This is a genomic window from Parasphingorhabdus sp., assembly GCF_048269865.1.
Lineage (GTDB): Bacteria > Pseudomonadota > Alphaproteobacteria > Sphingomonadales > Sphingomonadaceae > Parasphingorhabdus.
The window spans coordinates 115,344-170,823 of sequence record NZ_JBLWUA010000010.1; the positions used below are offsets into that span (position 1 = coordinate 115,344).

Annotated in this window: 60 protein-coding genes and 1 tRNA gene (2 of these 61 only partly in view); 23 read left to right on the forward strand and 38 right to left on the reverse strand. The window is 55.4% G+C overall.

Annotated features, from left to right (window positions below):
* Both ACN0WW_RS14110 and ACN0WW_RS14115 read right to left on the reverse strand, forming a co-directional pair.
* Positions 1 to 276, reverse strand: the 5' end (the start) of a protein-coding gene (locus tag ACN0WW_RS14110; protein WP_417613505.1) for a hypothetical protein. The gene continues 351 nt to the left of window position 1, outside the view; only the first 276 of its 627 coding nucleotides appear in the window; the start codon lies at positions 274 to 276; its stop codon lies beyond the left edge, outside the window.
* 28 nt (positions 277 to 304) lie between these two features.
* A complete protein-coding gene (locus ACN0WW_RS14115; protein WP_417613506.1) occupies positions 305 to 664 on the reverse strand; it encodes a hypothetical protein in 360 nt (119 codons plus the stop codon).
* A 174-nt stretch (positions 665 to 838) separates the two neighbouring features.
* On the opposite strand from ACN0WW_RS14115, the gene ACN0WW_RS14120 reads away from it, so the two are divergent.
* The 4 genes from ACN0WW_RS14120 (at position 839) to ACN0WW_RS14135 (ending at position 2,925) form a co-directional block, all read left to right on the forward strand.
* Positions 839 to 1,390 carry a glycoside hydrolase family 108 protein gene (locus ACN0WW_RS14120; protein WP_417613507.1) on the forward strand — a complete coding sequence of 184 codons (552 nt, stop codon included), beginning with the start codon at positions 839 to 841 and terminating at the stop codon, positions 1,388 to 1,390.
* Positions 1,391 to 1,430: 40 nt separating this feature from the next.
* The gene (locus ACN0WW_RS14125) at positions 1,431 to 1,844 is read left to right on the forward strand and encodes a holin family protein (RefSeq protein WP_417613508.1); all 414 of its coding nucleotides are present in this window, start codon (positions 1,431 to 1,433) and stop codon (positions 1,842 to 1,844) included.
* A gap of 228 nt (positions 1,845 to 2,072) precedes the next feature.
* Positions 2,073 to 2,273 carry a hypothetical protein gene (locus tag ACN0WW_RS14130; protein ID WP_417613509.1) on the forward strand — a complete coding sequence of 67 codons (201 nt, stop codon included), beginning with the start codon at positions 2,073 to 2,075 and terminating at the stop codon, positions 2,271 to 2,273.
* Positions 2,274 to 2,298: 25 nt separating this feature from the next.
* A complete protein-coding gene (locus tag ACN0WW_RS14135; RefSeq protein ID WP_417613510.1) occupies positions 2,299 to 2,925 on the forward strand; it encodes a DUF6969 family protein in 627 nt (208 codons plus the stop codon).
* On the opposite strand, the gene ACN0WW_RS14140 is transcribed toward ACN0WW_RS14135, so the two are convergent.
* From ACN0WW_RS14140 to ACN0WW_RS14155, 4 genes are all read right to left on the reverse strand, one after another.
* Positions 2,922 to 3,764: a class II aldolase/adducin family protein gene (locus tag ACN0WW_RS14140; RefSeq protein ID WP_417613511.1), complete on the reverse strand. Its 843-nt coding sequence runs from the start codon at positions 3,762 to 3,764 to the stop codon at positions 2,922 to 2,924. The genes ACN0WW_RS14135 and ACN0WW_RS14140 overlap by 4 nt on opposite strands.
* A 232-nt stretch (positions 3,765 to 3,996) precedes the next feature.
* Positions 3,997 to 4,512 carry a LuxR C-terminal-related transcriptional regulator gene (locus ACN0WW_RS14145; protein WP_417613512.1) on the reverse strand — a complete coding sequence of 172 codons (516 nt, stop codon included), beginning with the start codon at positions 4,510 to 4,512 and terminating at the stop codon, positions 3,997 to 3,999.
* 59 nt (positions 4,513 to 4,571) lie between these two features.
* On the reverse strand, positions 4,572 to 6,461 hold the full coding sequence (locus ACN0WW_RS14150; protein WP_417613513.1) for a CHASE domain-containing protein: 1,890 nt from the start codon (positions 6,459 to 6,461) through the stop codon (positions 4,572 to 4,574).
* Positions 6,458 to 6,856 carry a response regulator gene (locus ACN0WW_RS14155; protein WP_417613514.1) on the reverse strand — a complete coding sequence of 133 codons (399 nt, stop codon included), beginning with the start codon at positions 6,854 to 6,856 and terminating at the stop codon, positions 6,458 to 6,460. The genes ACN0WW_RS14150 and ACN0WW_RS14155 overlap by 4 nt, the downstream gene beginning before the upstream one ends.
* Before the next feature lie 423 nt (positions 6,857 to 7,279).
* Here ACN0WW_RS14155 and ACN0WW_RS14160 point away from each other — a divergent pair, with 423 nt between their 5' ends.
* Positions 7,280 to 8,080, forward strand: a complete 801-nt coding sequence (locus ACN0WW_RS14160) for a response regulator (protein WP_417613515.1) — start codon at positions 7,280 to 7,282, stop codon at positions 8,078 to 8,080.
* Between the two features lie 49 nt (positions 8,081 to 8,129).
* On the opposite strand, the gene ACN0WW_RS14165 is transcribed toward ACN0WW_RS14160, so the two are convergent.
* Genes ACN0WW_RS14165 through cysD form a run of 3 tightly spaced genes read right to left on the reverse strand, consistent with a single transcriptional unit; the run spans position 8,130 to position 11,721 of the window.
* Positions 8,130 to 8,861 carry a 3'(2'),5'-bisphosphate nucleotidase CysQ gene (locus tag ACN0WW_RS14165; RefSeq protein WP_417613516.1) on the reverse strand — a complete coding sequence of 244 codons (732 nt, stop codon included), beginning with the start codon at positions 8,859 to 8,861 and terminating at the stop codon, positions 8,130 to 8,132.
* Positions 8,862 to 8,869: 8 nt separating this feature from the next.
* The gene (cysN, locus tag ACN0WW_RS14170; RefSeq protein WP_417613517.1) at positions 8,870 to 10,795 is read right to left on the reverse strand and encodes a sulfate adenylyltransferase subunit CysN; all 1,926 of its coding nucleotides are present in this window, start codon (positions 10,793 to 10,795) and stop codon (positions 8,870 to 8,872) included.
* Positions 10,795 to 11,721: a sulfate adenylyltransferase subunit CysD gene (gene cysD / locus ACN0WW_RS14175; protein ID WP_417613580.1), complete on the reverse strand. Its 927-nt coding sequence runs from the start codon at positions 11,719 to 11,721 to the stop codon at positions 10,795 to 10,797. The genes cysN and cysD overlap by 1 nt, the downstream gene beginning before the upstream one ends.
* A gap of 52 nt (positions 11,722 to 11,773) precedes the next feature.
* On the opposite strand from cysD, the gene ACN0WW_RS14180 reads away from it, so the two are divergent.
* A complete protein-coding gene (locus ACN0WW_RS14180; protein ID WP_417613585.1) occupies positions 11,774 to 12,892 on the forward strand; it encodes a helix-turn-helix transcriptional regulator in 1,119 nt (372 codons plus the stop codon).
* Positions 12,893 to 12,974: 82 nt separating this feature from the next.
* Here the strand turns inward: ACN0WW_RS14180 and ACN0WW_RS14185 are convergent.
* The 5 genes from ACN0WW_RS14185 to ACN0WW_RS14205 form a co-directional block, all read right to left on the reverse strand.
* Positions 12,975 to 13,051, reverse strand: a tRNA-Arg gene (locus tag ACN0WW_RS14185).
* A 44-nt stretch (positions 13,052 to 13,095) separates the two neighbouring features.
* Complete coding sequence (locus ACN0WW_RS14190) at positions 13,096 to 13,590, reverse strand: DUF1178 family protein (RefSeq protein WP_417613518.1); 495 nt, start codon at positions 13,588 to 13,590, stop codon at positions 13,096 to 13,098.
* Entirely contained in the window at positions 13,587 to 14,420 is an 834-nt protein-coding gene (locus ACN0WW_RS14195) for a carbon-nitrogen hydrolase family protein (RefSeq protein WP_417613519.1), read from the reverse strand. The genes ACN0WW_RS14190 and ACN0WW_RS14195 overlap by 4 nt, the downstream gene beginning before the upstream one ends.
* A gap of 6 nt (positions 14,421 to 14,426) precedes the next feature.
* Positions 14,427 to 14,684, reverse strand: a complete 258-nt coding sequence (gene grxC, locus ACN0WW_RS14200; protein ID WP_417613520.1) for a glutaredoxin 3 — start codon at positions 14,682 to 14,684, stop codon at positions 14,427 to 14,429.
* 78 nt (positions 14,685 to 14,762) lie between these two features.
* Complete coding sequence (locus ACN0WW_RS14205) at positions 14,763 to 15,500, reverse strand: ComF family protein (protein ID WP_417613521.1); 738 nt, start codon at positions 15,498 to 15,500, stop codon at positions 14,763 to 14,765.
* Positions 15,501 to 15,540: 40 nt separating this feature from the next.
* Here ACN0WW_RS14205 and ACN0WW_RS14210 point away from each other — a divergent pair, with 40 nt between their 5' ends.
* Positions 15,541 to 16,419, forward strand: a complete 879-nt coding sequence (locus ACN0WW_RS14210) for a methyltransferase domain-containing protein (RefSeq protein WP_417613522.1) — start codon at positions 15,541 to 15,543, stop codon at positions 16,417 to 16,419.
* Here ACN0WW_RS14210 and ACN0WW_RS14215 read toward each other — a convergent pair.
* The gene (locus ACN0WW_RS14215; RefSeq protein ID WP_417613523.1) at positions 16,416 to 16,838 is read right to left on the reverse strand and encodes a (deoxy)nucleoside triphosphate pyrophosphohydrolase; all 423 of its coding nucleotides are present in this window, start codon (positions 16,836 to 16,838) and stop codon (positions 16,416 to 16,418) included. The genes ACN0WW_RS14210 and ACN0WW_RS14215 overlap by 4 nt on opposite strands.
* Positions 16,839 to 16,930: 92 nt before the next feature.
* Between ACN0WW_RS14215 and ACN0WW_RS14220 the strand changes: the two genes are divergently transcribed.
* Entirely contained in the window at positions 16,931 to 17,104 is a 174-nt protein-coding gene (locus ACN0WW_RS14220; protein ID WP_417613524.1) for a Flp family type IVb pilin, read from the forward strand.
* 115 nt (positions 17,105 to 17,219) lie between these two features.
* On the forward strand, positions 17,220 to 17,384 hold the full coding sequence (locus ACN0WW_RS14225; protein ID WP_089131894.1) for a Flp family type IVb pilin: 165 nt from the start codon (positions 17,220 to 17,222) through the stop codon (positions 17,382 to 17,384).
* Between the two features lie 61 nt (positions 17,385 to 17,445).
* Here ACN0WW_RS14225 and ACN0WW_RS14230 read toward each other — a convergent pair whose 3' ends face one another.
* The 5 genes from ACN0WW_RS14230 to ACN0WW_RS14250 all read right to left on the reverse strand — a co-directional run bounded on the left by ACN0WW_RS14230 (position 17,446) and on the right by ACN0WW_RS14250 (position 22,968).
* A complete protein-coding gene (locus ACN0WW_RS14230; protein ID WP_417613581.1) occupies positions 17,446 to 18,924 on the reverse strand; it encodes a M48 family metalloprotease in 1,479 nt (492 codons plus the stop codon).
* A 133-nt stretch (positions 18,925 to 19,057) separates the two neighbouring features.
* Positions 19,058 to 20,005 carry an acetyl-CoA carboxylase carboxyltransferase subunit alpha gene (locus ACN0WW_RS14235; RefSeq protein ID WP_417613525.1) on the reverse strand — a complete coding sequence of 316 codons (948 nt, stop codon included), beginning with the start codon at positions 20,003 to 20,005 and terminating at the stop codon, positions 19,058 to 19,060.
* A gap of 31 nt (positions 20,006 to 20,036) precedes the next feature.
* Positions 20,037 to 20,933 (reverse strand): tyrosine recombinase, encoded by an 897-nt coding sequence (locus ACN0WW_RS14240; protein WP_417613526.1) that lies wholly within the window; start codon positions 20,931 to 20,933, stop codon positions 20,037 to 20,039.
* A gap of 39 nt (positions 20,934 to 20,972) precedes the next feature.
* Positions 20,973 to 22,277 (reverse strand): hypothetical protein, encoded by a 1,305-nt coding sequence (locus tag ACN0WW_RS14245; RefSeq protein WP_417613527.1) that lies wholly within the window; start codon positions 22,275 to 22,277, stop codon positions 20,973 to 20,975.
* A 556-nt stretch (positions 22,278 to 22,833) separates the two neighbouring features.
* Entirely contained in the window at positions 22,834 to 22,968 is a 135-nt protein-coding gene (locus tag ACN0WW_RS14250; protein ID WP_417613528.1) for a hypothetical protein, read from the reverse strand.
* A gap of 92 nt (positions 22,969 to 23,060) precedes the next feature.
* Between ACN0WW_RS14250 and ACN0WW_RS14255 the strand changes: the two genes are divergently transcribed.
* Both ACN0WW_RS14255 and aroB read left to right on the forward strand, forming a co-directional pair.
* Positions 23,061 to 23,636: a shikimate kinase gene (locus tag ACN0WW_RS14255; RefSeq protein WP_417613529.1), complete on the forward strand. Its 576-nt coding sequence runs from the start codon at positions 23,061 to 23,063 to the stop codon at positions 23,634 to 23,636.
* Positions 23,633 to 24,733 (forward strand): 3-dehydroquinate synthase, encoded by a 1,101-nt coding sequence (gene aroB / locus ACN0WW_RS14260; protein WP_417613530.1) that lies wholly within the window; start codon positions 23,633 to 23,635, stop codon positions 24,731 to 24,733. Before ACN0WW_RS14255 ends, aroB begins: the two co-directional genes overlap by 4 nt.
* Positions 24,734 to 24,760: 27 nt before the next feature.
* Here aroB and ACN0WW_RS14265 read toward each other — a convergent pair whose 3' ends face one another.
* The 5 genes from ACN0WW_RS14265 to ACN0WW_RS14285 form a co-directional block, all read right to left on the reverse strand.
* Positions 24,761 to 26,521, reverse strand: coding sequence for a monovalent cation:proton antiporter-2 (CPA2) family protein (locus ACN0WW_RS14265; RefSeq protein ID WP_417613531.1), 1,761 nt, complete (start codon positions 26,519 to 26,521; stop codon positions 24,761 to 24,763).
* Positions 26,522 to 26,524: 3 nt separating this feature from the next.
* Complete coding sequence (locus ACN0WW_RS14270; protein WP_417613532.1) at positions 26,525 to 26,965, reverse strand: iron-sulfur cluster assembly scaffold protein; 441 nt, start codon at positions 26,963 to 26,965, stop codon at positions 26,525 to 26,527.
* The gene (locus ACN0WW_RS14275) at positions 26,962 to 27,483 is read right to left on the reverse strand and encodes a CvpA family protein (RefSeq protein WP_417613533.1); all 522 of its coding nucleotides are present in this window, start codon (positions 27,481 to 27,483) and stop codon (positions 26,962 to 26,964) included. The genes ACN0WW_RS14270 and ACN0WW_RS14275 overlap by 4 nt, the downstream gene beginning before the upstream one ends.
* A gap of 9 nt (positions 27,484 to 27,492) precedes the next feature.
* Positions 27,493 to 28,857, reverse strand: coding sequence for a DNA repair protein RadA (gene radA, locus ACN0WW_RS14280; protein WP_417613534.1), 1,365 nt, complete (start codon positions 28,855 to 28,857; stop codon positions 27,493 to 27,495).
* A gap of 145 nt (positions 28,858 to 29,002) precedes the next feature.
* Positions 29,003 to 29,764, reverse strand: a complete 762-nt coding sequence (locus tag ACN0WW_RS14285; RefSeq protein WP_417613535.1) for a hypothetical protein — start codon at positions 29,762 to 29,764, stop codon at positions 29,003 to 29,005.
* A gap of 129 nt (positions 29,765 to 29,893) precedes the next feature.
* Here ACN0WW_RS14285 and ACN0WW_RS14290 point away from each other — a divergent pair, with 129 nt between their 5' ends.
* Together ACN0WW_RS14290 and ACN0WW_RS14295 are read left to right on the forward strand one after the other, a co-directional pair.
* A complete protein-coding gene (locus tag ACN0WW_RS14290; protein ID WP_417613536.1) occupies positions 29,894 to 30,391 on the forward strand; it encodes a helix-turn-helix transcriptional regulator in 498 nt (165 codons plus the stop codon).
* Positions 30,392 to 30,460: 69 nt separating this feature from the next.
* Complete coding sequence (locus ACN0WW_RS14295) at positions 30,461 to 32,812, forward strand: patatin-like protein (protein WP_417613537.1); 2,352 nt, start codon at positions 30,461 to 30,463, stop codon at positions 32,810 to 32,812.
* On the opposite strand, the gene ACN0WW_RS14300 is transcribed toward ACN0WW_RS14295, so the two are convergent.
* From ACN0WW_RS14300 to ACN0WW_RS14310, 3 genes are all read right to left on the reverse strand, one after another.
* The gene (locus ACN0WW_RS14300; RefSeq protein WP_417613538.1) at positions 32,813 to 33,778 is read right to left on the reverse strand and encodes an MBL fold metallo-hydrolase; all 966 of its coding nucleotides are present in this window, start codon (positions 33,776 to 33,778) and stop codon (positions 32,813 to 32,815) included.
* 95 nt (positions 33,779 to 33,873) lie between these two features.
* Entirely contained in the window at positions 33,874 to 34,479 is a 606-nt protein-coding gene (locus ACN0WW_RS14305; RefSeq protein ID WP_417613539.1) for a DUF6445 family protein, read from the reverse strand.
* 278 nt (positions 34,480 to 34,757) lie between these two features.
* Entirely contained in the window at positions 34,758 to 35,276 is a 519-nt protein-coding gene (locus ACN0WW_RS14310) for a MarR family winged helix-turn-helix transcriptional regulator (protein ID WP_417613540.1), read from the reverse strand.
* A gap of 316 nt (positions 35,277 to 35,592) precedes the next feature.
* Here ACN0WW_RS14310 and ACN0WW_RS14315 point away from each other — a divergent pair, with 316 nt between their 5' ends.
* Genes ACN0WW_RS14315 through ACN0WW_RS14325 form a run of 3 tightly spaced genes read left to right on the forward strand, consistent with a single transcriptional unit; the run spans position 35,593 to position 39,724 of the window.
* Entirely contained in the window at positions 35,593 to 36,822 is a 1,230-nt protein-coding gene (locus tag ACN0WW_RS14315; RefSeq protein ID WP_417613541.1) for a cytochrome P450, read from the forward strand.
* A 54-nt stretch (positions 36,823 to 36,876) separates the two neighbouring features.
* Positions 36,877 to 39,288, forward strand: coding sequence for a TonB-dependent receptor (locus ACN0WW_RS14320; RefSeq protein WP_417613542.1), 2,412 nt, complete (start codon positions 36,877 to 36,879; stop codon positions 39,286 to 39,288).
* Positions 39,289 to 39,328: 40 nt separating this feature from the next.
* The gene (locus ACN0WW_RS14325; RefSeq protein ID WP_417613543.1) at positions 39,329 to 39,724 is read left to right on the forward strand and encodes a nuclear transport factor 2 family protein; all 396 of its coding nucleotides are present in this window, start codon (positions 39,329 to 39,331) and stop codon (positions 39,722 to 39,724) included.
* 15 nt (positions 39,725 to 39,739) lie between these two features.
* On the opposite strand, the gene dnaJ is transcribed toward ACN0WW_RS14325, so the two are convergent.
* Complete coding sequence (dnaJ, locus tag ACN0WW_RS14330) at positions 39,740 to 40,891, reverse strand: molecular chaperone DnaJ (protein WP_417613582.1); 1,152 nt, start codon at positions 40,889 to 40,891, stop codon at positions 39,740 to 39,742.
* A gap of 105 nt (positions 40,892 to 40,996) precedes the next feature.
* Positions 40,997 to 42,943, reverse strand: a complete 1,947-nt coding sequence (dnaK, locus tag ACN0WW_RS14335) for a molecular chaperone DnaK (protein WP_417613544.1) — start codon at positions 42,941 to 42,943, stop codon at positions 40,997 to 40,999.
* Positions 42,944 to 43,134: 191 nt separating this feature from the next.
* On the opposite strand from dnaK, the gene ACN0WW_RS14340 reads away from it, so the two are divergent.
* Both ACN0WW_RS14340 and ACN0WW_RS14345 read left to right on the forward strand, forming a co-directional pair.
* Positions 43,135 to 43,584 (forward strand): copper chaperone PCu(A)C, encoded by a 450-nt coding sequence (locus ACN0WW_RS14340; RefSeq protein ID WP_417613545.1) that lies wholly within the window; start codon positions 43,135 to 43,137, stop codon positions 43,582 to 43,584.
* Positions 43,585 to 43,596: 12 nt separating this feature from the next.
* Positions 43,597 to 44,046 carry a vgr related protein gene (locus tag ACN0WW_RS14345; protein ID WP_417613546.1) on the forward strand — a complete coding sequence of 150 codons (450 nt, stop codon included), beginning with the start codon at positions 43,597 to 43,599 and terminating at the stop codon, positions 44,044 to 44,046.
* A gap of 75 nt (positions 44,047 to 44,121) precedes the next feature.
* Here ACN0WW_RS14345 and ACN0WW_RS14350 read toward each other — a convergent pair whose 3' ends face one another.
* The 4 genes from ACN0WW_RS14350 to ACN0WW_RS14365 all read right to left on the reverse strand — a co-directional run bounded on the left by ACN0WW_RS14350 (position 44,122) and on the right by ACN0WW_RS14365 (position 47,015).
* Positions 44,122 to 44,796 carry an OmpW/AlkL family protein gene (locus ACN0WW_RS14350; RefSeq protein WP_417613547.1) on the reverse strand — a complete coding sequence of 225 codons (675 nt, stop codon included), beginning with the start codon at positions 44,794 to 44,796 and terminating at the stop codon, positions 44,122 to 44,124.
* A 132-nt stretch (positions 44,797 to 44,928) separates the two neighbouring features.
* Positions 44,929 to 45,102 (reverse strand): YdcH family protein, encoded by a 174-nt coding sequence (locus tag ACN0WW_RS14355; protein ID WP_417613548.1) that lies wholly within the window; start codon positions 45,100 to 45,102, stop codon positions 44,929 to 44,931.
* 153 nt (positions 45,103 to 45,255) lie between these two features.
* Positions 45,256 to 46,644 carry an MATE family efflux transporter gene (locus ACN0WW_RS14360; protein ID WP_417613549.1) on the reverse strand — a complete coding sequence of 463 codons (1,389 nt, stop codon included), beginning with the start codon at positions 46,642 to 46,644 and terminating at the stop codon, positions 45,256 to 45,258.
* Positions 46,645 to 46,724: 80 nt separating this feature from the next.
* Positions 46,725 to 47,015, reverse strand: a complete 291-nt coding sequence (locus tag ACN0WW_RS14365) for a YMGG-like glycine zipper-containing protein (RefSeq protein WP_417613550.1) — start codon at positions 47,013 to 47,015, stop codon at positions 46,725 to 46,727.
* A gap of 259 nt (positions 47,016 to 47,274) precedes the next feature.
* Here ACN0WW_RS14365 and ACN0WW_RS14370 point away from each other — a divergent pair, with 259 nt between their 5' ends.
* Both ACN0WW_RS14370 and ACN0WW_RS14375 read left to right on the forward strand, forming a co-directional pair.
* Positions 47,275 to 48,633, forward strand: coding sequence for a GntP family permease (locus tag ACN0WW_RS14370; RefSeq protein ID WP_417613551.1), 1,359 nt, complete (start codon positions 47,275 to 47,277; stop codon positions 48,631 to 48,633).
* A gap of 65 nt (positions 48,634 to 48,698) precedes the next feature.
* On the forward strand, positions 48,699 to 49,124 hold the full coding sequence (locus ACN0WW_RS14375) for a GNAT family N-acetyltransferase (protein WP_417613583.1): 426 nt from the start codon (positions 48,699 to 48,701) through the stop codon (positions 49,122 to 49,124).
* 172 nt (positions 49,125 to 49,296) lie between these two features.
* On the opposite strand, the gene ACN0WW_RS14380 is transcribed toward ACN0WW_RS14375, so the two are convergent.
* A complete protein-coding gene (locus tag ACN0WW_RS14380; protein ID WP_417613552.1) occupies positions 49,297 to 49,893 on the reverse strand; it encodes a PadR family transcriptional regulator in 597 nt (198 codons plus the stop codon).
* Between the two features lie 215 nt (positions 49,894 to 50,108).
* On the opposite strand from ACN0WW_RS14380, the gene ACN0WW_RS14385 reads away from it, so the two are divergent.
* Positions 50,109 to 51,236: a serine hydrolase domain-containing protein gene (locus tag ACN0WW_RS14385; RefSeq protein WP_417613553.1), complete on the forward strand. Its 1,128-nt coding sequence runs from the start codon at positions 50,109 to 50,111 to the stop codon at positions 51,234 to 51,236.
* A gap of 91 nt (positions 51,237 to 51,327) precedes the next feature.
* Complete coding sequence (locus ACN0WW_RS14390) at positions 51,328 to 52,116, forward strand: SDR family oxidoreductase (RefSeq protein WP_417613554.1); 789 nt, start codon at positions 51,328 to 51,330, stop codon at positions 52,114 to 52,116.
* A gap of 116 nt (positions 52,117 to 52,232) precedes the next feature.
* Here ACN0WW_RS14390 and ACN0WW_RS14395 read toward each other — a convergent pair whose 3' ends face one another.
* The 3 genes from ACN0WW_RS14395 to hrcA form a co-directional block, all read right to left on the reverse strand.
* Positions 52,233 to 53,153 (reverse strand): cobaltochelatase CobT-related protein, encoded by a 921-nt coding sequence (locus ACN0WW_RS14395; protein WP_417613555.1) that lies wholly within the window; start codon positions 53,151 to 53,153, stop codon positions 52,233 to 52,235.
* 72 nt (positions 53,154 to 53,225) lie between these two features.
* A complete protein-coding gene (grpE, locus tag ACN0WW_RS14400) occupies positions 53,226 to 53,837 on the reverse strand; it encodes a nucleotide exchange factor GrpE (protein WP_417613556.1) in 612 nt (203 codons plus the stop codon).
* Positions 53,838 to 53,859: 22 nt separating this feature from the next.
* Entirely contained in the window at positions 53,860 to 54,909 is a 1,050-nt protein-coding gene (gene hrcA, locus ACN0WW_RS14405) for a heat-inducible transcriptional repressor HrcA (RefSeq protein ID WP_417613584.1), read from the reverse strand.
* Between the two features lie 259 nt (positions 54,910 to 55,168).
* Between hrcA and rph the strand changes: the two genes are divergently transcribed.
* Positions 55,169 to 55,480, forward strand: the 5' portion of a protein-coding gene (gene rph, locus ACN0WW_RS14410; protein ID WP_417613557.1) for a ribonuclease PH. 402 nt of this gene lie beyond the right edge of the window; only the first 312 of its 714 coding nucleotides appear in the window; the start codon lies at positions 55,169 to 55,171; its stop codon lies off the right edge, out of view.

Genomic DNA, 55,480 nt, shown 5'->3' on the forward strand with positions numbered 1-55,480 from the left:
TTCATGATCCTGATAGTCGCGCAGATAGCCAATCTCGAAATTGTTGCCGGAAAAATCGGTCGTCATTTCACATTCGCGCCGGAACCCGGCAATGGTTGCCGGAAACACGAAACCGCTATCCTTGTGGATGATCGATCCTGCTTCCTTGTAAGGTGTAAAAGGATCATAAAGCTGCGCTGAATTTAGCACGCATTCTGCCCGCGCCGGACCGCTGGCCAGACTGAGGGTCAGCCCTGCAATTGTTGCATATCCGGCGAGTTTCAGTGACTTCAGCATAGTTTTAGCCTTGCGGTCGGACTTTCCTCTATTCATGGCAACTGATGACGCGAAACGGCAACTCGCTGCCATCGGTTTCGGTGATTGTCAGATATTCGCCGACGTTCAAAGGATGGTCTTTCATCCGAAAAATGGCTTCATCGTCATCTTCACCGATTTTGTAGGAAAAAACCCATCCCTTGGGCGAAGCGATCACAACACCGCTCTGGTCCGCCTGCCCTGGCCAGAACCGCCGGACGACCGGCCGCTTCTCAGCCTGTTTCAACACTTCCGGTTCGATAAAGCCGTCTTCATCCAGGGGAACACGAAAGACATAGGCATGGGCGGAAGATCCGTTCGGATAGTCGGGGGTTCGGGCCAATTCAAGACGGATGGTTTTCCAAGTCATGGGCCATATCTGGACCACTGAAAAGGCCGGCGCGATACGCAATATCCCGTAGGCCCCGGCTACAGCATGAGCAGTCAGCCGGTGCGGCGATCCCATATAAAATTGTTCAGCCCTTTCCTACAGATAACCAAATAGGTTATATCTTGCCATTGCTAACTGGAAAGGCGATTTCGCATGTTCAAACCTCCTGATATCGACACTCTCATCGACCAGGTCATCGCGCTCGAGGGAGATTTCTCCAATCATCCCGCCGATCGGGGTGGCCCCACCCGTTGGGGCATCACCGAGGCTGTAGCCCGCTTGCATGGCTATGCCGATGACATGAAGCATTTCCCGCGCGAGCAAGCCGCAGCCATTTACAAGCGCCAATACTGGCTCCGCCCCGGCTTTGACCGGGTGGCTCTGCTTGCACCAGATATAGCAACGGAGCTGTTTGATACCGGGATAAACATGGGAACGGGCACGGCCACGGCTTTCCTCCAGCGCGCCCTCAACGCGCTCAATCGCAACGCACGCGACTATCGCGAAATATCGGTCGATGGCAAAATCGGGAATAACACACTCAATGCGCTTCGCGCCTTCCTGAGCAAGCGTGTTGGCAAGGGCCAGCAGGTCCTGCTGAAGGCGATCGAGTCCCTGCAAGGTGCGCGCTATATCGAAATTGCGGAAAAACGGCCGGCCAATGAGGCCTTTCTATACGGCTGGCTCGCCAATCGGATCGGCTGACCACTCCCCCATAAGATTATATCGAAAGGAAACCTCAAATATGTCCATTCTCTCCACTCTGGTTGGCCCAGTTTCCAACATCATTGATAAAATCATTCCGGACCGCGAAGCGCGCGATCGCGCAAAACTGGAGCTCCTCAAACTTGAAGGCAGTCAGGAACTGGAAGAGGTTCGTCTCCAGCTGTCTGCCATGCTTGCGGAAGCGCAATCGACAGATCCCTGGACCAGCCGCGCACGCCCCAGCTTTCTTTACGTCATGTACATGCTCCTGCTCTGGTCGATTCCGATGGGCCTTATCGCTGCGGTCCGTCCGGAAGCCGCTCGCGACATCGCCGCCGGCATGAACGCATATCTCTCCGGCATACCGGAACCGCTCTATGCGCTCTTCGGCACGGGCTATCTGGGTTATACGGTCGCCAGGCAATGGGGAAAGATTCGCGGGGTCGAGCGATAACTACTGGCGGCATCTGGCAAACCCCAAAAAAATCGCCTTATTGAAGTTGACGACGACCGACAATTCCCCCGATAAACCGCCAGATTAATGCAATATTTACGAAATAGACTTGCCATGCCCGTATCTTTCCAGATAAAGGTGGAAGTCTAGTTCATCCAAAGGGGATAATTTAAATGACTACCGAAACCAACTTCCGCAAAATGCTCGCTGTAGCTGGCGGCCTTGCTCTTGCTGTTCCTGCTCTTTCTGCATGCGCAGAACAGGCTGACGATGCCGCAGTTGTTGCTGATGACACAGCTGAAGAAGCGTCGGATGCTGCTGAATGCGCTGCATGTGCTGCTGACACCGCCGCTTGTGCCGCTGAATGCGCTGCTGAAGAAGCAACCTGCGCAGCTGAAGATGCAACCTGCGCGGCTGCTGAAGAAGTAACCGAGTAAGCCTAGCTTATTTAGCATTGAAAAATGCACTAGAAAGGCTGTTTGAGCTTACAAGCCAGATAGCTAGAGAGGGCGTCTCGCTAGTACCCAGAGTGGTGCCGGCAGACGCCCCTTTCGTTCAATATCAGCATTACCCCAAAGGGGATTGCATCGCGCCGGGCAACAAGTCGCGCTGGTTTTATCATGCGCACAAGCCCGAGGAGCGTGATGAAGGCGAACATGGCCATTTCCACATGTTTCTGCCGCTCGCCATGTTCGATGGTGTGGAGCCTTATTACCAGCCTCCTGCAAAATTACCCAATGGCAAAAAGACCCAGGGAGTCGTCCATTTCGGCGCGCTCAGCTTCGGCCTCGATGGCATGCCGATCGGCTGGTTCACGACCAATTATTGGGTCACCTACGAATATATGATGCCGGCCGAGGCGATCGCTTCGCAATTGCGCCATTTTGACATGTCCGGTGCTCCCGGCGACCCGCTGGTCAATGATTGGTTGACCGCCGCCGTCCAGCATTTCCATGATCCGATTATCGAAATGGTACGGCAGCGCGACCAGTTGCTGATGGAAAAGAAACAGGAACTGGGATCAGCGGTCTTTGAGAACAAGAAAGTAGAGCTCCTCTCGCGACAACCGTTTGATCTTTAATGATCAAATCCCGGGTTGGTGCGCTGTAACTTCCGCATCAGTCCAGGCCAGATCAGATTATCCCCCAGCCCTTTCTGAAACGCGGCAGAAGATTGCTGGTGCACCCGATGCCCCATGTCTGCGTTTTCTTCATGAAGATGCTCTTCGCTTCCGACCGACTGCGCCAGAATCTGGGTCTTGCAGGCATTTTCGAGAATATACATCCGCAGAAACGCGATCGCGCAATTTTGCCCGAGGGTTAGCGTCCCATGATTGCGCAGGATCAGCAGGCTCTTCTCGCCGAGGTCGTTGATCAAACGATTGCGTTCATCCAGGTCAAGCGCGATGCCTTCATAATCATGATAGGCGAGATCATCATGGATCTGCATCGCAAATTGCGTGTAACGCCGCAATCCGGCCTTCTGCACAGAAACAGCAATGCCATAAGGTGTGTGAACGTGGATTACACAACCCGCATCCTCACGAGCGCTGTGCACGGCACTGTGAATGGTGAATCCTGCAGGATTGATGAAATAGGCTGTGTCCTGCTTGATATTGCCATCAAGATCGATCTTGACCAACGCGGATGCTGTCATTTCATCGAACAACACCCCATAAGGATTAATCAGAAACCGCTCCTCGCCGTCTTCGTCGGGCAGCCGCGCGGAAATATGGGTGAACACCAAATCGGTCCATGCGTGCATGGCGCAAAGGCGGTAGGTAGCAGCAAGATCACAGCGTATTTGCCACTCCGCATCCGATACCTTGTTTTGCAAACTTTCGATATCATGCGGATCAGGTATCGAAAAACCTGGTCCAACGCCCATTGCGGCGTCGTCAGTTTGAAGCGCTGTCGCCATGATTATATCCTCTGCCTAGTTTTTATCTTTGAAGTAATTTGCCATGACTGGCCGCCGTGCGCAACCAATCTATAGTGACCTCAAATAGCGTTCTGGCCTGGTGCCCTGGCCCGGCGATGGAATGATGCAACCGGCTCTTTCCGCGATGATTCCGGCAACTAAAATTGCAAGCAATAGCGCTAAGACCAATGAAATGGGGAGTTCCGCTCAAATCATGAGACGGCGCTTCTGGTCAACCGGTCAACAACCCGGAAACAGACTGTGATACTGACAATCCGATCAAAGCAATAGCCAATGTCCCGATCGTCAAAACGACAATGATCGCGATTTTCTTGGCAGTGCTCCAGCGCCCTTCGGCATCCACCACGGACATTGGCGGCCCGGCCAAATCATGCTCGACATCAAAATCATAAGCGATCGAAAGCTCATCGAGCATGGAACCAGGTGATCGATAATCCTGAGGCCCTCCCGAAGCCAACGTGCCATTGAGAGGAGGAGCCGCCGCGTCACATGGGAGCCGGTGATCGGCGACGGGCGCGCGGCGGGCAACGGCCACGCACTGCACGACCGCAGCCTTGGAAATATTGAGAATCTCCGCGATCTCGTCTGAAGATTTCCCTATTTCCACAAGACGCAAACATTCTCGTTGTGTTGCCGATAAATGCGCCGCGCGCGGTGGCTTTGAATGGTCCAAGGTTTCGTCCTGTTTATCAAGCTCGTCTCTATCGTCCCAAATTGCGGAAAGCAATCAAGCCAGGGGCTGGGAACTGGCCTTCAGTCCGGATTTCCAGGCCATATAGGCGCAATTTATGCGGACAATGTGGCCGAATTCTTGGAAGCGTCCTGTGTCAGGGTTCCCACCGGGACTTCCAACGTGAATTTTGCCCCTTGACCGAGTTCGCTATCCAATCGGATCGACCCACCCATCAACTCGATCAGCTGTTTGCATATCGTCAGGCCCAATCCGCTGCCCCCATGCTTTCTTGCCGTCGAGCCATCCTCCTGAACAAAGGGTTCAAAAATGGCCGCCTGTCGGTCGGGAGCAACTCCGACACCAGTATCTTCTATGGTGATGCTCAAGATGGATTGATGCCGGCCCACTTGATCGGTCTGGGCCGCGGCATTGAATTTTGCAGCTATCGCGATATGCCCGGCGTCGGTAAATTTTATAGCATTCGCCAGGAGGTTCATTATTATCTGACGCAGCCGGAATCCGTCCACTTTCAGCCATTGTGGCAGACGGTCATCAACTTCGACCAGAATCTTAAGGTTTTTTTCCTCAGCATTGGGCGAAAACATCTTTACGCAGTTTTTTAGCAACTGGCGTACATCGAACGGCTCGGGCGTGATGGTCATTGAGCCTGAGTCTACCTTGGAAATATCCAAAATATCGTTGAGCAGTTTCATCATCGCTGAACCGGATTCGGATATCAGCCGGATATATTTCTGTTGGGTTTGGTTCAGCGTCCCATCATCCAGCAACTGGGTAAAACCGATAACCCCGTTCATCGGTGTCCGAATTTCGTGACTCATATTGGCGAGGAATTTGGACTTTGCCCCGGTCGCGGCTTCAGCAACCTCCAGTGCACTGACAATTTCCTTTTCCTTGTCGACGAGTATCTTCGTCTTGTTCTCGACCTCTTGTTTGACATAGGCCTCGCGGCGGGCATGAAACATCACGAGAGTGGCGAAAGCCAAGATTAGAACAAAGCCGCCAATCAAAATGAACTTGGACTCGCTTGTCTGAACACTGTTCTCAAATTCAGGTGTGCTATGCCACGACACAGTCCATTCTTGGCCCATGATCGGCAACACCTTCGTCACCGAAAAAAGGGCGGTTCGAGCATATCCCTTTTTTGCTTCATGTTCGAAAATGAGATTGGAGGCACTTGGTGTATCTCCGTCATAGACTGTGATACCGAAATTTCGGTCCTGGCTCGCTGTAAGGCCCTGCATAAAACGAGGCGCAATGAATGGCGCGTAGATCCAACCCTGGAAAGCGGCGCGGCGATCGGCCACAGAATGCAATGGCTGCCCAAGCTTATAAATGGGCCGAAGCAGAAGAAACCCAGCGCTTTTTTTGTGATCCTGCACAAGAAATATCCGTTTCGTTATCGTCGCTTCGCCGGTATCGCGCGCCGTCTCGGCAGCCGCGCGACGGTTTGCTTCAAATCCGATATCGAGTCCTACTGCCTCGCGATTTTCGGCAATCGGTTCGATGTATAAAATCGGAAGAATTTCGCGCCGCTGGGTTTTCGGGTGCACAACAAAATCGCTAACGCCGCGAGAACCCACATTTTTCAGATATTGGGCCTCTTCTGAACGCAAAACCCGCTCGATATAGCCAATGCCGTTGATGCCGGGCAGCGTTTCATCGATATTCAGAATATCAACAAATGTTCTCCAATCGTCTTTCGTTACTTGATCGGATGACGCAAACAACCCTGCCCCGCTGTCCAACGATTGGCGGTAAGATTCTATCCTGTAATTGAGCGCTTGTTCGTTGTCCTTTGCAAGGGTTTCAAACGCCGCAAGATTGCGCTCGTACGTCTGTGTTTGCGTCACTTTCCAGAAAAAGATTGTAACCCCGAGCAGGATGATAGTGCCCAAGAGCAAAGTGAGTCCGGCGGTAATATCCAGCGGAAAGAGCTGATTATTCTGAAGAGCTCGCCCGGCGCGTTTCAAAACAGATTTCATCGGCGCGCATCAACTTTTTCCACGGCCTCACGCGAATCCAACAATGATACTATCCGATCGACCAGGTCTTGCGGTAAAAATGGCTTTGTCATGTAGTCAGACGCTCCACCCCGAAAAGCTTCCGACATGGCCTTTTGCCCGGTTATGCTCGTTAGGATCAGGACCGGAATATTTGCAGTTCTCTCCTCCCGCTTAAGCACTGGAAGGACCTCCGGACCCCGCAATCCAGGCATACGGTTGTCCAGAATAATCAGATCCGGCCGAACGCGAAGGGCAGCGGACAAAACGCTATATCCATTGTCAACGACAGTAACATCGTGACCACATGACTTGAGCTTGTGATAAACTAGATCACCCAACAGCGCGTCATCATCTGCAAACAGAATAGTGGCCAATTTCAGTTCCTTTACAACCAGGTTTCAGGCCGAACTCAGCCCGAAATAATCAGACACAAGGATGGTTGCTCAGCAGATCCTCACCATGTCCAAAAACATCTTTTGACCTACCACAAAGAAATTAATCAATATTTTCACATCTGAAATATAAATAGCTCTCCTCTTCGGGAGATCGGTATGGACTCATGAAAGTGGCATTTCACAGTTTTTGATTGAAGCGGAGCAGCAACATGTTCTCCGTATCGACAAGAACCATGAAAGAGAGGCTTTTGAATTGCTGACAAGGATGCGGAAGGGGTTCAAACCTACGAATTGTGGATGGTTTATTGAAGTCCGCGATCACCATCTGTTATTCTCGGCAAAAGTGGCGTTACGGTTTACAAGAATATTCAGTTGGATAGAGCCAACACGAAAGGCAAGAGCATGGAAAAAAATCAGGACATCAACGGCGCGACCGAAAAAGGCCGCCCCAAAACCGATTTAGATGCTTCCAATTCTTCCACTGCCAAAGCCCGTCTATTATTAGTCGAAGATCACGATGTGAATCAAATTTTGATCCAGGCTATGACAAAGAGACTGGGATATGAAACCGAGCTGGCTGAGGACGGCACCGAAGCTGTCGCCAAAGTCACCCAGTCAATATCCGACAACAATCCGTTTGATCTCGTACTTATGGACATCCAGATGCCTTTGATGGACGGATACGAAGCCACTAGGGTCATTCGGGCCAATGGCGTATCAGCTGACACTCTGCCAATAATTGCAATAACAGCCAATGCATTCGCTGATGATATTCGCAATTGTCTGGAAGCTGGGATGCAGGCTCACATATCCAAGCCGGTTGATATCTCGAACCTCGAAGCTGCTTTGCAGGAATGGCTTCCGCCAAAGAAAACAGATAGCGCCAGCCCCGCTACGAAAGCAGCGCAGGATGATCTTTCCGAAGATTTGGTCACACGCTATGCCCAGCGAAAAGAAGAGACTGTCCGCAGTTTTGAGGCTTTTGTAAATAGAGGCACTTTCTCCGATCGCGAAATCATCGAAATTCGAGAGGAACTGCATAAGCTGGCGGGAACTGCCGCGATGTTTGGTGACCCGGCACTGGGCGATCAAGCCAGGTTGATCGAGGACGGATTGAAACTTTGGGCCATAGCCGAGCGACCTCAAAAATTGGCAACTGCACTGACCAATCTTATTGAAGCAGCGAACATTAACGAGCACTAATCAGCGACAAGGGGCGCCGCTTTATTGCGGTTCCGGCCGTTATTTGGATCTAATTGTCCAACGCTCTAAACACAGCTTCGGCCCATTCTTTCCTGCATATGAGCAGATCGGGCACATAAGTTTCTTGCTGATTATAGACCAGTGGCGATCCGTCGATCCGCGAACAGTGCAAGCCATAAGCGGATGCAACCGCTACGGGCGCGCAGCTATCCCATTCATACTGGCCACCGGAATGGAGATATATTTCTGCGTCCCCCTGCACCACAGCCATCGCCTTGGCCCCTGCGGAACCCATTGGTAACAAATCGCCCCCCAGTCGCTCTGCAACCGACAATGCTTCGGATGCCGGGCGGGTACGACTCACAACCAGGCGTGGTCGACCTTCATGGGTAGGAAAAGACTGAATTTCATCACTCCGCAGTACAACGCCGCCATCAAGGCCGGGCAATGCAACTGCTCCAACAGACGCAATGCCATCAACCGCCAGGGCAACATGCACCGCCCAATCCGATCGCATTTCACCAAATTCACGCGTGCCATCGACCGGATCAATGATCCAGACACGCGATTTATCCAGCCTGTCTTCCGTATCTTTGCTCTCTTCAGACAGAAGTCCGTCGTCCGGTCGCTGATGGCGAAGTGCGTGGATCAGAAATTCGTTGGCGGTTTGATCCCCTACCTTGCCCAGTGATTTGCCATCAAAGAGTTCAATATCCCGCACCGTAACCAATATCCGGCCGGCTATTTCAGCAAGATGAGCGGCAAGTTCTGCGTCTGTCATAGCTTTACTCATTTCAGTGGCATGATTTGGCGGACGATATATTCGGCGGCTTCAGCGGGCGTCATCTCCACCGTATTGACCCGAATTTCGGGACTCTCTGGTGACTCATAGGGACTGTCGATACCAGTGAAGTTCTTCAGCTTTCCACTCCGCGCTTTCTTGTAAAGCCCTTTCACGTCCCTCTCTTCTGCCACCTCCAGCGGCGTATCGACAAAAATCTCGATAAACTCTCCGTCAGGCAGCATCTCGCGAACCATTTTGCGTTCGGCGCGGAACGGGCTGATGAAAGCCGTCAGGACGATCAGCCCCGCGTCGGTCATCAATTTGGCGACTTCACCAACCCGGCGAATATTCTCGATACGGTCTGCCTCGGTGAAGCCAAGATCTTTATTGAGTCCATGTCGCACGTTGTCACCATCCAGCAGGAAGGTATGACGATTCATCAGATTCAAGCTTTTCTCAACCTCATTGGCGATGGTCGACTTTCCGGAACCCGAAAGCCCCGTAAACCACAGGACGCGCGGTGTCTGGTTCTTGAGCAAAGCATGCTCTTCCCGCGTTATTGTCGTTGGCTGCCAATGAACATTGTCGGCCCGGCGCAGGCTGAAATGCAGCATGCCGGCAGCGACCGTCGCATTGGTGATCTTGTCGATGAGGATGAAACCACCAAGTTCAGCGCTCTTTGTATAGGGTTCGAACACTATTGGCTTGTCGGTATGAACCTCGGCAACACCGATCGCGTTCAGTTCCAATGTCTTGGCAGCGAGATGCTCCATCGTATTCACATTGATCTCATATTTCGGCTCTTGCACCGAAGCACTGACGGTCTGCGTAGCCAGTTTAAGCCAATAGCCGCGGCCCGGCTTCAGGGCTTCCTCACTCATCCAGACGATGGTGGCTTCAAATTGGTCTGACACTTCAGGCGGATCGTCTGCGGCTGCAATGACATCGCCCCGGGAACAATCGATCTCATCATCGAGCGTGAGCGTTACGGACTGCCCAGCGACAGCTTCGTCCTGATCACCATCCATCGTGACGATAGTTTTGACGATACTGGTTTTACCGGAGGGAACGACCCGCACCGGATCCCCGGCTTTGATGGACCCGCTAGAAACCAGCCCGGAAAAACCTCGAAAATCGAGATTGGGTCGATTGACCCATTGCACTGGCATGCGGAACGCATTTTCCTGCGCCGCCGTAGCGGCGATCTCGATATTTTCCAGATGATGGACCAGCGAGGGCCCTTTGTACCACGGCGTATGTATGGAAGGTGCGGCCGTGATATTGTCGCCCTTGAAACCGGAAATCGGAATCGCCGTAAAAGTCTCGATGCCAATTTCTTCGGCAAACTCAGCATATTCTTTGACAATTGCATCAAAGCTTTGCTGGTTGAAATCAATCAAATCCATCTTGTTCACAGCCAGAATCAGATGTTTGATCCCGAGTAGATGAGCCAGATAGGAATGGCGCCTCGTCTGCACCAAAATACCCTTGCGAGCGTCGACCAGAATGACGGCCGCATCGGCAGTCGAAGCGCCGGTGACCATATTGCGCGTATATTGTTCGTGGCCCGGCGTATCGGCGACGATGAACTTGCGTTTTTCGGTCGCGAAGAAACGATAAGCAACATCAATTGTAATGCCCTGCTCACGCTCCGCGGCGAGACCATCCACCAACAGCGCAAAATCAATTTCCTGCCCTTGCGTGCCCGACTTCTTGCTGTCGGCTTCCAGAGCCGCCAGCTGGTCTTCAAAAATCATCTTGCTGTCGTAAAGCAAACGACCAATCAATGTGCTTTTGCCGTCATCAACGCTGCCACATGTAATGAAGCGGAGCAGCTCCTTGTTCTGATGCTGAGCGAGATACTCTTCAATATCCTCGGCAATCAGCGCTTCGGTCTGATAAATTGGTTCTTCACCGGCATGCTCGCGCATCAGAAATATCCTTCCTGCTTCTTTTTTTCCATGCCCGCACCGCCTTCATCCTTGTCGATAATGCGCCCCTGCCGTTCACTGGTGGTGGTTAGGAGCATTTCCTGCACAACTTCCGGCAGAGTCGACGCGGCGCTCTCCACTGCCCCTGTCAGAGGAAAACAGCCCAATGTCCGAAAACGCACCGAGCGTGTCACTATTTCCGGCTTATAACCCATCACCTGTTCGAGCCGCTCCATATCATCGGCCATGAATAGGCCCCCTTCGTAAATGTACGTCGGACGCGGCGCAGCAAAGTAGAGGGGCACGATCTCGATGTTTTCGGCCATAATATATTGCCAGATATCAAGCTCGGTCCAGTTGCTGATCGGGAACACCCGAATGCTTTCGCCCTTGGCCTTCTTGGCATTATAGAGATTCCACAATTCGGGTCGCTGCTTCTTCGGATCCCATCCATGGCTGGCGGTACGGAAAGAAAAAATCCGTTCTTTCGCCCGACTTTTTTCTTCGTCGCGCCTTGCGCCACCGAACGCTACGTCAAAACCATACAGATCAAGTGCCTGTTTCAGCCCCTCGGTCTTCCACATATCTGTATGCAGCGAACCGTGGTCGAAAGGATTGATCCCACGCTCCTTTGCTTCTGCATTCTGATGCACAATCAGCTCCATTCCCGCATCTTGCGCAGCCTTTTCCCGCAAGTCGTACATGTCCTTGAATTTCCAGGTCGTATCGACATGCAGCAGCGGGAATGGCGGGGAAGCGGGGTAAAAAGCCTTTTTGGCGAGATGGAGTAACACGGCGCTATCTTTGCCAACGCTGTACATCATGACCGGCTTTCGCGCATCGGCCATGACTTCACGCATGATATGGATTGCTTCGGCTTCAAGCCGCTCTAAATGCGTCAACACACGGGTCATTGCTGTTCCAATCTTGCTCTTTCTGTCGGCTAATAACCGATTCCCACTCGTATGTAGTTCCCAAATGGGATATGAATTTGCAATGTCGGTTATTTTGAGTGAAGAGCATGATCTGATCGCGGCATTGCACCGCGGCACACTCGGCGCGCCGCCGTGGCAAGACTTTCTGGAGCAGTTGCGGCGCAGAACGGCTGCGGATTGTGCTGGCCTCTTTTTCCAGGGCGAGCATGACTGGCTACAATCGATCCGGATTCCGGCGAGCGTCGATGGCTCCGATGAGGGTAATGACCTATATCGGCGGAATTATGAAAGCGCATCACAGCTGCCCCATATGGCGATGCGTCTGAACCGGGTCTATTCTCTGGACGAACTTGCCGATGCCAAAGATCCCGGCCAAAACCGCTTCAAAGCTCTATTCATGCAAGATGCTGACATCCGCTTTGCACGGAATATGAGAGTTGCCGAGCCAAATGGAGGGCAAATCTGGATTTCTCTCGGGCGCAAGGCCAGCGATTTTTCCGCGAGCGATGGAGCCTTGCTCGGCGCGTTGGCGAATCATCTGTCGATTGCGGCGGGAACCCATGCTGAGCTCGAAAGGCAGCGTCTGAAAGCCGGCATTTCAGCGGATGCGATCATGCGCCTCAATTTCGGCTGGTTCATGCTCGATGCCGGTGGGCGGATCATCGACATGAGCGAGCAAGCCGAAGCTATTGTCCTCGAGGGACAAACCCTGCGCAAATCACCGGATGGGAGGCTGATCGCCGAAAATACCGATGCACAAGCTGTCATGCGCAAATTTCTGCAGCGTAGACAGGCCGGCGAAAGCTTGGCGCGGACCATCCACCTATCCGATGAGCCTTGGCTGGATATGCTACTCACCAATCCACCGACAGATTTGCCAGGCACCCTCAAGCCGCTAGGGGTCGCTTTTATACACGGTGAACGGTCCAATAGCATCGAACGCAGCCAGCATGTGGCCAATCTGTTTGGACTTACGTTGCAGGAAGCGCGCCTTGCCCTGCATATCAGCCGAGGGGTAACAATCAAGGAAGCTGCCAGCCTGCTCGGCCTGACCTACGAGACCGCCCGACTTTACTCAAAACGAATTTACACCAAGACCGGAACCAAAGGGCAAGCAGACCTGGTTCGGCTGATCTTGGCCAGTATCGTGGCATTGACGTAAACGCCGACTGGCAATCGAAAGCCCCCGATCAATGGCCAGCAGATTTGAACGAAATAACGCGTTTCGGACATCGCAGGGATTTTGGTGCGCCCGACAGGATTCGAACCTGTGGCCCCCAGATTAGGAATCTGATGCTCTATCCGACTGAGCTACGGGCGCGATATGGTCGTGGGTTTAGCCGGATCAGCAAGCCCATGCCACAATCAATTTTTGGATTTCGGCGGCAGAACCGGAATCGGTAGGGGAAGCGCTGAGATTCCCTCTTCTGCCAGGTCTGCAACTTCGTCCTTTGACGCCGTTCCGTGAATAGGTTTTTCGTCAGCATCACCATAGTGCATGTCTCTTGCCCGCTTGGCAAATTTATCGCCCACCCATTCTGAATCGGCGAGGAATTGCTCTTGCATCTTTGCCAATTTCCCGATCATTTCCTGATAATGGGCGGGAACTGCTGTCTTGCTACTGATAGACTGTGCGGCTTTGGCATCCGGCTGGCTGACATCTTGATCGACCGCGACAGGTTCCTGATTTCCCTTACGACCCAAATTTGGCGCCATGGCCGCTTTGGCGATATTTTTGCTGCCGCAAACCGGACATTGTACCAAACCATCCGCTTTTTGTTCTGCATAGTCTGCCGAGGATCCGAACCAGCCTTCAAAGGCATGATGCTGATCCTCACATATCAAGTCGAAAACGATCATGATCTACTCTCTGGCTCTCGGAAGTTTTTTCTATTGGCGACTGCTGGAACCCGCGAACGCACTTCCTCCACTTTTGTCAAATCCAGATCGCAGAGACCAAGCCCGGTACCATCACCCATGTCGAGCAAAATTTGCCCCCAGGGATCAGCCACCATGGAGTGGCCATAGGTGGAACGACCGTCCTCATGCTCCCCACATTGCGCTGCTGCGACGACATATGCGCCAGCCTCAATCGCCCGCGCGCGTAATAATATTTCCCAGTGAGCTTTGCCCGTCGGAACGGTAAATGCTGCCGGAACGGACAAAATATTGGCACCCGCATTGGTCAGAGCTTCATAAAGCCTTGAAAAGCGCAGATCATAGCAAATCGACAAACCGAGGGTTGCCGCCGAAACCGGCGCGATAACAGCCTGATCCCCACCAGCATATGCAGCGGATTCCCTTGTCGTTTCATTCGCGCTCAGATTAACGTCGAACAGGTGAATTTTGTCATAGCGAGCGACAATCTCGCCACCGGGGTTGATCAAATAGGAACGGTTCAGCCATTTCTGATCCGGGCGCTGTGATATTCTGATCGCGAGGGACCCAAGCTGCACCCAAATTCCGTGCTTTCGCGCTTCTGTTCGGGCTGCTGACAGGACGATATCATCCGATTCACCGCGGATTGCGTGCGCCGCGCGAGAACGGTCACGATCCAGCAATCCAGTCATCTCCGGCGTAAAGATGATCTCGGCGCCGCCAGCCGCCGCGTCGGCGATCAGCGACCGAAGTTGCACGGCATTCTCCTCAGGGGCAATACCACTGCACATCTGGGCAAGCGCGATTTTCAAACCAGATCAGCCCGCGAGAAGTTGGTCGAGCTCACCGGACTGTTCGAGAGCCGCAAGATCATCCGATCCACCAACATGGCGGTCATCGATAAATATTTGCGGCACGGTGGTGCGACCACCAGACCGCTGGATCATTTCTTCGCGCTTGCTGCCTCCCATCGAGATATCTGTCTCTTCAAAATCGACGTTTTTGCTTTCGAGCAAGGCTTTGGCGCGGAAGCAGAAGCCGCAGGTAAACTTTGTATATATTTCAACTTTGGGCATAATTGGCTCTTTCTACCATCCTATTACAAATGGACTGCCAGCATAAGAAATTCAAGCCATCGCTGGCCGGACAGCAAATTAGCTTGCCTCAAGGTCTTTGATGACCCTAGCCCAACAGAATACGAATATATTCAGGGCCCCCGCTTTCTTCAGCAGCCGCGCGCAAGCATTACTGGTTGAACCGCTCGTATAGACATCGTCCACGAGCAAAACAGACTTTCCTGCCAGTTGTTTGTCGGCTTCGGTGCTGAGCTTAAATGCAGACGCTACAATTTTTGTACGCTGTGCGCTGTTCATACCTCTCAGTGGCGGCGTAATTTTGCAGCGGGAGATCAGGTTGTAATTCATTTCGATACCGGTCCCCCTCGCCAGTTCTCTGCCGATCAGTACCGACTGATTGAATCCGCGAGTCCAAAGACGCGATCTGTGTAACGGCACCGGTATAATGATTGCATTGTCGGGAAAGTCACATGCGAATTTTTGTAAATGCTTCGCAATCAGCTTTGCCAGGCCCAAGCGCGTGCCATATTTCAATCTCATCGCAATAAGAGAACTGGAATCATCGTAACGCACCACGGCCCGGACCCCATCGTGAATTGGTCGATCGACCAGACATTTGCCACACAGACTGTCATCTGCGCGTTCGAACGAGAACGGCAGTCCGCAAGCCGCGCACCATGGCCGCGCCAGGAAATCCAGTTTTTGCCAACAAGCCAGACAGAAACGGTTGTCGGTCTCAACCGACGCACCGCATATGGCGCATCTGGAGGGCAGAGCGTAGTCTACTATCGATTGCATCACCGTGGCCAACGACATTTGATCTTTTCTTCCAGCCGCTCTAAAGGCGCAAGACCCTATGACCGATACAGTCAATGTTCCTGAAGTTTTTAGCCGCCGGCGAAGACGCATTGTCCGGGACAGGGCTTATGCGCGTACAGCAGGCAACGATTTTTTCTCGCAGATCATGGCGGAAGAAATTTTAGACCGGCTCGATGACGTCAAGCGCACCTTTCAGCGAGCGCTCATTATCGGATTGCCCGCAAATAGGCTCAGAACAGAGCTCGAAGCACGCGGAATGACCGTTATTTTAGCAGATTCTAGCTTGCGGTTGATCGATGCACTGGGAGGCGTCGTCTGCGATGATGACCGCTTGCCGTTCGCTGATCACAGCTTTGATCTGATCATCAACATTGGATCACTGGATACAATCAATGACCTACCAGGGGCACTGGTATTGATCCGCAGAATATTGGTTCCGGACGGACTAATGCTGGCCGGCTTGATAAGCGCTGATAGCTTTCCATCGCTGAAATCGATGATTATGAAGGCCGAGGAAGACCTTGTTTCTGCGCATATTCATCCGAATATCGACGTCCGGACAGCGGGCGACCTGGTGGCTCGCGCGGGACTGAGGCTGCCAGTCGCCGATAGCGACCATTTGAGCCTTTCCTATTCAGAACTGGAGCGATTGATCGCCGACATAAGAGATATGGGAGGAAGCAATATCCTGGCCAGCGGCCAAAAATCGCTTCGCCGGACGGTCTATCGCAACATGCAGTCTTTATTCCACGCTGCAGCAGGCACCGACGGCAGATTCCGAGAAAGCGTCAATATATTGTATCTTTGCGCCTGGGCTCCTCATCCAGATCAACCGAAACCAGCGCGCCGCGGAAGCGGGAACGTGTCTCTTTCTAAAGCGCTTGCAGGCTCAGATAAGACAGACCCAAAAAGTTAGCCGCGACTGCCGATAAAATTCGACAGCTTATCAACCAATGGACCATCGGCGGGAGGCATTGGCAGGCTCCGGATTGCCTCGATCGGCAACCATTGCAGATCCAGAGAGTCCGCACTCTGAACTTGTCCTGCCCATTGTCGGCACAAATATAGAAGAAGAACCAAATGGCGGTCCTCCAACGCCTCGCTGGCAAATGCAACGGCCTCAATGTCTCGTTGGTCCACTTCAATAGCCAACTCTTCATTTAATTCCCGCACGAGGCCTTCTTCGGGCGTTTCGCCCTTTTCGACTTTTCCACCAGGGAACTCCCACAGGCCAGCCATCGGCTTCCCGGCGGGTCTCTTCTGGACCAGAATTCTGCTGTTCTTGTCGATCAGCGCTGCGGCTACAACGAAAAGATATGTCGGATTTTTTGCCATTTCTTTATGCGCTGTAAGGATTTTATTAATCACTTTCTGTGAAACCGGTTCTGTTCATGACTTAGCAGAACTTTACTCGTGTTGAGAGAGATATGATAAAATTTCTGAAAAAATTATATCTTTCTGACGAGGGTGCGACAGCCGTTGAATATGGTTTGATTTTAGCTCTCATCGCTTTGACAGCGATTGTCGCTATCGACCGCGTTGCGAATCAAACCGTCGGCATGTGGAATGACGTAGCCAACGAGGTAACAGAAGTCTCGTAATTCTCGGCTTTGCGCTTAAATCTTTAGTAAGGTTTCTCGTCTAGATCATTGAATATTGAGTTCGAACAGAATTCAATTTGGGTAAGTGGAATATGTCAAATCTAGGAGACCAGACATGAAATTCGTACGTAAAATGTTCAAGAATGAAGAAGGCGCAACCGCCATCGAATACGGCCTGATCGCTGCATTGATCGCTGTTGCAGCAATCGTTGCAATGGGCCAACTGGGCAACACCCTCAGCAACACGTTCAGCGAAGTCGATAACTCGATGGCAGGTTAATCTTCGGATTACAAAAAAAGAACGGCAGCTTTCGGGCTGCCGTTTTTTTTGCCCGAATGGATCAGAAGGTTATGATTTTGACCTTCTGCCCTGCCCGCAACACATCATTCGCGTTCAACCGGTTCAGTACCAGGAACCGGTCTTGCTGGTAACTGGTGTAGGCCATACGGGATGACAGACTGGAGATAGTATCACCACTTTTTACGGTCACGACATCTACCTTACGTGGTTTGATGGAAGCCGCCTGTGAGGCCGACAGTCTGGACATGCTTTGATACATCGGAGAGAACACTGCAGCGCTGCCTGCCGGAGCGATGGCAGCAAAATGAAAAGCACTGCTCTTCGAAAATTCGTAGGCGAACACCGTTACATCCACCGGGCCATTATTGCTGTCGACCCTCGCAATGGCGTAAAAGGCAGGCAAACCATTGACCGTCGTTCTTTGTATACCACCATGGGAAATTGTTTTTCCTTCGCCCGCAACCCGTTTGAAAGCAGCATCGATATATGCTGTCATATCACCTTTATAGGGGGCAGTCGTAAACTGCGCTTGGCCGGACGATCCGGCGATAGACACCGCCCGGGCACCATTTTGCATGGAAAACCCGTTCGGAACCGTAAATTTCACCCTTAGATCAGGGTGGAGAAAGCTGTTGCCCTCGATAACCCCCTGTTTGGGATCATCTCCGTATAGGATACCGTCCAAGCTCTGCAAAAACTGATCGCGGTTGCGGATCCCGCCGACTTTAGCCAGCTTGCTGGCGTTTTTAGCAGCACGCGATACTCTACGTGCAGGATCAGGATGGGTGCTTGCCCATTCCGGCGCACTCCGAGCGTCTCGGCCAGCCAGTCTAGCATCAATCGCGGATTGCGAAGCCAAAGAATACAGCATTGTTGAAAGTGCTTGGGGGTCATAGCCGGCAGACGCAAGATAACGAATACCGAGATCATCCGCCTCATATTCCTGCTTGCGCGAATATTTGAGGGTTAGCAGTTGACTACCGGTACCAAAAACTTGCTGCCCGAGCCGACCTATAGCCGAGTCACCCAGCAAAACTTGGGAACCGATTTGTCCCAATATACCCAAAATGCTGTTCCGCGTCGCAGCTTTTTGCCGTTTTTCACTATGCCTTGCGGCTACATGGCCGACTTCATGGCCCAACACGCCGGCCATTTCTGCTTCATCATTCATCAGCGCCATCAATTGGCGGGTGAGATAAACATAACCTCCCGGGATCGCAAACGCGTTGTTCACTGGACTATTCAATAACGTAACCGTAAAATCACTCCGGGCATTGCCAAGACCGGATTGCACTGCAATATTTTGTCCGACTCTTACTACATAACCGACTTGCGGCCCGGTATAAGCACCACCAAATTCCTCAAGCAATTGAGGATGAGCTTCGGCGCCTTTCCGCTTTTCAGCGGCCGAAATCGACCGTGCCTCGCCGGATTGACTGCCAGCAGAAGCAACCGCTCCAGCCCCTGCACCACTGCCTGTGCAGGCAACTAAACCTACGACTCCCACAGCGCCGATCATTTTTTTCGAAATATGTTTCATATCAAGCTCCTCTTGGTGGCACTGTATAGGAACCGATCAATCAGCAAAGGGTTCCGCGTGTAAAATCACGTTACACCCGCCGGAGCCAGTGCGGAGCTTGTCTTTTGTGGTGTTAAAGCGCCCCCATTTGCAGGAATTTGTCACGGCGCAGACGTCTTAGCTCTTCGCGGTCATAAGCTTCGAGTTCCACAAACTCTTCCTCAATCGCGTGACTCAGCGCTGCAATGGCCAATCCCGGATCGCGGTGCGCACCACCGACCGGTTCTTCAATGATCCGATCGATAACACCCAGTTTTTTGAGATTTTGAGCGGTGATTTGCATCGCATCAGCCGCCACGTCTGCCTTGTCTCCAGTACGCCAAAGAATGGAAGCACAGCCTTCCGGAGAAATGACCGAATATACAGCATGTTCAAACATCAGCACCCGCTCTGCTGCTGCCAATGCAACCGCGCCTCCGGACCCGCCCTCGCCGACGATAATCGCGACCATCGGAACGCCAAGAGAAAGGCATTTTTCGGTAGAGCGGGCGATCGCTTCCGCCTGGCCCCGTTCCTCTGCGGACACACCCGGGAAAGCACCTGAGGTGTCCACCAAGGTCAAGACCGGAAGCGAAAATCGATCAGCCAGATCCATGAGGCGTATGGATTTACGGTAACCTTCGGGTTTGCCCATCCCGAAATTGTGCCGCAATCGACTTTCCGTATCATCCCCCTTTTCATGGCCAATGACAACCAATCGACGGTTGCCAATCCTCGCGAAGCCGCCAATTATTGCCTGATCATCAGCAAAATTTCGATCACCGCCCAAGGGTATGAACTCATCAAACAGGCCAGCGGTAAAATCCTTGAAATGCGGTCTTTCCGGATGACGCGCTACTTGTGTCTTCTGCCACGGGGTCAGCTTGCCATAGGTTTCCGACAACATTTTGGCTGATTTAACCTGGAGCTTCTCAATTTCGGCCTGAATATCGAGCGCCCCTTCATCCGCCGTATCGCTCAGTTCGAGGATGCGCGATTCGAGCGCCGCGATTGGTTTTTCAAAATCGAGATAAGATGTCATAAAAAGGAATTAGGACCGGACAGGCTAAAGGTCAACGCGCGAGATTTCGTTGGCCCAAAGGATGACGGTTATTGACCAGTTCAACCAGTCGAGCGCTGTCGATATGTGTGTAAATTTGTGTCGTACTGATATCGCTATGACCTAGCAGGGTCTGCAGCGCCCGCAGGTCAGCGCCTCCCTCTAATAGATGCGTGGCAAAGGCATGCCGGAGAACATGCGGACTGATTTTTGCCGGATTAATACCCGCCCGGGAGGCATGCTCCTTGACGATCTGGAACAGCCTTATCCGGCTGATATGGCCCGTCCTCGACGGAAAAAGCCACTTTTCTCGCGGATCCACAAAGTCAGCCCAACGGTGGACCGCGTCGCGAGCCTGATGAGAAATCGGAACCAACCGTTCCTTGTCGCCCTTCCCTTTGATAATCAAATAGGGCTTGTCACGCTTCACCGAAGATCGCTGCAAGCTGACAAGCTCACTCGCTCTTAATCCGGAGCCGTAAAGCAATTCCAATATAGCAGACAACCTGAACACAGTTGGTTTAACGGACTCATTGGTCAATTCCACTTTGATCGACTCAAACAGGGACGAGATTTCGGTGTGGGACAAAGTTTTTGGCAGCGACCTAGCCAGACTTGGCTTCGGAAGCGCATCGGAGGGATCGTTCAGCAGAAAGCCTTCTTCTACGAGGAAGCCAAAAAAGCGCCTGAGACTGGAAGATTTGCGTGCGACGGTGCTGCTTTGCAAGCGGCGCCAATGTGACGGAAGTTTGCGAATAATCTCGCGATCTGCTGTGGCCAATCGGCCGCCGGTGATTGTTGAAGCTTGCTCAAGATCCGTACGATAGGCGGACAAAGTATGCTGAGATGCGCCCGTTTCCGCCAATAGCATCTCCAGAAACCGGTCGATTAGATTTGCATCATTGCTCATGTTTTCTACAAACAGACCTCACGACGGCAGATACAAAGATCACGTCGTTCGCGTCAGTGCTTCCGCTGCGATCATCCGCGCCTCCGCTTCCAGGCCGACCCGTTTCAGGCTCCGCGTAATATGGTAGAGATGCAAAGGCGACATTACCTGCCAACTCCTGCCTTGCATGCCGACAGCGACCAGCAATGCGACTGTTCCCTGTTGACCGCGCCGAGCGGCCGAATCAATCGCTTTCGTCCATCTCGTTGACCGATTCAGGTCTAAACTCAGATCATCTGCAAAGTCGTTGATGGTTTCCTCGTCGGCCCTCCCCAGTCCAGCCAATGCCGCTAAAAGAAATTTACTGCGAAGCTGCCCATTGCTTGCGTCATTGTCGCCAAAATCGTCGAGAGCACTGTAGGAAACGGCGGCATTGGCAGGAGAACCAACAGCCAAAAGCGCCCAGCTGTCACTACCTTCGTCAACAACGTCGGACCATCGGATAGCACTGCGATCAAGGCCCGCAGACATCATCGAAGCGATAAGATCGGCGCTTTGATCGCTCAGCGCATCCGATGGAGGGATTCTAGCGGCAGCGCGAGCGGTCAATATTTTGGCCGAATATTGCATAAGAGAACCGTCAGACCGGTTCCATAAATCACGCATTGCGCCAATACGTGTTTCTGCGGTGTCATCGATATATGCTTGGCGCAACACCGAAGCCTGCGCCTTCCACTCATCATTCGTGTCCGGATCATCATAAGCAGCGGAATATAGATCGACCATCGCTCGACTCGACAGCACACCGAGGGCCGCGGCGACATCTGCCGCTTTCATTCTCGATTCGATTGATAGCATCGGAGCTCGCACCCGCCATCCCTGCACGTGCCTGCCAGCTTTGGCATAGAGCCGATCCGGTGCTTCTACGCCCGTTGCAGCCCCCAAGCCAAAGCGCCAGTTGTTGAAAAACTCGATATCATCCCATCGGATTGAGACCGCTCTCCGACCTTCAAAACCGGCGCCAATCGTCTTTTCCGCCAGCAGATAGTCTATTCCGGTAGCCACCTTGTTCCGTCGCGCTTGTTGAAGCAAACTGGTGGCGCGGCTCTGTTCGCCAGTAAACGATGCACAGATCGGGCGGAACATTATCCAAGTGGGTGCATCACTCACCCGGATGCCCCCGTCAACCAAAGGACATACCCCAGCTGGATCAGCGGTTGCCAAATGGGCCTGCATGGCAACTTCGTACAGTCGAGGCGTATAATTACCGCGATCAACCTTCAATACCAGCGAGCGAGCCGCATCTGCCTCCCCCATCCGCAGCAAGCGCCACGCGCGTTCGGCCACCCAATCGGCTGGATTCACATTATCCGGACTATTGACCTTGCTGAACAAAGTGCGGCGAAGCAGAATCGAACCCCAACGAGATAGGATAGGACCATTGAGGTTCCTGATCAGAGCGGTCAGATATTGTCCGCCCTCCTTTCCAAAAGCATCTCTTGGAAGGCCATTATACTGTGGAGTCAAAACGCCAATTTCTGCCAGAGACCTTCGTTCTCCAGGAGACAATTCATATTTGGGCTGGAAGGTATCATCCAGCGCATCCAGATCTACTTCTGCGCGGTCCTCTGTCAGAGAAGGAAGATTCAGATCCGATTCCGGAACGGTCTGATCCGATACTGTTCGATCAGAAGACTCATTTGTCGACGGCGCCGTCGGACGGGCGGGTACGGGGCCTGGCGCCGGCGTAGGCGTTGGTGCGGGCCTTGGCGCTGGGGCTGGGGCTGGGGCGGCAGCATTGTCACCAAAGCCAGGAGGCAATAGGGATTCAGGCGAGCTCTGCCCCAGGACCGGAATCGCCACAAAAAGCGCAGTCAAGCTAACCGCAGCTAAAGAAATATGCCTGACGCGCATTTGCATCTTACTGCAGGTCGTCACCAATGACCGGCTTTTCCACCTGTTTCAGACGCTGCTCGACATCCATCGAAGCCAGAAAAAAGGCCGCACCGATCAAAAGTGCGACGAACAAAACTATAAAAACCAACTGACGCGGCATGGATGTTACTCAATCTTTCAAACTGTTAAAAACCAGCATAGCCAGCATTGGAATTTGCACCCTTAGCCAACCGATGTATAGCCTTTGCCCCAATGGACAAAAACATAAAAGCCTCTTTTGACGATTCAGGCGGAAATTCCGGTGAAAAGCCGGATTTTGCGCAAGATCAGTCGATTGTTCTGGTCGGATTGATGGGCGTAGGGAAAACCACAGTGGGTAGACGCTTGGCAAAACGGCTTGGTCGCGACTTTGTCGACGCGGACGAAGAAATCGAGCGGGCCGCCGGGCTTTCGGTCGAAGAGATTTTCAGCCGTTTCGGCGAAGACTATTTCCGGGATGGGGAAAGACGTGTGATAGCACGGCTGCTGGAGAACGATGGACAGGTCATAGCCACCGGTGGCGGCGCCTTCATGAACGAGGAAACGCGAGCGCTGATCCTTGAGAAAGCAATTTCTATATGGCTGGATGCCGACCTGAAGACGCTTGTCAAACGGGTCTCTCGCCGGAACACTAGGCCTCTGCTGAAATCGGGTGACCCTGCAAAGATATTGGCGGATTTGGCAGCTGTTAGAAATCCTGTCTACGCTACCGCGCATATTCATGTCACGGGCAATGACTCGCCCCATGAAATGACCGTTGAAAAGATTATTGAGGCATTACAGAATTGACCCAGATTACAGTCGAACTAGGCGACCGAAGCTATCCTATAGTGGTAGAGCCGGCTGCGCTTGAGCAGGCGGCACACTATCTCAAGGAATTTGCTGCCAATCAGCGCCTTTTTGTGCTGACCGACGACCATGTCGGAGCACATCTGCTGCCGCAATTGCAGCAAGCCTTTTCTGGAAACGCGATCGAGCTTGTCGTGAAAAGCCTGCCCGCAGGCGAAGCCAGCAAAAGCTGGGACCAGCTGGAAATGGTGACGGACTGGCTGCTCGCGGAAGGTGCCGAGCGTTCCGATACATTGGTCGCGCTGGGCGGCGGCGTGATCGGGGATCTCACCGGTTTTGCGGCGGCCATAGTCAAGCGTGGCTGCAACTTCGTCCAGATACCAACGAGCCTGTTGGCCCAGGTCGACAGCAGCGTTGGCGGCAAGACCGCGATCAACAGCTCCGTTGGCAAGAATCTGATCGGCAGTTTCAACCAGCCCCGTTTCGTGCTGATTGATCCCCTCGTCCTCAACAGCCTGCCTGATCGGGAATTGCGGGCCGGCTATGCCGAAGTCGTAAAATATGGTCTGATCAACAACGCCGATTTCTTTGCCTGGTGCGAGGCCAATAGCGAGCAGCTTTTACGCCGCGATCCGAAAGCGCTCAGCGAAGCGATTGTCCATAGCGTACGCGCAAAGGCCCTGATCGTCGGCGAAGATGAGAAGGAGCTTAGCGGCCGCCGCGCCCTGCTCAATCTCGGTCATACCTTCGGGCACGCTCTGGAGGCCGAGACTGGCTTCTCGGACCGGCTTGTCCACGGGGAAGCCGTCGCCGCCGGCATGGCTCTGGCCTTTAGATATTCGGTCCGCCGCGGACATTGCGATCCGGCGGATGCAGAGCGGGTGGCGGTTCATCTGAAAAAAGCTGGCCTACCCTATGATCTATCCAGCGCATCGGTTGCGGCATCCGGACAACGGCTGGTCGAGCATATGATGCACGACAAGAAAATGAGCGGCGGCACCCTGCCCTTCCTGCTAGCCAACGGCATCGGCCAGACATTTCTCGCCAAGGACGTAGATCTGGAAGATGTCGCGGCATTTCTGGACGAGTCTAACTAACACCCACCGGCCGTTCGAAGGCCATGACTACTTGCCGGAATTATTTTCAAACCTCAGTTCCGCACCGGCCAGCATGTCCCCTCCGGACTTCATCTGCGCTTCCAGCCGGTCGCAATCACGTTGCCGGAATTCTTCATCGACCTCGTCGATCAGGGCGCTATCCAGATCAATCGCGAACATCGTCTGCCGAGCGAGATGGATCGCTGATTCAAACATTTCACGTTTCATCCCGACGATACCGATCCCCTTGAGCGCGATCAGCTGGCGTCGGTCATATACCCTCACGAAAATCTTTGTTTCAGGAAATGACTGGACAATCGCGCGGGCCTGGTCCGGACCGAAGTCCGGATCATCCATGCAGAAAACGATCGCGTCGGCTTGATGCGCTCCGGCTCGGCGCAACAGATCGACACGAGTGCCGTCACCATAAAATACTTTGGCCCCGAATTGCTGGTGAACATCAATCTGTTCTGGCTTGATGTCAATCAGCGTCAGCGGGATTTTTGCCGCCATCAGCACTTGCGATACGGTCTGGCCAAAGCGCCCCTGGCCGACCACAATGACCGATGCCCGGTCGGCGTTCTCAGGGTCATCCAGTTTAGCAGACGATTTTCTCGGCTTGTTACTAAACCGACCGGCCAGCAGCATCAGGAAAGGCGTGCTCGCCATCGACAAGGTGATAATGGCGCTGAACAGGCTACTTGCAGCTGGCTCGATCAGCAGCGCCTTTTCCGCCTCGGCAAAAAGCACAAAGCCAAATTCCCCACCCTGGCTGAGCAGCATGCCCATCGCCAAAGCCGGATTGGTTTCCATGCCGAACAGCTTGCCCAAGCCAAAGATGATTGCGATTTTGACCGCGACCAAAGCAATAGCTGCACCGATTACGAAACCAGGATTTTCGATAATCACATTGAGGTCGAGCATCATACCGACCGCGAGGAAGAAGAAGCCAAGCAACAGAGACCGAAACGGATCGATATCGGCCTCCAGTTCATGGCGATAGGGCGAGTTAGCCAGCATCACTCCGGCGATGAACGCGCCTAATGCAGGCGACAGACCGATTAATTCCATCAGTGCCGCACCGCCAAATATCGCGACCAGACCGGCGACAATGAACAGTTCCCGCTCGGCTATTCTGCCAATCACCTTGAGCAGCGGCTGCAGGAGATATCTGCCGATGGCGATAAGGCCACCAATGGCGAGGACGGCATATACGGCGGTCAGCCAGCCAGGGTCACCGCCAACATCTTCCGGCGCTCTCGACAGCGCTGCGATGATGGTCAGCAGCGGGATGATCGACAGGTCCTGGAACAGCAGGATCGAGAAGGCTTTTTCACCGGTCGGTGTGTTGAGTCGTCCGGACGATTGCAGCATCGGCAAGACCTGTGCCGTCGAGGATAGCGCCAGCGGCAGGCCAATCGCGATCGAAGCCGCGAGCGTGAAGCTGGTTGTCGCCATGATCAGCAACACTAGCGCGATGCCGCAAAGCACGACCTGGCTCAATCCAAGACCAAAGATCGCCTGGCGCAAGCGCATCAGCCGGGCGGGCGCAAGTTCCAGTCCGACGATGAACAGCAGCAAGATTATGCCTATCTCGGAAAATTCCAAGATGGTGCCGGCATTGCTGATCAACTGGAAGCCCTGCGGACCGATCAGGACGCCGGCAATCAGATAGCCAAGTACGGCGCCGATACCGAACCGCCGGAACACCAGCACCATTACCAGCGCTGCGCCGAGCATGACAAAACCGCCCAACAGCAGATCGGCCATATGGGTCCCGGTTTCCATCGGTCAGGCCGCCTGTTGCTTGGCGGCGGCATCTGCCAGTGCCGCGATCACCGTATCATAGGGCAGCAATATCGCCGCATGACGGCCCTGATGTTCCCGGGCAGCGGTCAGCTTATCCATATCCGGCCATGTTCCGGGAGAGCCAGCCTGCCCTGTCAGAAATGCGGCGAGACCGGCTCTTGTGCTTTCGATCTCCGCGCCGGATTTTCCAATCGCCTGCGCCCCCAATATCGCCGCCGAAGCCTGGCCCAGCGCGCAGGCGCTGATTTCCAGCCCCAGGTACTGAATCGTTCCACCCTCCGCAAGCGCGACGTCTGCGGCAACCTTGCTGCCGCAGGTCCGGGAGCGCAGTTCCGCGGTGCCATCGGGATGGTCGAGTCTTTGCTGATGCGGGATCGACACCGCGAGGCGCAAAATCTCGCGTGTATAGAGGGCCCCGCTCATTCGTCCGAGCCCGGCTCTTCGGTCAATTTTCGCTGTTCCTGAACAAAGTCGACCATGGCTTTTCCACTCGCGTTGAGAAGGGGGTAGGTGCGGGATTCCCCGAGCCATTCCGGCCGCGGTTCGTCCGCACCATAGATGGTATCATAGACCAGAACCACAAGTAGGTAGAGCAAGGTTGCGCCTATCAGACCCTTGACCATGCCAAAGCCAAAGCCGAGCACGCGATCAATCGGCCCCAGGACAGATTTACGCGAGCGCGCGCCGATCGAGCGAGCGATCCAGCGGCCGACCGCATAGGTGACAATGACGATCGACGCGAACGCCAGCACCGAAGCGCCGCTCTCACTGCCCACCGGACCGATCAGTCGATCCGTTATCGGCGTATGCAGCGCCCTTACGCCGAGTACGACCAAAATCCAGGCCATCAGGGCCAAGGCTTCCTGAACAAATCCCCGCAGGAAGCCCAGAACCGCGGCCCCGCCCATCAAAATCAGTACAAAAATATCGAGACCGGTCATGGCGCCTAGCTAGTCACGGTCGAGCATATGGTCAACGAGATTGGCGAGTTTGGCAAATTGCAGCTGTTTCATGCTGCCGCCGGTTTTTTCGCCGGATGCCGGCAGCAGCGCACTACTGAAACCGAGCTTGGATGCTTCCTTCAGGCGCAGCGGGGTACGCGAAACCGGCCGTATCTCCCCGGACAGCGCGATTTCGCCAAAGATCACGGCATCGCTGGGCATCGGGCGTTCGGCATGGGCCGAAATCAGCGCGGCTGCTACCGCCAGATCGGCAGCGGGATCGGTCAGTCGATAGCCCCCGGCGACGTTGAGATAGACTTCCGCCCCGGAGAAGCTCAGCCCACAGCGTGCCTCCAGCACCGCAAGAATCATAGCTAGCCGGGCGCTGTCCCAACCGACCACAGAACGGCGCGGGGTCGCCCCGCTCGCCAATCTTACGGTCAGCGCCTGAATCTCGACCAGAACCGGCCTTGTGCCTTCCAGCGCGGGGAATACGGTGGCCCCGGTGACTTCCTCGCTGCGGTCGGTCAGGAACAGGGCGGAGGGATTGGACACTTCGGCCAGCCCTGCTTCCTCCATCGCAAAGACCCCGATTTCGTCGGTGCCGCCGAAACGATTCTTGATCGCGCGGAGAATACGATATTGGTGGCTGCGTTCACCCTCGAAGCTCATCACCGTGTCGACCATATGTTCGAGCACCCGCGGCCCGGCGATATTGCCGTCCTTGGTGACATGGCCGACCAGCATCACCATCGTGCCATGTTCCTTGGCGAATTTGATGATCTCCTGCGCCGATGCCCGCACCTGGCTGACCGTCCCGGGCGCCCCTTCGATAAGATCGCTGTGCATGGTCTGGATCGAATCGATCACCACAAAATCCGGGGCATCGCGGCCCAGAGTCGTCAAAATGTCGCGGACCGAGGTCGCCGAAGCCAGTTTTACCGGTGCCTTGCCCAATCCCAGTCGCCGCGCCCTGAGCCGGACCTGATCCGCCGCTTCCTCCCCCGAGATATAGGCCACTGACAGACCCGCCTCCGCCAGCCGCGCCGAAACCTGCAAGAGCAGAGTCGATTTGCCGATGCCCGGATCGCCGCCCATCAGGGTGGCCGACCCGGCGACCAGTCCACCGCCCACGGCGCGGTCAAATTCGGCAAGGCCGGTCTTTTTCCGTTCGGGCAGCGCAATTTCGCTGTCCAGCCCGACCAGACGCACCTCGCGGCCCCCGCTCTGCAGATTATGCTTGGATGCGAAGACGGTCTCGCCCGCTTCCTCGACCAGCGTGTTCCATTCGCCGCAGTCCGCGCACTGCCCTTCCCAGCGATGCGCGATCGAGCCGCAATTCTGACAGACATATTTTCTTTTCGGTTTGGCCATGGAATTTATCTAACAGAACAAATGCGGAACGCCAGCGATTTTGCGTCGGAAATTAGAACAGGGTCACATCCCCTCGGGTAGAAAGTACTATCTGGCTTCGGACCGCTTCTGAGCAGTTATACCCTAGGGCATCGGAGCAGACGCTCTAGTGCGCGTGATCGCTGGCTCCTGCTCTTTGCGGCAATATCCAAACCAGTGCGATAATCGCTACGCCCAGAACGAGCGAAGCTCCCGTGCGACTGAGTTCCAAACCGCCCTGGGCGAGCGGCTTGTCCAGAAAATCGCCGACGACCGCACCAAGTGGACGGGTCAGAATGAACGCCATCCAGAACAGATATGCACGGCTGATCTTGGTCCGATAGTAAGCCAGCGCGACCAGAGCCAACGCGACGCTAAAGATAATCGCTGCACCAAGATAGCCAAGCGATCCGTCGGCGACCCAGTCGCCAAGAGCGGTGCCGAGGGTCTGCGAAAAGGTGATGGTCAGCCAGTAATAGATTTCTGCGCGCGGTTCGTGCACCGATGCGACCGAGATTGATCCCAGCGCACGATACCATGTAAACAGCGAGATCAGCACGAGCCCCAGCAGCAACAGGGATCCGCCGGGATAGCCTATACCCAGTGACCGGGTCGCATAATCGGCCATCGTCGTTCCTGCTGTAGTCGACGCTATAATCGTCGCCCAGTAAAGCGCCGGATGAAATTTTGAAGCGCGTATCTGCCACAGGACGAGAATTGCCAGCAGCGTGGCAAAGATAGCTGTTCCTACCAAATAGCCCAGATTGAGCGACATGCTCACCATGTCGCCTGCCGTCTCGCCAAAGGTCGTTGCCAGTATCTTGATGATCCAGAAACCCAGCGTGATCGCTGGAACCTTGCTGAGGCCGTTCGTTTGTGATGTCGTCATAGAGTATTTTCCGCCTTGAGTAAGATGGCCGGGTGGGTCCACATGTGAGGGGAACTAGTGCGCCAACGGTATATTCCCTATAAGCAGACGCTTAAAACAGGGGAGCTAAGCGAAAGTGCTATCGAATCCATGCAGATAAAAACTGAGCGTTTCGGACCCAATCGAGAGTTGATCATAGCGATAGCCATCGTAGTACTGCAGGCTGTGGCTGCGATTTTCTTTCTGGTAGACAGTGTTGAGGACATCATGCTGCAGCTCGGAGCGGGCATCGGTTTTTCGGTCATTCTTGAATGTCTGGTGGCGCTTGCGTTGGTCGCGGGCGTCGTGATGGGGGCGAGGCACACGCGCCGGCTGATAGCTGAGGTACAGCGACGCGAAGGCGCGCTGGCGGTGGCCAGAGGAGCGCTGGCGGACGTCCTCGAACTCCGTTTCTCGGAATGGCGATTGTCGGCCGGCGAAGCCGAGGTGGCGCTGTTTGCTATCAAGGGCTGCTCGGTCGCCGAGATCGCGCAATTGCGGAACACCGCCACTGGCACGGTCCGATCCCAACTGAGCCAGATATATGCCAAGGCCGGAGTGACGAGCCAGTCGATGCTGACATCGTTGTTCATCGACGAGCTGCTCTAAGCGCAGCTCTTGTGGCAGCTGCGCGCATTCCGCCTTGCACCCTCACACCCATCCTGTAGTTAAAAGACCATGCGGCAGAAAGAACTCAGACTGGCCTTGATCTGTTATGGCGGTGTCAGTCTCGCCATCTATATGCACGGCATCACCAAGGAAATCTGGAAGGTGGCGCAGGCGAGCCGGGATTTTCATGACGGCGTCCGGGTCGATCAGTGCAGCCGGGGCATCTATTATGACATATTGGAATGGCTGGAGCGGGAAACCGGAACGAGACTGCGCGTGCTGCCGGACATTATCTCCGGTGCAAGCGCGGGGGGAATCAACGGTATATTTCTGTCTCAGGCGATACTCTCTGGCCAGTCGCTCGACCCGCTGACCGATTTGTGGCTCGACACCGCTGACGTCGACCGCTTGCTGGACCCGGATGCCCGGCCGCTATCGCGTTTCTCCAAATTCTGGGCAGAGCCGATCGCCTGGCTGGCACTGGGCCGCAAAGGCGGCGCGGTCGAACAGACCGTATCGAAGGAAGCGCGCGACGAAGTAAAGATGAAACTCTCCCGCTTCGTGCGCGCCCGGTGGTTCGCCCCGCCGTTTGGCGGAAAAGTGTTCAGCGGCCTGATCTGGGATGCGCTGGCCGCAGTCCGCGCGACCGAGCGCGGGCCGCGCCTGCTTCCGCCCGGACAGCCGCTCGATCTGTTTGTCACGGTAACCGATTTCGTCGGCCATCCGGAAAAGCTGCAACTACACAGTCCGCCGGAAGCACTCGAAATGGAACACCGTATTACCATCGGTTTCACGACGAGAGGCAAACGAGACGACGCGATTGCTGATCCTGCAGCACTGACCTTCGCCGGGCGCGCTACCGCGAGTTTCCCGGGTGCTTTCCCACCATTCACAGTCCGGGAGCTGGACGAGCTTTTGGACGATCGTGAATATGTCTGGGAAGGCCGCTCCGCGTTTCTGAAGCGGGTATTGCCCAATCAGTTCCGCGCCGGGACAGCAGAGGACACCGTGCTTATTGACGGATCGGTGCTCGCCAACGCGCCATTTACCCAAGCGATCGAAGCCTTGAAAAACCGGCCGGCGAAGCGGGAGGTCGACCGACGATTTGTCTATATCGACCCCCGGCCCGATCTCGACGTAGCCAAAAGCGACAAGGCGCTACAGCGTCTGCAAGCCGCGCAGGAAGCCGAAGATGAGTCTCTTCCCGGTTTCTTTTCCACGATTTTCGGCGCGATCTCCAATATTCCTCGCGAGCAACCGATCCGCGACAGTCTCACCGCGATTGCCGGGCGGTCCAACCGGATCATCCAGATGCGGCTGATCACCGAGAATTTGCGTGGTGAAGTGGAACAAAATGTCGAAAGCCTGTTCGGGCGCACGTTTTTCCTCGACCGGCCAACCGCAGCCAGGGTTGCCGCCTGGCGCCGGAAGTCGCGCGACAAGGCAGCCAAGTTGGCAGGCTTTTCCTACAGCGCTTACGGGCACCTCAAGCTTGCAACGGTGATCGAGGATATTGCGAACACGGCAAGGCGGGCCAAAGCGGATCCCAACGCGCATAATCATCCCGGTTTGCGCAACGCGCTTTGGACCGAGATACGCCAGCTCGGGATTGACACGATCGGGCAGAAAGGCGGCGGTCCGGCAAAGCTCGCCGCGGATTTCTTCCGGGAGCATGATCTGGGCTACCGGGTGCGCCGGCTGCGCTTTCTCGCCCGGCAATTGGCCGAAGACCTCGACCGCGCCGCCCCCGAAGATTACGAAGTGATGGAAGCGATGCACGACGTTATCTATGACTGCCTTTCTCTCTATATCGAACGGGAAACGGTCGACTATCTCGGCGATGATTTCGCCAACTTTGCCGAGCTCGCCGAAGAGCGCCCCGGACCCATGCTGGAGGCGCTGGCCAAGGCCCGCGATCTGGCAACGGTCGACGCAATTGTCGATGCAAAGCTTGCCGGGGCGCTGGCGGTCATACCGAAGGCAGAGAAGCGATCCATGCTGCTCGCGTTCCTCGGATTTCCGTTTTACGATATCGCCACTCTGCCGCTGCTGCAGGGCGAAGGTCTCGATGAGTTTGACCCGATCAAAGTCGACCGGATCTCTCCCGAAGATGCTAGAACGATCCGCAAAGGCGGGGTTGCAGCGACGTTAAAAGGCATTGAATTCAATAACTTTGGAGCCTTTTTCAGCCGGACGTATCGGGAGAACGACTATCTTTGGGGCCGCTTGCACGGTGCGGAGCGGATGATCGATATCATCTTCTCCACCCTGCCCCAGTCCAAGCGACCGGACGACGAAGCGATGCTGGCGTTCAAGAAAACCATCTTCCGGAAAATTGTCGACGAAGAGGAACCGCGCCTCACCAAGGTCGGGCCGCTGATCGCCTCTCTCCGCGAAGAGATCGAGAATGCCACGCTCTAGTTAGTGCGCATGATCTTCGTTGTGATCGTCGGTGTGGTGTTCGCTATGGGCAGGCTTTTCCAGACTCTTGTAGACCGCCTCGACAAAGGCATCGCCCTTGATGAATGCATCGGGATTGACGTCCCATTGCGCCGCCGGCTTCATCGCCTGCACCTGCTCCAGTGACTTGCCCTCACCTTGGGCTTTTTCAACCGCTTCAATGACCGTTTTCAGCATGTCGCGATAGGCAATCAGGTCGGCCTTTGTCGCCATCGGGCCGTGGCCGGGAATGATTTTCGTATCATCGTCGACCATGGCCAGCACCTTGTCCGCCGCCGCCAGCATGCCGCGGGCATTGCCGCCGCTGTTCAGGTCGATGAAGGGCAGAGTGACCTTGTGGAAAAACAGATCCCCCATGTGCACGACATTGGCGTTCTTCCAAAAGACGATGCTGTCGCCATCCGTATGGGCGTGCTTCATATGTTTGACCTGCACTTCATCGCCATTGAGGTGCAGCTTGATGCCATCGTGATATGTCACTGTCGGCAAGGCCTTGACCGGCGATGCGGGATCATTGCCGTTTCCGGATTTCTGGATACCCTGCATCCGCTCGCGGACATGATCATGGGCCATGATCAGAGCGCCGGCCTCGCCGAAATTCTCATTGCCGCCACTGTGATCGCCATGCCAGTGGGTGTTAATCAGATATTTGACCGGCTCCGCACCGAGATCGGCGATAGCGGCCTGTATTTTTGGCGTCAGCGGCGCATATTGATCGTCGATCAAAACGGTGCCATCCGGACCATAGGAAATGCCGATATTGCCACCGGCACCGAACAGTACGGCAATCCCGTCAGCCAGTGGCTCGGCTTTGATCTCAACTGTAGCAAAGCGATCCGCTTCCTGAGCCAGGCTCTCGCTACCGGCTGACAAAGCCAGAGGGGAAGCGGCGAACAGCAGCAAAGCGAAAGTTCTGGATATCGGCATCGACGGGTCTCCTGTTGTTTATCGATCGGCCTGACGCTGGCCAGCGCCGAAACGGCTTTATTTCGTGGCAGCATATCATCGATGGGCGGGCGCTGCTATCCCTTGGCAAAAAACATCAGGTTAACCAAACGCCCGTCCTGCGCCGTTTTCCCGAAAGACTGCCCGCTATTGTGAAACAGCCACGGGCTGAAAAGGATCAGCCGGTTAAAGCGCATCGGGACGGTCATCACCTTTGTCCACCGGGCCGGGTGGTTGGTGTCCTTGTTGACGACGTCTTCAATCAAGGCATTGATGTCGTTGTAGCCCGCTTGGTGAATTCCTGGCAGATCCATGGGGATGCGTTCGAGTCCGGTCCGCTTGTGCCGAAAGAACTCGGTCCCGCCTTTGCAATGCTCGGGCAGCGAAAGATAGAGGATGCCGGAATAGAAAGCCGGGTCGATATGGACGCCACTCCGGCCCTTGTCGCCTTTCAGGGTGACCCGACAATGGAGATGACTGGTATTGGGCGCAGCCTTGACCGGAGCGTTGATGATGCCGGAGATCCGCTCGTTCAGCCCCTGAATTTCGAGCGGCCTGGTCGAGATATGGCCCGGATAATTGCCATGCTTGTGGTCCGGATCATAATTGAGCGCGAGCGCAGCATTGCGTGCCGCGAGGGGGTCGGCGATGAAATCATCGAGAATCAGTAGCGACGGCAGCATCAGAAAGCTGGCACGCGAAGGCCTGCCATTCCGTTCATGTTCGGCGCCCTTTTATTGATGAACTTGACAATCTTTACAGGGTTAAGAAACAAATCTCCTGGCTCAGCTGATTTACGCAAAGTGACCTCCAACCTACTGGCAATGGGGATAAAATCTGGAAAGAAAAACATATTGTACATTGTCGGACCTTATCATGATACGGGTGGTGTAGGACATCATTTAATCATCAGCGCCTAGCGAGCTTACGCCTTCGCGTCCCCAGCCCACAACTTTTTGCTTCAGCCTTTTTGACCGGTAAAGCCGCCTTCAACGATCGCCCCGACCCTGCTCATGAATTCCATGCCATTCGCGATTTCCTCATCGGTCAGTTCGTTGGATATCAGTTCGATGAAAGCCTCTGTCCTTTCCATCATTTCATTTACGGTCATCTGCCCCTTCTTGGTCAGCCGGATTATTTTTTCACGGGCCGATTCCTTGCTTTCCCTGATGGAAATCAGATTCAGGTCCTTGTCCGCCATAGCGCGCAGCACTTTGGAGATCGCCGGACTGCCGAGTTCATACCACTCGCCAATCAACCGTTCGATGGTTTTCCGACGAATGGTATGACCACCCTCTCCTTTCGAATGGATGATCCACAAGATCACCGTTTGATGTCGGGTCAGATCCGGCCCGCTCAATTGTTTCTCGACCGCCATACCGACCGAATAATGAAAGGGATAAAATAGCTTGAGGAAATTTTGTGGAGCCGTTTCCCGTTGTATCGGATAGTCTATGCCGAAATCAGATTGCTGTTTCACTCGAAACTCCATCATTGGGCTATTGGCCCCGCCTCACCGTCCGTGAATCGATAGAATAGATGAACCAATATCTAGCGAAAGTCTAATCATCAACACTGATGGCTTTCGCAATCTTCGCTGGTCGCCTGATATTTCAGCCCTTGAAACAGCAAGTCGACCGGTGCGCGATACTGATTTTTTCTTATTTTAATCAAAGGGTTAATTTCACCATCCACCTGACCGCTCGAGATCAGTTGACAAATTTATTTTCCGATTCTTATTATGTCCTACGGACACTATGTCCTAATGACATATAAATTTCGAGGATTGAGGATAGATGAAACCCGCGTTTAGCGTCGACCAATTGAACCGTCCGGAGGTGATCCGGAACCCCTATCCCTATTATGATTTGCTGCGCGACCAGTCCCCGGTTTTCGGCTATCGCGATTATCCGCCCGGAACGATGCCAGGCGTCGATGAGCCGAAACCATCCTGGGTAGTGTTGAATTTTGATCACGTGGCCGCTGTTGCCTGGGATCACGAAAGTTTCTCTTCACGAGACAGCCTGCAGGAAGAGTCTTCGGCCCCTTCCCTGATGCTGGTTAATCATGATCGGCCCGAACACACGCGGCTCCGCAAAATTGCCGCAAAAGTTTTTCAGCCGTCTTCAATCAAATCGCTGACCCCGGCAGTTGATGAACTGGTTGCCGCCTGTATGGACGATTTCTTTGTCACGGATCAGCCAGTGGACGTGATGGCAGATTATTGTGCGATGTTGCCCAGCAGAGTGATGGCCTTTCTGTTCGGCATGCCAGCCAATATGGACCGGGATGTGCGCAACTGGGCGACTGCTTTCATGCTTTCCGCCGATATCAGTCCGGCAGAACGCCAAGCCCATAATGTCGAAGCAATGGCTTTCTTTGAGCGCCATGTGAAAGAGAATATGGCCCGTATAGCGGACGGTGAGGACGCACCGGGGCCGTTGCTTAATGCGTTCATTCGCACCGAGGTGGACGGCGACAGCCTGTCCTATGACGAAATCGTCCGGTTTTGCATGACCGCAACGGTTGCCGGTGCAGAGACAACATCCTTCTATCTCGGCAATCTGATCGCCGTGTTCGCAGATTTTCCAGACATCTGGCAGTCTTTTGTCAAGGACCCGACACTGTTCGATGCGATCTACAAGGAAACGCTGCGATTTCACGGTCCGCCGCAACGGCTATTTCGGGTCGCCACCCGGGACATCAGAATTGGCTCTGCCGACATCAAGCGCGGCGACTGGGTAGCCTGTTTTTTTGGGGCAGCCAATTACGATCCCGAAGCGTTTCCCGATCCCTATGCATTCCGGTTGCACCGCGAGAATGCCAGCCGTCATATGAGCTTCGGCTATGGCATCCATCGCTGCCTGGGGGCGCCGCTTGCGCAACTAGAGTCCGAGTCCACCGCGCGTATGCTGCGGCAACGATACAGCGAGATTCAACGCACAGGCGAAGCGGTCTGGCAGGATGTCAGCCTGCTGAACCACGGCCTGGCCAGTAACCCGGTGATTTTCCGCGCACCAGATTAGCAGAAATAATCAAAAAACAACGGTGAAACAAATCGCCGAACGAGGGAGGAAATAATGAACATTCGGAACACCAAGCAGGCGGTGCTGGCAACTGCCAGCCTCCTCGCGCTTATGGCATCGCCAGCGCCGCTATACGCTCAACAAACGGACGACGAGCAAGCAGAGGAGAATAGCGGCGATGTTATAATTGTCACCGCGAACCGCCGCGCAGAATCGATACAGGACGCCCCGATATCGATTACCGCTTTCGGTGGCGATGAACTCGCCAACCGGTCGATTACCTCAATCGAGCAAGTCGGAGCGGTTGCCCCCGGTGTGCAGATTGCAACCTATCAGGGTGACACCTCGATTTTCATCCGTGGTATCGGCACGCCGACAATCATCGCCGGAACCGACAGCTCAACCGCGACTTACATTGATGGCGTCTATATCAGTCGCCCGGCTGCCATCGGGCCCCTGTTTTTCGATATCGATAGAATCGAGGTGCTACGCGGGCCTCAGGGCACGCTCTATGGCCGTAACGCAACAGGCGGAGCGGTGAATATCGTCACCCGGCGTCCGTCAGATATTCTGGAAGGCAATCTGCAACTGACGGTCGGCAACTATGATCGTTTTCGGTTGGCTGGTGCATTAAGCGGGCCGCTGAGTGATTCGATCCGCGCGCGACTGGCGTTCCAGTGGGAGGATCGGGACGGCTATGCGACCGTCACCCGGCCCGACAACAGCACCGAAAAGGTCGAAGACAAGGAGGATTATTCCGTCCGGCTCACCGTGGAAGCCGATCTTTCTCCCGATGCCATGTTGACCCTCACCGGCGACTATTACCGCGCGGATGACAAGGCCAATGCCTATTTCTTTGCGAGCGCCGGTTATGCCGACGAAATTCCGGGCTGGTACGGCACGCGCGAGGGATCACAGACGCTGCCCTATTTCGCGATGAAAAATGCGGGCCGCGTATCCGCGCCGGCTTCCCGAAATATTTATGCCGACGTGCCCTATTTCAACAAGGTCGAGAACTGGGGTCTTGGGGCGACGCTGAACTGGGATATTTCCGATTATAATCTGAAAGTCATCGGCAGTTACCGGGACACCAACCCAGTTTCACAGAATGAATTTGATCTGTCCGATGCCTATGTCAACTATGTGGGACGTGAGGAAGACCACTGGCAATGGAGCGGCGAAGTGCAGCTCAGTTCGCCGGTCGACAAGCCGTTTTCCTGGATCGCGGGCGCCTATTATTTCGAAGAACGCAATATCATCGACAATGATATTTTCGGCAATTTCTGGGAACCGATCCTGATCCAGGGTTTTCTCGATCTGCAGGCGGCTGGCGTGCTGCCAACGTTTCCCGTGGTATTTCCGGACTCCGACCTGTGCTGTGAGCTGCATCTTAGCGGCGAACAGGATACCAAGGCCTGGGCCGCCTATCTCGATACCCAGTGGGAGGTGTCTGACCAGCTGACCGTGCGGCTGGGCGGCCGCTACAGCGAAGAGCGGCGCGACGGGCGGCAGAATTTTGACCTGGTGATGCTGCCGGACATGCGGATTGCCCCGAACACCACTTTCTTTCCGAACGCGATCAGCGAGGACCGGGCGACGGCGCAGCCCGATCCGTTCGGCTTCATCGTCGCACCGGTCAATGGGCCAACGACCTTCAGCGCCTTCACCCCGAAACTGGGCATAGATTTCAAGCCAACCGACGATGTGCTGCTCTACGCCTCCGTGCAGCGCGGTTTCAAAAGCGGTGGTTACAATATCGGTAGCAGCCAGCGTGATCCTTTCGAACCGGAGAAAATCTGGTCTTACGAAATTGGTGTCAGAAGCGAGCTGCTCGACCGGGCATTGCTGCTCAACGCATCCGCCTTCTGGTATGATTATACCAACCTGCAGGCGCAGGACAGCGTCGGCAACCAGCCCATTATCCGCAACGTCGGCAAAGCACGGGTGCGCGGTTTCGAGGTGGAAACGGTGGCCAGGCCGACCGACTTTTTCAAACTGGAGGGCGCACTCACCTATGTCGATGCGAAATTTACCGAAGGACAGCTGACCGAACCCTTGCGCCCTGCCCCGCTTACGCAGGCCCCTGGCACGCTGCTGCGTGATCTGGACGGATTGCGACTGCCGCGGGCACCGCGCTGGAAGTTCAGCCTGGCCGGCCAGGTGGAGCAACCGGTGGGTGACGCGGGCCGGGTGACGGCTCGCGCCGAATATCACTGGCAGAGCAAGATTTACTTCACCGTGTTCAATATCGATGCTGCCTCGCAGGAGAGTTACGGCCTGCTACGCGCCAGTCTGGGCTTTACCAGCGCCGATGACCGCTGGAATGTCCGGCTGTTCGGTGACAATCTGACCGGTAAAACCTATTTCACCAACCAGATACTGACCGGTACCGTCTACGGGGCGGAATTCGTCGGTCCGCTTGGTGCGCCGCGTACCTATGGCATCGACGTCGGGTATAAATTCTGATGCGAACCAGCACTAAATTCCAGGAAAAGGGAGACCGTCAATGATCGCTCCGATTGATGTTACGAAAAATGTTTTTGCTGCCTTTGGCGCCCATGATGTGGATGGCATTGTCCAATGGCTGCACCCCGATGTCCGGATCGAATTTTACGGCCCCGAGATCATTCCCTATGCAGGCATGTATGATGGACTGGAACAGGCGCGCGTTTTTTTTGAGACCGTGCTGTCATCGGTCGACATTCACCAGTTCGATCCCGAAGAATTTATCTGCGAGGGCAACAAGGTCGTGGTCACCGGCCATTTGCGCCTCACCGCTCGCGCCACGGGCAAACAGATTGAATCGGACTTCGTCCATGTCATCACGGTGGCGGACGAAAAGTGGCTGCTGTTCCGGGATTTTATGAATACCGTGGAAGCCGCGACGGCTTTTTCTTCATAGCCTTCGCGGCCGGATTTACTCGGTCAGGTCTTCCCAGGCATCCTTGAGCTTGCCGAAAAAGCCGGTCGAATTGGGAGTCTCGTCACCGGTCTCCGTGGCCTGGAAATCGCGCAGAAGTTGCCGCTGCTGTTTCGATAATCTGGTCGGCGTTTCCACTTCAATCTGGACCACCATATCGCCGTTGCCGCGGCCGCGGAGCACCGGCATGCCGGCGCCGCGCTGATGGATCTGCTTACCGCTCTGTATTCCAGCCGGAATCCGGATCGCATGCTTTTCACCATCAAGGCCGGGAATGGTAATCTCGCCGCCGAGGGCCGCCAGCGTGAAGCTGATCGGCGCGCGGGTGAACAGCGTCGTGCCTTCGCGCTCAAAAATATTGTGCCGGATCAGGTGAATGAAAATATAGAGATCGCCGGGAGGTGCGCCGCGTGCACCTGCTTCGCCCTTGCCGGGCAGCCGGATCCTGGTGCCGGTATCCACGCCAGCCGGAATTTCGACTTCCAGCATCTGCGGCTTGTCCACCCGGCCCTCGCCGTAGCAAACATGACAAGGGCTTTCGATCACTTCGCCGCGGCCCTGACAGCTGGTGCAGGTGCGTTCGACGACGAAGAAACCCTGCTGGGCGCGCACTTTGCCATGCCCGTGACAGGTGGTACAGCGCTGGACGCCAGTGCCCGGCTCGGCTCCGGAGCCGTCGCACTCGTCGCAGGCTACGGATACGTCAATTTCAATTTCCGTGTGCTTGCCATGATAGGCTTCTTCCAGGGTGATTTCCATGTCGAAGCGCAGATCCGCTCCGCGTGCCGGGCCACGCTGTTGCTGCTGACCGCCAAAGCCGCCGCCAGCGCCACCGCCGAAGATCGTTTCAAAAATATCGCCAATGTCGTTGAACGCTGCGCCGCCAAATCCGCCGCCGCCGGCATTGTTGCCGCCGCCGCTGGTGAAGGCCGCATGCCCGTAGCGATCATAGGCTGCACGCTTCTGCGGGTCTTTTAACACGTCATACGCTTCGCTGATCGACTTGAACTTGGCTTCAGCAGCGGCGTCGCCAGGATTCTTGTCCGGGTGCCATTGCATTGCCAGTTTGCGATAGGAAGATTTCAGTGTCGCGCCATCACAATCGCGCGAAACGTTGAGTTGCTCATAATAGTCGATTTCGGATGCCATACTCATGCTTCCCCCAAAGCGAGAAGATCGTCGTCCCGGCGCAGACCGGTGCCACTGGACCTAAATCCAGCAGCACCAATCTGCGCACGGGCGACGGTCCAATATTTACTCAGCCGCCTTGGCGTCATCTTTCTTGTCTTCGTCCGAGTCATCGACTTCGGAGAATTCTGCGTCGACAACATCGTCGTCAGCAGCCTTGGCTGCTGCGTCTGCCGCCGCCGCATCACCGGCGTCACCGCCAGCGGCCTGTTCGGCTTCATAGATCTTCTGACCCATTTGCATGGAAACTTGGGCAAGCGCTTCGGACTTGGTCTTCATCGCTTCCGGATCGCCACTTTCGATGGCTTCCTTGGTTTCCTTGACCGCCGCCTCGATCTGGCCTTTCAGATCGGCGTCAATCTTGTCGCCATGCTCTTCCAGCTGCTTCTCGGTGGTGTGGACAAGGCTTTCGGCGTTGTTCTTGGCTTCCGCCTCGGCCCGCCGCTTCTTGTCTTCATCCGCAAATTTCTCCGCGTCCTGAACCATCTGGTCGATATCGCTATCGCTCAGACCGCCGGAAGCCTGGATCTTGATCTGCTGTTCCTTGCCGGTGCCCTTGTCCTTCGCAGACACGTTGACGATGCCGTTCGCATCAATATCGAAGGTCACGTCGATCTGTGGCACGCCGCGCGGTGCAGGCGGAATGCCAACCAGATCGAACTGGCCAAGCATCTTGTTGTCCGCCGCCATTTCACGCTCGCCTTGGAACACGCGGATCGTCACCGCCTGCTGGTTGTCGTCAGCAGTCGAATAGACCTGCGATTTCTTCGTCGGGATCGTGGTGTTGCGATCGATCATGCGCGTGAACACGCCGCCGAGCGTTTCAATACCCAGCGACAAGGGAGTCACGTCGAGCAGCAGAACATCCTTGACGTCGCCCTGCAACACGCCAGCCTGAATGGCAGCGCCCATGGCCACAACTTCGTCCGGATTGACGCCGACATGCGGTTCCTTGCCGAAGAATTTCTGCACGGTTTCGCGCACCAGCGGCATACGGGTCATGCCGCCAACCATCACGACATCATCAATTTCCTTGGCTTCAACGCCAGCGTCCTTGAGTGCCTTTTTGCAAGGATCAAGAGTCCGTTTGACGAGGTCGCCAACCAGCTTTTCCAGATCGGAGCGGCTGATCGTCTTGACCAGATGCTTTGGTCCGTTCTGGTCTGCGGTGATGAACGGCAGGTTGATTTCGGTCGTCTGTGCGCTGGACAGCTCGATCTTCGCCTTTTCAGCCGCTTCCTTGAGCCGCTGCAGCGCGAGCTTGTCCTTGGTCAGGTCGATGCTTTCGGCCTTCTTGAAGTCTTCCGCGAGGAATTCGACCAGTTTGGCATCGAAATCTTCACCGCCGAGGAACGTGTCGCCGTTGGTCGATTTGACTTCGAACACTCCGTCACCGATTTCGAGGATCGAAATATCGAACGTACCGCCACCAAGGTCATAAACTGCAATGGTTTTGCCTTCGGCCTTGTCGAGACCATAGGCCAGCGCCGCAGCGGTTGGCTCGTTGATGATCCGCAATACTTCGAGACCGGCGATCTTGCCGGCGTCCTTCGTTGCCTGACGCTGCGCGTCATTAAAATAGGCAGGGGTGGTGATCACGGCCTGTGTCACGGTTTCGCCAAGATAGGCTTCGGCCGTTTCTTTCATTTTCTGCAACGTATAGGCTGAAATCTGGGACGGGCTGTAATCGTCGCCACCGGCTTTCACCCAGGCGTCGCCATTCGAGCCCTTGACGATCTGATAGGGAACCAGTTCCATATCCTTTTTCGTCATCGGATCATCGAACCGGCGACCGATCAAACGCTTCACGGCAAAAATAGTGCTCTCCGGATTGGTGACTGCCTGACGCTTGGCCGGCTGACCGATCAGACGTTCACCATCCTTGGTGAAGGCAACAACCGACGGAGTGGTCCGTGCGCCTTCCGCATTCTCAATGACTTTTGGCTTGCCGCCATCCATAACGGCAACACAACTGTTTGTGGTGCCCAGATCAATTCCGATAACTTTACCCATAATTCCCTCAATCAATTTTCTAACATTAGCAAAATTGCCGCCCGGCCCTGTTCAGTCGGCACCGTTACGGCTTCGTCAAGCGATATAGGTGGCATTTTTCTTGGCACAAGGCGTGAGACCCCCTACATTTGAAAAATCAACGCAAAACGCCCATATCAGGGTGGATTTGCAAGGATTTACGAGGTGTCACAATGAACAAAATCTCCATCACACTGGCCGCATCCACAGCCCTTTTGCTCGCGTCTTGCGGCCAGGGCGACGTGCTCTATGCGGACCACGCGGTCGTCAATCTGTCGCCGGTCGAAGGCAATCCTTCGGCAGGCTATATGGACCTCCATGGCGGCCCGGTCGACACCGCGTTAGTCGGGGTCACTTCTGACGACGTGCTTCGTATGGAGATGCACGAGACCACCGAAAAGGATGGGGTGATGAGCATGGAAAAGCTCAAGTCGATCGCGGTTCCGGCAGGCAAGACGGTGAAGCTGGAGCCCGGTGGGAAGCATCTGATGATCTGGGGCGTTGGTGCCGGGTCAAAAAAACGCGGGCTGCTGAAAATGACGCTGATCTATTCCAACGACGAGCGGATCGAAATTGATGCCGTCGTCAGAAAGGCTGGCGACGCCGCGCCAGCTGCCGAATAACAAGATCTCCTGGTGACCGGCCGCGCGCTAACAAAATCCGAGATAGCACTGTGCCAATCGGTGTTCGGATCAGCAATCGACTATGCGGACGTGACGATATTCAATCGCAAGTGGTGGCCGTTCCAGAACCGCCGCGTCACGATGGCACCGGATGGCAATCTGTGGTTTCATCCCGAAAGCAATCTGTTCTGCGATGATTTTTGCGGATCGGCGCGCAACGTCCAGGCGCTGTTCATTCACGAGATGGTCCATGTGTGGCAACATCAGCAGGGTGTTTTCCTGCCTCTGGCACGCCACCCCTTCTGCCGATATGACTATCAGTTGATACGCGGAAAGAGATTTGCTGATTATGGTATTGAACAGCAAGCGGAAATTGTCAGCCATCACTTCCTGTTGCAGAATGGTGCGAGACTGAAGAATGGCTATGGACTCGAGGATTATCGGGGATTGCTACCCTTTTGACCAAGATGAAAACAGAAAAAAGGGCCGGTTCGCGCTGCGATCCGGCCCCTTTTTTCACCAATGTTTGCCGCTCACCTAGAAGCGATAGGCCAGTCCCGCGCTGATGACCCACGGATCAATCCGGTGTCGGGTCCGCAAGACTTCGGTAGCGCCAGCATACCAACGGGCCGTCGTTTTCACGAAGTAACGCTTGGCATCGACACTGAGCCCGAGACCCTTGTCATTGATTGGCAGATCGAAGCCAGCCTGCAAGGCAAAGCCGACCTTGTCATTCATCTTTTGCCGCGTTGCGCCCAGCGCCTTCGCCGTGGCTCCGGGTTTTTCATCGATAAAGATGAAATAGGTTGGTCCAGCGCCAACATAGGGCTTGAACCCGGAACCCGTGACCAGGTGATATTTTGCGGTTAGGGTGGCAGGAACGATATTGGCATTGGAAACCAGCCCCGCGCCGCTCAGCGGCCCCGTGCCTGTTACATCATGCTGGGTGACGCAACAGATCGTTTCCAGCGAAATATTCGGAGTGAAGAAATATTCGGCGGCGATGGTCGGGACGAAATTGTCATCCGCCTCGGTCTGCGTACCAGCCGGCAAGCCGATATTGTCCAGTTCGACCGACGTGATTTTACCATCGGGTGCAACCAGAGTGCCCAGCACTTTGACCTGGATCTTGCCATCGCCGGAGCCCGCTACAGCCGCTCCACTCATTGCCAATGATGCCGCCGCAACGGCCAATTTCAAAGTATTTTTCATAAGATCAGTCTCTGTTTGGTTGGTATCAACTTCTGACCGGAGCCACTAACTCCACCGTCAAGGCGCGGACATACGCAATATCCCTTAGAAGGGTCAGAGCATCACCAGCGAACCAAACCAAAGGTGCGAATTTTAGCTTGTCTGCGTTGCCAAAATACGCCGCGTTGCCGCAATCCGGTCTTTGATCTGCAAACGGACACGCTTCAATTGCTTCAATTCCTGCTGACGCGCAGCAGACTTGCAATTGTCAATCAGCCGATTGAGTCGCCGGTGCTCGCGTTGCAGCGTTTCCAGATAGTTTTTCATGATCCTCTCCTGTGTGGATTGATGACATGAAAAGAGAATATGCCGGACCGGTCGATTTATCCAATCGAAAGTAGTTGGAAGTATTGATTGATAATATCAATGCAATGTCGCCCCTTGATCCGGGACAAAAGCCGCCGAATCTTGGCCAGATGTCTAAGGCAGCAAACCCAGTTTGGCGCGCATCATCCAGCGGGCCAACATCAGCACCGAAACAACCGTCAGCCCACCAGCCAAGCCTGTCCAGATGCCCACGCCCTGCCAGCCTTGCCAGAAGGCCAGACCCGCCCCAAGTCCGATGCCGATGAACCAATAGCCCATCAACGCAAATAGCATCGGTATCGTGGTGTCGTGCAGGCCGCGAAGCATGCCGGCACCGACGACCTGAGCGCCATCGACAATCTGGAAGATGGCGGCGATCGCGAGAAAACTGACTGCCAGAGCAGCAACTTCGGCATTACCGGGTGCATCGGCGTCAATGAACATCGAAATCAGGAAATCGGGAGCCAAGACGAATACTAGGGCCATTGCGGCCATGAAAGATGTACCAAGGACGAAGCTGACCCATCCTGCCCGCATGATACCGGCATGGTTTTTCCGACCATATTGGATACCAACGCGAACCGTGGCCGCCTGCCCCAGCCCCATCGGGACCATGAAGGTCAGTGCCGCAAGCTGCAACGCAATGGCATGAGCAGCGACGGATTCTGCACTGATCAGCCCCATCAACAACGCCGCAAAGCCAAAGACCGAGCCTTCCAGTCCCATCGTGATTGCGATCGGCAGGCCGAGTTTCCACATCGCCCGGAACCGGTGCCAGTCGCTGCGCCAGAAGCGCCCGAACAAATGATAGCGGCGAAAGCGCTTGTGGAGCAGCACGACGAGCACCATGCCCCCAAACATCAGGACATTGGTCATGACACTGCCAATGCCCGCTCCGACCACGCCGAATTCGGGCACCCCGAATTTTCCGAAAATCAGAGCATAGTTGAACAGCGCGTTAGCCAATACGCCAATGATGCTGATGATCAACGCCCAGACCGGCTGCTCCAGCGCCGAGATAAAATTGCGCAGGATGATGAAGAAAAGAAATGGCAGGATCGACCACATATAGGCGCTGATATAGGTGCCTGCTATCGCTGCGAGATCGGGCTGCTGACCGAAGGCCAACAGGATCGACTCGGTATTCCAGAGCAATATCCAAAAGGGTAAAAGAACCGAAGCAGCGGCCCACATCGCTTGCCGAAATGTGCGGCGCACATCGCGAACGCTGTTCTGCATACGGCCGATTTCCGACGCCATCATGGGCGCGGAAGCCGTTATCAACCCCATACAGAAAATGGCCGCAGTCATCGCCAGATTGAAACCAAGCGTGGCTCCGGCGAGCTCACGCGCCCCCAGCCAGCCAAGCATCAGCACATCCGTGGCACCGATCAGCGCCATCGTCAGGTTTGACAGAATCAAAGGCCACGCAAGCGCAACCGTGACGCGCAGTTCATGCCGCCAGGGGTGTTGCTCTTGCAGATTTAGGGATGCGCCGATCATCGGCGCGCGTTAGCCGAAGGCGCGGTGCTAAGCTAGCGAAACCGCGCCTTCGTTAAATGATCGTATGAACGGTTGCGCTTTTATCTTGGATCGTCGGGATAGCCGCGCAGTCCGTAGCAGTCGTCGTCCAGCTTGCCGCGGCGGTCATAGCCATCGCAGCCATCATTCTTGTCGATGAAATAACCGCCAGCCGCACCGGCTGCGGCACCGATCGCGGCACCTTGAAGCACGTCACCGCCGGTAATGGCACCAATCGCAGCACCCGCAGCCGCGCCGGCTCCAGCGCCTTCAGCAGCATAATTTTCTGCGCAGGCCGTCAGACTGAGCGCGGCTGTTGCCGCCAATGCCAGTTGCTTTGTCCGTGTGATCATCTTCATTCTCCTCATATCGTCGCTTGTGCCTCATCTAACACATTGCTCGGTCGATGGTTCCTGAACGAGCGAGAATTGCAGGGCAGATCGCTTCGCTGCTGCGACCAGCCGTTTCGACAGCCTGGCGCTGACAGTGGCGCAATATCGCCAGCCCGACTATCTCGCCCGCGAGTCCGGTGGCCGCGGGATGACGGATTTAGCAGTTGCACCTCCGGCTTGGCCTCTGCCATGAGACGATGGTCATATTGGGGGGACTTTCATGCTATCGACAATCGGACTCATCGGTGGACTGGCGCTGCTTATATGGATGACCGTGCGCGGGGTGAATATCCTGATCGCGGGTCCGGTGGCGGCAGCAGTTGTCGCTTTGACCAGCGGCATTGCCTGGTTGCCGCCGCTGGCCGCAGCGGGCGCGCCGGATTTTGCGACCGCCTATATGGAAGGCTTTGTCGGCTTTTTTCAAAGCTGGTTCTTCATGTTCCTGCTAGGTGCGATATTTGGCGAGATCATGGGCGCAAGCGGCGCTGCGGCCAGCGTGGCCCACTGGGTGATCGAGAAGATCGGGATCAAGCATGCGGTGCTGGCGGTCGTCGCGGCCTGCGCCATATTGACCTATGGTGGCGTCAGCGTGTTCATTGTGTCGTTCAGTGTCTATTCTCTCGCGGTGCATCTTTTCCGCGAGGCAGATCTGCCGCGGCGCTTCATCCCGGCTGCTCTCGCCTTTGGGTCCGTCACTTTCACCATGACCAGCGCTGGCTCGCCGGAAATCCAGAATCTGATCCCGATGGAATATCTCGGGACCACCGCTTATGCCGGGTGGCAAGTCAGCTTGGTAGTCGCGCTGTTCATGGCAGTCACCGGGCATTTCTGGCTCAACCATATGGTCAAGCGCGCAGTCGCAAAGGGCGAACATTTTGTCGGTCGCGAAAGCGATGACCATAACACCGATTATACCGACCTCCCCGCGCCGCTGCTTTGCATCCTGCCACTGGTTGCCGTCCTCGCGGTCTTCCTGATCTTCCAATATCCCCAGAATATGGGACCGCTATCGGCGATCCTGCCGCAGGAGTCGCTCGACAAATGGGCGCTGGTGGCGGCGCTTGGATCGGGTGCTGTGGTGGCGCTGATCGTTGGCTATCAGAAGCTGAAATCGATGCCCGACGCCTTTTCGCGAGGCGCTACCAGTGCGGTAGTGGCGATCACCAACACCTGCGCAGTGGTAGGCTTCGGTTCGGTCGCGAAACTGTCGCCAGCCTTTCAGGAAGCGCTGGTGATGGTCCAGAATATTCCGGGCAGCCCGTTGATCGGCGCGGCGATTGCGGTAACCGTGATTGCTGGGCTGACCGGTTCTGCCAGCGGCGGCCAGTCGATCGCACTGCCCCTGATTGCGCCGCACTATCTGGATGCCGGCGCACAACCGGATCAACTGCACCGGGTCGTTGCGATCTCCTCCGGTGCACTCGATAGCTTGCCGCACAATGGTTATGTCGTGACCACAATCCGCGCGGTTTGCGGAGAGACCCACAAGGACGCCTATGGCGCTGTCGGAGCGCTGACGGTGGTGATACCGGTGGTCGGGACGATTATGGCGGTGATCCTGTTCACGATGTTCGGATGAGCGTTACGACCCGCCTCTACCAGGCGGACGATAGGTAGACTTTTGTCGATCTCAACCGCGACTGGATCGAGGAATATTTTGTCCTGGAGGACAGCGACCGCGAGCAATTGGAAGAATTGGAAGCATCTATCCTGGGTAAAGGCGGGCAGATTGTCGTGGCCGAACAGGACGGGCTGGTGGTTGGTACCGGTGCTATCCTGCCGCCGCATCACGACCCCGATGACGGCCGGAGCTGGCTGGAGATCGTCAAGATGGCGGCGCGCAAGGACTTGCGCGGGATGGGCATCGGTCGAACGGTGATGGACGCGCTGATTGCGCAGGCGGAGGCGATGGATGCCGATGCGATATGGCTGGAGACCAATGCCGATCTCAAGGCTGCTGTGCGGCTGTACGAGCGCAGCGGCTTCCGGCATCTCGGTGCCGACGAATTGTGGCCGACACCCTATGCGCGCTGCAATGTGCAGATGGTGCTGTTATTGGGAGACCGCTAAGGAGGCCACTTTTCCGGGTGCTTCCCTTGTACCAGCCGTGCTTCGACAAGCTCAGCACGAACGGACTTTGGGACGTCGCTCTGTTCCGGCTGAAGTCGCCGTTCGCCCTGAGCCTGTCGAAGGGTTTCTGGTCGACGGGCTCAAGGCTAGCAAAGCTTCGGCGTTGAGCTCTCTATTTCAGCCGTTCGATCTTGCTCGCCGCCTCGTCGATGATCGCGGCAACATCCAGTATCTTGTCCGAGCCCTTTTCCTCGTCAGCTAGCCGGATGCGGACCGCGCTTTTCAGATTGTGCATTGCGCGGCGGATTGAGGCCCCGTCGCTGGCCTCGCCCATTTTCGAGACGCCGTCGAGCCGTTCAAGAATATGGTCGACATGCTCCTCCTCTTCCGCGAGCTTGGCGGAGCCGCGGTCGTTGATCGAGTAGATTTTCTTACCGTCCTCGCCCAGCGTTTCGCCGATTAGGTCCATTTCCGCCATCAGCGTAAGCGTCGGATAGACGATGCCCGGACTCGGCGCATAATGGCCGCCGGTCATCTCCTCGATCTGGCGGATCAGGTCATAGCCGTGCCGGGGTTCCTCGGCGATCAGGTGAAGCAGCACGAGCCGCAGTTCGCCGCGTCGGAACATCCGGCCACGCCGCTTGCCCTTGGCTCCTTCAAACGCAGCCTCAGCAAAAGCGCGCGCAAATTTTTGGCCGACTTCCGGGTTCCACCCGCGGCCCCGACGACCTCCGGGTCCGCCCGGTCCAAACTTTCTTCCATGCATCATAATCAGGCCTTTCTTGTCTATCTAGGTTACTTTTAAGATATATCTTAATACAATCTTTGAAAAGAGTTCCACGCAAAAAAGTTCGTAAGTCTCTCGAAATCCTTCAAAATAACTTTCGCTTTGCGGCGGAAACCGCGAGCGGAGATTGCATGAAGGTGTTGGACTAACCGCAACAAGCTGTTAATCGAGCAGTTAATATCAATCAGGAGTCATCCATGGACATCCCAATTCACGGCCAATGCGATCCCCGCTTCGAGGCGGTAAAAACGGCATTCGAGCGAAATTTCACCGAGCATGGCGATCTGGGCGCTTCCGTTGCGATCACGCTGGATGGTGAATTTGTCGTCGACCTGTGGGGCGGCCATCTGGATGAGGACCGCAGCCAGCCATGGCAGGAAGATACGCTGGTCAATGTCTGGTCCAGCACCAAGACGATGGCGGCGATGTCGCTGCTGCTGCTTGCCGATCGCGGCGCGGTCGATCTGCATGCACCAGCCGGCAAATATTGGCCGGAATTTGCCCAAAATGGTAAAAAAGATATCGAAGTCCGGCATTTTCTGAGCCATTCAGCCGGTCTGTCGGGCATGGACAAGAAGGTCGATGGCGATGCGCTCTACGACTGGGAATGGATGACGAAGGCTCTGGCAGAACAGGAACCATGGTGGAAGCCGGGCAGCCAGTCGGGCTATCACGCTATCACCCAGGGCCATCTGATCGGCGAAATCGTCCGCCGGGTGACCGGTCAGACGATCGGCAATTTCTTCCGTCAGGAAATCGCCGAGCCAACCGGCGCGGATTTTCATATCGGTGCGGATGCGGCGCTGGACGAGCGTATCGCCAATCTCGTTCCACCGCCAAGCCGCCCCTCGCCCCCTTCGGATTCGATCGCCGGTCGCACCTTCGCCAATCCAAGCGTCGATGCCACAGACCCGAGAAAAAGGGCATGGCGCGCAGCCGAAATTCCGGCCGCCAATGGTCAGGGGAATGCCCGCAGTATCGTCCGCGCGCAAACCGCGATGGCCAATGGCGGCGAAGCCTTTGGCAAAACCATATTGTCGGAAGCCGGCACCAGACGCATTTTTGATAAACAGACCGACGGCGTCGATCTGGTGCTGGGCCTGCCGCTGACCTTCGGCATGGGATATGGCCTGAACAACCCGGCCATGCCGCTCAGTCCCAATACAAACACCGCCTTCTGGGGCGGCTATGGCGGATCGTCCGTAATCGTCGACCAGGATGCCAGACTGTGCTTTTCCTATGTCATGAACAAAATGGAGTCCGGACTGGTAGGCGATCCGCGGGGATTTGGTCTGGCAGCGGCCATGTATATGGCGATGCAATAAGACAAAACTGCGCCGTCTCCCATTATGGCTAGTCGGCAGGCCGGCCCGCTCCGGCTAGTGAGGATCCATCACCGTTCAGGATGGAGGCCATATGGATTTGGGAATCACCGGCAAGAAGGCTCTGGTCAATGGCGGCAGCGCTGGACTGGGGCGCGGCGCGGCGCTGGCGCTGGCGCGGGAGAAAACCGAATTGTTCATCACCGCTCGCGGCGAGGAGCGGCTGATGAAAACCTGCGAGGAACTGGCCCGCGAAACCGGTGCCAATATTACGCCCATTGTCGCCGATCACAGCAGCGACGAGGGCCGCGAGCACATTCTCTCCATCTGCCCCGATCCTGACATTCTGGTGGCGACCTGCTCCCCTCCCCCCTTTTCCGGCGACTTTCGCACCGTCGACCGCGCCGACTGGGAAGAGGCGCTGTCGCTGACCCTGCTCAGCCCCGTCGAGTTTATCAAATCGGTAATCGACGGCATGATCGAGCGGAAATGGGGCCGGATCGTCAATATCGCGACCGGTGCGGCGAAATATCCGGCCGCGATGCGTGTCCTGTCGGGGCCGCCGCGCGCAGCGCTTGTCAATTATACCGTCGCGGTAGCCAAACAGGTCGCCCGTCATGGCGTGACAATCAACAATATCCTGCCTGGCATGCATCACACACCGGGCATCCGCGGCACGATCGACAGCGATGCGGAAGCTAATGGCACCAGCTATGACGAGGAAGTTGCGAAATTTGTCAAGCAGGCCCGGATCCCGGTCGGTCGCTTTGGTGATGCCGAGGATATGGGAATGTTTGTCGCGATGTTCTGTAGCGAGATGGCCGGCTATGCAACCGGGCAAAGCCTGGTGGTCGATGGCGGGATGGGGAATTCGCTGTTTTGAGAATTGGCGATAAACGTTCGGCAATAGGCGTCACCTCAGCGAAGGCTGGGGCTTAAACCAAGAGTAGTGAGGCTCGCATAGGGCGGATTGGATGCCAGCCTTCGCTGGCATGACTGCTATCTTGGCTCATGTTGTAGGAGCTGACTGCAAACACTGAAAATCGTATCGGCAAGCAACGACAAATCATCACTGCCTGCTGATATTCCGTAATATCGGTTCACGTCATACCCGACACCAACGCCGCCGATTCTGATGTCGCCAGGCCGATTGATTTGATCAAGAGTTTCAAGCAAATGCCGCTCCAATATCGTTGGTCCGTTTTCCGCCAATGTCGAATCATCAACAGGCGCGCCATCCGACACAACAACCAATAGCTTTTGTGGCTCCGTGCGCGCCCTAAGGCGATCGGCTGCCCATGATATTGCTTCGCCGTCGATATTTTCTTTCAAAAGCTCGGGATGCAACATCGTGTTCCAACTTTGGTCGTCGGGATTCTGGTCAAAAGATTTATAGATCACGTGCAGCAGAGCATTAAGCCTTCCGGGATAGGCCGGCTTTCCAGCTTCGATCCATTCAAGCCGCGGAAAACCGCCCTGCCAGCTGCTTGTGGTAAAACCCAATATTTCGCAGGCGATGCCTTTTTCCGTCAGATATTCGGCCACCCATTTGATAGCCGCGGCCGTCTCGGCGATTTTTTCACCCCGCATCGATCCCGAATGATCAACCAGCAACGTGATAGCGATTTTATTGGCTTGCGCCAACAACCGGGGCGCGAGGTCAAATGTGGTGGACTGGTTTTCTATGCGAGCGCAAGCTTCTTCAAACTCAGAAAGCGATTTCGCCCAGCATTTTTTGATCCTTCGCTGGGACTTTCGCGGTTCTTTAGGGCCCAGTTCCAACAACCGATCAGGAAATTCCCTAGCCAGCATGACCCTGTCGTGCGCATCGGTAAAAACAGAATAATCCACAGGATCGGCAGGATCATCAACCCCTGCCGCCGGGGGCCTTTCAGGCCTTGATCGTTCTGTATGCCACATTAGCGCAATCAATCCGGTGATGACTGTAAGCGCTAGCAAAAGATTGATAATCTCTCCCGCGATCGAATTACCCTACTCTTCCGCCTTCTTCGCCACCCCTACAAAGGCCGGCCGCAACAACCGGTCCTTGATCACGTAACCGGCCTGCATTTCCTGCACGATGGTGCCCGGTTCATGCTCGTCGGTCGGGATTTCGACCATGGCCTGGTGCTGGTTCGGGTCGAGCGGCAGGCCGACGGCGGCGACGCGCTTGATGCCGTTTTTCTCGAACACCGACTGCAGTTCGCGGCCCGTGGCTTCGATGCCGTTGATCAGGCCCTTCCACTTTTGCTCGTCCTTGACCTCGGCAGGGATCGCTTCAAGGGCGCGCTGCATATTGTCCATCACCGACAGAATGTCGCGGGCGAAGCTGGTCGCGGCGTAGGCGCGCGCGTCCTGGGCGTCTTTTTCGAGACGGCGGCGGACGTTCTGGGTTTCTGCTTGCGCGTAGAGCACAGCCTGCTGCGCTTCGGCCAGTTCATTTTCCAAAGCCTCGATACGATTGTCGGAATTTTCCGGCTGAGGCGTCTCGCCATCATTTTCTTTGGCCCCACCATCTTTCATCGACTCTGGCACGCCATCGAGCTCAGCTGCCACAGCAGCATCGTCATTTTTTTCTTCGGGATTTGACTTGGTATCACTCATTGCTTGGATCACTCTATTTTCATTATTTCGACAGCAAACGGGACAGAGTTTGCGCGGTGAAGTCTACCATGGGTACGATCCGCGCGTAATTCAACCTCGTCGGGCCGATTACGCCGACCACGCCAACTACCTGTCCGTCGCCGTCTTTGTAGGGCGCCGCTATCACAGATGAGCCGGAAAGCGAGAATAATTTATTCTCCGCACCGATAAATATTTTGGCCGCTTCGGCATCGCGGGCATTGTCGAGCAGCCGGGCGATTTCCTGCTTGCCTTCCAGCTCGTCGAGCAACCGTCTGACCCGGTCGAGATCGGCCAGCGCGCTATCGTCCTTGAGCAGATTGGCCTGCCCGCGCACGATCAGCACCGGCCGGTCGGAAGAGTCGCGGCTCCAGGTAACCATACCTGCCTTGACCAGTTCTTCGGAGGCCTTGTCGATCGCCAGTTCGCCGGCGCTGATCTCGCGATCCAGCCGCAGCAGCGCCTCGCTGAGCGTCAGCCCGCTGAAGCGCGCAGACAGATAGTTGCTCGCTTCCACCAGTGCAGATTCCGATACGCCTTGTGGCAAATCGAGTACGCGGTTTTCGACGACGCCGTCTTGCGATACGAGGATCGCCAGCCCCTGCCCTTCGGACAGTTTTACAAAACTGAATTGTTTCAGCAGCGGCTCGCGCTTCGGCACCAGTACCAGACCCGCGCAAGAGGAAAGGCCGGAAAGGATGGATGTCGTGGCGCGCAGGGCTTCCTCGACCGGTCCCTGTTCGGTGATCTGGCGCTCAATCGCCTCGCGTTCCTGTTGTGACGGCTCCGCTGCCTGCATCATGCCGTCGACAAACAGCCGCAGGCCGAGTTCGGTAGGCACTCGTCCGGCGCTGGTATGGGGCGCTGCAAGGAGGCCCAGTTCTTCCAGATCCTGCATGACGTTGCGGATAGACGCGGGCGACAGTTCGAAGCCGGGTGCCTTCGAGATAGTGCGCGATCCCACCGGGGTGCCGGTGTCCAGATAGGATTCCACGACGACGCGGAAGATGTCCTGCGCGCGGGTGGTCATTTCGGTGATCGGGGTGTTGGTCATGGGCTTTAGATAGGATGAATGATGCAGGGTTTCCAGCGCGCAATTGATTGCCGTGTGCTCCTCACTTGATGCGGAGCTGGTCCGGCGAATAGCGTTCTCCACCTACAGAGCTCCGCATCGAGTGCGGAGCACAGTTTCGGGTGTCCCTGTGAGGGCGGATTGTCCAGTATGACAGGAGACCTTTATCTGAAGTACAGGAGGCTTGCATCAAGACGCCACTATTCTAAACAGCCCCTTCAAAGCCACAGGAGAATCACACATGCGACCATCGGGCCGTGCGCCAGACGAAATGCGCGCCATTTCTATCGAAACCGGATTTACCAAACATGCCGAGGGAAGCTGCCTGATCAGCTTTGGCGATACCAAGGTGATTTGCACCGCCAGTATCGAAGAACGGATTCCGCCATGGCTGCGGGGCAAGGGTGAAGGCTGGGTGACCGGCGAATATTCGATGCTGCCGCGCGCGACCAACACGCGCAATTCACGCGAAGCAGCACGCGGAAAACAATCGGGCCGGACGCAGGAAATCCAGCGGCTGATCGGGCGGTCGCTCCGCGCCGTCGTTGATATG

Bases quoted from the DNA above. Each gene is read 5' to 3' on its own strand.
- ACN0WW_RS14115 (WP_417613506.1), bottom strand. From the start codon at position 664: ATGACTTGGAAAACCATCCGTCTTGAATTGGCCCGAACCCCCGACTAT.
- ACN0WW_RS14120 (WP_417613507.1), top strand. From the start codon at position 839: ATGTTCAAACCTCCTGATATCGACACTCTCATCGACCAGGTCATCGCG.
- ACN0WW_RS14125 (WP_417613508.1), top strand. From the start codon at position 1,431: ATGTCCATTCTCTCCACTCTGGTTGGCCCAGTTTCCAACATCATTGAT.
- ACN0WW_RS14140 (WP_417613511.1), bottom strand. From the start codon at position 3,764: ATGGCGACAGCGCTTCAAACTGACGACGCCGCAATGGGCGTTGGACCA.
- ACN0WW_RS14150 (WP_417613513.1), bottom strand. From the start codon at position 6,461: ATGAAATCTGTTTTGAAACGCGCCGGGCGAGCTCTTCAGAATAATCAG.
- ACN0WW_RS14160 (WP_417613515.1), top strand. From the start codon at position 7,280: ATGGAAAAAAATCAGGACATCAACGGCGCGACCGAAAAAGGCCGCCCC.
- ACN0WW_RS14165 (WP_417613516.1), bottom strand. From the start codon at position 8,861: ATGACAGACGCAGAACTTGCCGCTCATCTTGCTGAAATAGCCGGCCGG.
- cysN (WP_417613517.1), bottom strand. From the start codon at position 10,795: ATGCGCGAGCATGCCGGTGAAGAACCAATTTATCAGACCGAAGCGCTG.
- ACN0WW_RS14180 (WP_417613585.1), top strand. From the start codon at position 11,774: ATGGGATATGAATTTGCAATGTCGGTTATTTTGAGTGAAGAGCATGAT.
- ACN0WW_RS14190 (WP_417613518.1), bottom strand. From the start codon at position 13,590: ATGATCGTTTTCGACTTGATATGTGAGGATCAGCATCATGCCTTTGAA.
- grxC (WP_417613520.1), bottom strand. From the start codon at position 14,684: ATGCCCAAAGTTGAAATATATACAAAGTTTACCTGCGGCTTCTGCTTC.
- ACN0WW_RS14205 (WP_417613521.1), bottom strand. From the start codon at position 15,500: ATGTCGTTGGCCACGGTGATGCAATCGATAGTAGACTACGCTCTGCCC.
- ACN0WW_RS14210 (WP_417613522.1), top strand. From the start codon at position 15,541: ATGACCGATACAGTCAATGTTCCTGAAGTTTTTAGCCGCCGGCGAAGA.
- ACN0WW_RS14215 (WP_417613523.1), bottom strand. From the start codon at position 16,838: ATGGCAAAAAATCCGACATATCTTTTCGTTGTAGCCGCAGCGCTGATC.
- ACN0WW_RS14220 (WP_417613524.1), top strand. From the start codon at position 16,931: ATGATAAAATTTCTGAAAAAATTATATCTTTCTGACGAGGGTGCGACA.
- ACN0WW_RS14225 (WP_089131894.1), top strand. From the start codon at position 17,220: ATGAAATTCGTACGTAAAATGTTCAAGAATGAAGAAGGCGCAACCGCC.
- ACN0WW_RS14230 (WP_417613581.1), bottom strand. From the start codon at position 18,924: ATGATCGGCGCTGTGGGAGTCGTAGGTTTAGTTGCCTGCACAGGCAGT.
- ACN0WW_RS14235 (WP_417613525.1), bottom strand. From the start codon at position 20,005: ATGACATCTTATCTCGATTTTGAAAAACCAATCGCGGCGCTCGAATCG.
- ACN0WW_RS14240 (WP_417613526.1), bottom strand. From the start codon at position 20,933: ATGAGCAATGATGCAAATCTAATCGACCGGTTTCTGGAGATGCTATTG.
- ACN0WW_RS14250 (WP_417613528.1), bottom strand. From the start codon at position 22,968: ATGCCGCGTCAGTTGGTTTTTATAGTTTTGTTCGTCGCACTTTTGATC.
- ACN0WW_RS14255 (WP_417613529.1), top strand. From the start codon at position 23,061: ATGGACAAAAACATAAAAGCCTCTTTTGACGATTCAGGCGGAAATTCC.
- ACN0WW_RS14265 (WP_417613531.1), bottom strand. From the start codon at position 26,521: ATGGAAACCGGGACCCATATGGCCGATCTGCTGTTGGGCGGTTTTGTC.
- ACN0WW_RS14270 (WP_417613532.1), bottom strand. From the start codon at position 26,965: ATGAGCGGGGCCCTCTATACACGCGAGATTTTGCGCCTCGCGGTGTCG.
- ACN0WW_RS14275 (WP_417613533.1), bottom strand. From the start codon at position 27,483: ATGACCGGTCTCGATATTTTTGTACTGATTTTGATGGGCGGGGCCGCG.
- radA (WP_417613534.1), bottom strand. From the start codon at position 28,857: ATGGCCAAACCGAAAAGAAAATATGTCTGTCAGAATTGCGGCTCGATC.
- ACN0WW_RS14285 (WP_417613535.1), bottom strand. From the start codon at position 29,764: ATGACGACATCACAAACGAACGGCCTCAGCAAGGTTCCAGCGATCACG.
- ACN0WW_RS14290 (WP_417613536.1), top strand. From the start codon at position 29,894: ATGCAGATAAAAACTGAGCGTTTCGGACCCAATCGAGAGTTGATCATA.
- ACN0WW_RS14295 (WP_417613537.1), top strand. From the start codon at position 30,461: ATGCGGCAGAAAGAACTCAGACTGGCCTTGATCTGTTATGGCGGTGTC.
- ACN0WW_RS14300 (WP_417613538.1), bottom strand. From the start codon at position 33,778: ATGCCGATATCCAGAACTTTCGCTTTGCTGCTGTTCGCCGCTTCCCCT.
- ACN0WW_RS14305 (WP_417613539.1), bottom strand. From the start codon at position 34,479: ATGCTGCCGTCGCTACTGATTCTCGATGATTTCATCGCCGACCCCCTC.
- ACN0WW_RS14315 (WP_417613541.1), top strand. From the start codon at position 35,593: ATGAAACCCGCGTTTAGCGTCGACCAATTGAACCGTCCGGAGGTGATC.
- ACN0WW_RS14320 (WP_417613542.1), top strand. From the start codon at position 36,877: ATGAACATTCGGAACACCAAGCAGGCGGTGCTGGCAACTGCCAGCCTC.
- ACN0WW_RS14325 (WP_417613543.1), top strand. From the start codon at position 39,329: ATGATCGCTCCGATTGATGTTACGAAAAATGTTTTTGCTGCCTTTGGC.
- dnaJ (WP_417613582.1), bottom strand. From the start codon at position 40,891: ATGGCATCCGAAATCGACTATTATGAGCAACTCAACGTTTCGCGCGAT.
- dnaK (WP_417613544.1), bottom strand. From the start codon at position 42,943: ATGGGTAAAGTTATCGGAATTGATCTGGGCACCACAAACAGTTGTGTT.
- ACN0WW_RS14340 (WP_417613545.1), top strand. From the start codon at position 43,135: ATGAACAAAATCTCCATCACACTGGCCGCATCCACAGCCCTTTTGCTC.
- ACN0WW_RS14350 (WP_417613547.1), bottom strand. From the start codon at position 44,796: ATGAAAAATACTTTGAAATTGGCCGTTGCGGCGGCATCATTGGCAATG.
- ACN0WW_RS14355 (WP_417613548.1), bottom strand. From the start codon at position 45,102: ATGAAAAACTATCTGGAAACGCTGCAACGCGAGCACCGGCGACTCAAT.
- ACN0WW_RS14360 (WP_417613549.1), bottom strand. From the start codon at position 46,644: ATGATCGGCGCATCCCTAAATCTGCAAGAGCAACACCCCTGGCGGCAT.
- ACN0WW_RS14365 (WP_417613550.1), bottom strand. From the start codon at position 47,015: ATGATCACACGGACAAAGCAACTGGCATTGGCGGCAACAGCCGCGCTC.
- ACN0WW_RS14370 (WP_417613551.1), top strand. From the start codon at position 47,275: ATGCTATCGACAATCGGACTCATCGGTGGACTGGCGCTGCTTATATGG.
- ACN0WW_RS14380 (WP_417613552.1), bottom strand. From the start codon at position 49,893: ATGATGCATGGAAGAAAGTTTGGACCGGGCGGACCCGGAGGTCGTCGG.
- ACN0WW_RS14385 (WP_417613553.1), top strand. From the start codon at position 50,109: ATGGACATCCCAATTCACGGCCAATGCGATCCCCGCTTCGAGGCGGTA.
- ACN0WW_RS14390 (WP_417613554.1), top strand. From the start codon at position 51,328: ATGGATTTGGGAATCACCGGCAAGAAGGCTCTGGTCAATGGCGGCAGC.
- ACN0WW_RS14395 (WP_417613555.1), bottom strand. From the start codon at position 53,153: ATGTGGCATACAGAACGATCAAGGCCTGAAAGGCCCCCGGCGGCAGGG.
- grpE (WP_417613556.1), bottom strand. From the start codon at position 53,837: ATGAGTGATACCAAGTCAAATCCCGAAGAAAAAAATGACGATGCTGCT.
- hrcA (WP_417613584.1), bottom strand. From the start codon at position 54,909: ATGACCAACACCCCGATCACCGAAATGACCACCCGCGCGCAGGACATC.